This window comes from Streptomyces sp. NPDC051051 (genome assembly GCF_040682975.1).
Lineage (GTDB): Bacteria > Actinomycetota > Actinomycetes > Streptomycetales > Streptomycetaceae > Streptomyces.
On the sequence record NZ_JBFBCB010000003.1, the window covers coordinates 168,326 to 222,824 of the forward strand.

Sequence of the window (54,499 nt, forward strand, 5' to 3'; positions counted from 1 at the left end):
CGGGCTGCAGGGTCAGGAGCCGGTCGGCGTAGACCCGGCGCAGCTCGTGGTGGAGGGGCTTGGGGCGGCCGTCGCTGTCGACGGCGGCCCAGGAGGTGACGGGCCAGCAGTCGTTGAGCTGCCAGACGATCGTGCCCGCGCAGACGGGCCAGTGCGAGCGCCAGTGCTCGATGCCGGCCGCGACCGCCCGGGCCTGCACGAGCTGGGTCAGGTAGTGCCAGCGGTCGAAGTCGCCCCCGGGCGGCGGGAAGTGGCGTGCGATGCCGCGGTCGAGCTTGCCGTTGCCGTCCTCGGCCTTCTGGTGGTGGAGCATGCCCGGGGAGTCGGGGGCGAGCCGCTCGCCGGGCAGGGCGCGCCGCAGGGTGGCCTGCGCGGGCGGCGCCTGCCAGCCGAACTCCGCCACGAACCGGGGGACGCTCGCCCGGTACTCGGCGTAGTCCTGGCGGTTCCACACCTCCCAGGAGTGGTGGGTGCCGTGGGCGGGGTCGTTGGGGTGGTGGTCCCAGGAGCCGGACCAGGGGCTGCCGGCGGTGTAGGGGCGGGTCGGGTCGAGTTCGGCCACGACGCGGGGCAGCAGGCCGAGGTAGTAGCCCTCGCCCCAGGAGTCGCCGGCGAGCGCGTCCTCCCAGCCCCAGTCGCGAAAGCCCCACAGGTTCTCGTTGTTGCCGTTCCACAGGATCAGGGAGGGGTGCGGCATGAGCCGGACAACGTTGTCGCGCGCCTCCGCCTCCACCTCGCCGCGCAGCGGCTGTTCCTCCGGGTAGGCGGAGCAGGCGAAGAGGAAGTCCTGCCAGACCATCAGGCCCAGTTCGTCGCAGGCGTCGTAGAAGGCGTCGTCCTCGTAGATGCCGCCGCCCCAGACCCGCACCAGGTCGACGTTGGCCTCGGCTGCCTGGATGAGCCGGGTCCGGTAGCGCTCCGGGGTGATCCGGGAGGGGAAGGCGTCGTCGGGGATCCAGTTGACGCCGCGGGCGAAGATCCGCACGCCGTTGACGACGAGGGTGAAGCCGGTGCCGTGCTCGTCGGCCGAGCGGTCGAGTGCGACCGTGCGGAAGCCGATCCGGCGGTGCCAGGTGTCCAGCGGACCGCCCTCGTCGTCGCTCAGGGCGAGGTGGAGGTCGTACAGGGGCTGTTCGCCGTATCCGCGGGGCCACCACAGGCGCGCATCGGGCACCTCCAGGCGCAGCACCGCCTCGTCGGCGGTCAGGGCGGCCTCGGCGCGGGCGCCGGCCAGCCGGGCCTCGGCGCGCAGCGTGCGCCCCCGCCCCTGCGCGGTGCGTTCGACCTCCAGCCGCACCTCCACCCGGCCGGTGCCCTCCTCGACGGTGACGAGCGGGCGTACGCCGGCGATGCGGGCGGTGGACCAGTGTTCGAGTCGCACGGGCCGCCAGATGCCGGCGGTCACCAGCGTGGGTCCCCAGTCCCAGCCGAAGCTGCAGGCCATCTTGCGGATGTACTGCGAGGGCTCCGGGTAGACGTTGGGCCGCTCCCCGGTGACGGCGCGGACGGCCGCGGCCTCGTCGTAGGCGGAGGCGAAGCGGATCTCCAGCGGCCCGGTGCGGCCGGTGACGTCGAAGCGGTAGCGGCGGTGCATGTTGCGGGTCGTGCCCACCGGGCGGCCGCCGAGGGTGAGGTGCGCGGCCGTGTCGAGGCCGTCGAGGACCAGGTCGGTGCGCTCGTGCGCGCTGTCGTGGGGGAGATCCGCGAGATCACGGACGTAGGTCCAGGCACGACGGCCGACCCAGGCGACCTCCGTCTCGTTGAGTCCGGCGAACGGGTCGGGGATGACGCCGGCGGCCAGCAGATCGGTGTGGACGCAGCCGGGCACCGTGGCCTCCAGCAGTTCCTGTCCGTGGCGCAGGCTCCAGCCTTCCGTGAGCTGGGTGACGTCCTTCATGGTGCGGCTCCAATCGCCTGACTCAGGCCCCGGTGGAGGGACAACGGCCGACAACCTAACCGGCTGATCAACGGCTGTCCATAAACCGGTCTAGTTCCCTCCGTGATCTCCGCCCGTGACCCGGAGCACGTCAACATCAGCCGCACGCCACCCACGGTAACGATTGCGTATCGTGCGGGAAATCCTAGCTTTACCGGTTAATCGGCGGCTGCCATAGTGCCCACATCCCATCCGCAGCGCTGAGCCGCAATCCTGAAGGAGCTGGGCACATGGGGAAGAAGAAGTCGCTCACGGGAGCGTTTCTGGCCGCCACGGTCCTGACCGTCGCCGGCTGCAGTGGCCAGGGCACGGCCTCCGGCGAGGCGGCGGAGGCACCCGCCGATCCCGCCGACGCCTCGGGCACCATCAAGGTTCTGACGCACCGCACCGACCTCGTCCAGAACGGGACGATGGACGAGTACGCCGCCGAGTTCCGCAAGACCTACCCCAAGGTGAAGGTGAAGTTCGAGGCCCTCACCGACTACGAGGGGGAGGTCAAGATCCGGATGAACACCGAGGACTACGGTGACGTCCTGATGATCCCGGCCGTCGTCGCCAAGAACGACTACCCGAAGTTCTTCGCCCCACTGGGCAGCAGCGCGGAGCTGGGCGGCAAGTACCGCTTCAGCGACAGGACCGACGTCGGCGGCAAGATCTACGGCATCACCACCTTCGGCACCGCGAACGGCTTCCTCTACAACAAGGCCGTGTGGAAGAAGGCGGGCGTCACCGCCTGGCCCACCACACCGCAGGAGTTCGTCGACGCCCTGAAGGCGATCAGGTCGAGGACGGACTCGGTGCCGTACTACACGAACTTCAAGGACGGCTGGCCGCTGACCGCGTGGAGCAACAACATCGGCTCGGTCACCTGTGACGCCCGGGCCAACGACAAGCTGGCCGGCGCGGTGTCGCCCTGGAGGAAGGGCGGCGAACTGCACACGATCGACTCCCTCCTCCACGACATCGTCGAGTCCGGCCTGTCGGAGAAGGACCCCAACACCACCAACTGGGAGGCGTCCAAGGGCATGATCGCCAAGGGCGAGATCGCCACCATGCAGCTGGGATCCTGGGCCGTCACCCAGATGCGCGACGCCGCCCGGCAGGCCGGCACCGACCCCGACGACATCGGCTTCATGCCCTTCCCCGCGCAGAAGGACGGCAAGTACTGCGCCGTGCTCGGTTCCGACTACCAGCAGGCGGTCAACGCCCACTCCGAGCACAAGGCCGCCGCGCGGGCCTGGATCGACTGGTTCGCGGAGAAGTCCGGCTTCGCCGCCAAGGAAGGCGCCGTCTCCGCACTGAAGTCCGCCGAGATGCCCGGCACGCTCGAGGACTTCGTTGACAACGATGTCACCTTCCTGGAGCGCTCCGAGGCCAAGACCGGTGAGGTGAACGCGATCGACAACGCGGCCGAGATCGGCCTCAACAAGCCGGACTACCGGCAGAAGCTGGTCGACACCGCTCGCGGCGCCCAGAAGGGCGACCTGGAGGACTTCTTCGCGGACCTCGACAAGCGGTGGAACGAGGCGGCCGGCACCGTCGGCTCCTGACCCCTGCCGGCCCCTCCCCCAGCCGCAACCGGCCCCGCCCGGACCGACGGACGGGGCCGGCCGCCCGCCGCAGACCAGCGGACGACGAAAGGCCCGACATGCCCGAGACGACCGAGACGGCACCCGCGAAAGTGCCGTGCGCCGCCACCCCGCCCCCCGGCAGGCCACGCCGCCCGTCGCCCCGCGGCGGCCCCCCGCTGCTGCGCCGCCTCACCCCGTGGTTCTTCCTCGCCGCTCCCCTGGCCCTGCTGATCACGTTCACCTACGTGCCCGTGGGAAACATGATCTTCTACAGCTTCACCGACTGGGACGGCGTCAGCCCGGACCGCGACTTCACGGGCTTCGACAACTACCGTCAGATCTTCACCCGGCCCGAACTGTTCCGGGTGTTCTTCGTCAGCTTCTACTACCTCGCGGCCTCCGCCGTGCAGATCGTGATCGCCCTGTACTTCGCGACCGTCCTCAGCTTCGACCTGCGTCTGCGGAACCTCTTCAAGGGCATCCTGTTCTTCCCCTACCTGGTCAACGGCGTGGCCATCGGCTTCGTCTTCCTCTACTTCTTCCAGGACGGCGGCACGCGGACTCGGTGCTGTCCTTCTTCGGCGCCGGCTCCGACCACGCGTGGCTCGGCGACCCCGCATCGGCGAACACCTCGCTGGCCGGGGTGTCCGTCTGGCGCTTCACCGGGCTCAACTTCGTGCTGTTCCTGGGCGCGATCCAGTCGATCCCGGCCGAACTGTACGAGGCGGCCCAGCTGGACGGGGCCTCCCGGTGGCAGCAGTTCCGCCACATCATCGCCCCGAGCATCCGACCGGTCGTCAGCCTCAGCGTCATCCTGGCCGTCTCGGGGTCGCTGTCCGTCTTCGAGATCCCGTACATCATGACCGGCGGCGCCACCGGCACCTCGACCTTCGTCATCCAGACGGTCAAGCTCGCCTTCCAGTTCAACAAGACGGGCCTGGCGTCCGCCGCCGCCGTCGTCCTGCTCCTGATCATCCTGCTGGTCACCTGGATCCAGCGCCGCCTCGTGCCCGACGAGAAAGTGGATCTCGTATGACCACGCCGCCGCACGCCGCACGCCGTCGCCGGATCGCTCCGGCGCTGACCTACCTGTCGCTGGTCGCCGCGTCCCTGATCGTGCTGGTCCCGCTCGTCGTCGTCTTCCTGACCTCGCTGAAGACGTCGAAGGAGGTCGCCGACGGCGGCGCCCTGACCCTGCCGCGCGACTGGCTCAACTTCGGCAACTACGCCACGGCCTTCACCGACGGCCACATGCTGTCCGCCTTCGCGAACACCGCGTTCATCCTGCTCTTCTCGATCACCGGAACGGTCCTCATCGGGTCGATGACGGCCTACGCCGTCGACCGCTTCGCCTTCCGCGCGAAGAAGCCGGTCATGGCCCTGTTCCTGATCGCGACCCTGGTGCCCGGGGTCACCACCCAGGTCGCCACCTTCCAGGTGGTCAACAGCTTCGGCCTGTTCAACAGCCTGTGGGCGCCGGTGCTGCTCTACATGGGGACGGACATCGTCTCGATCTACGTCTTCCTGCAGTTCATCCGGGGCATCCCGGTCTCCCTCGACGAGGCCGCGCGCCTGGACGGGGCGAACTCCCTCACCATCTACTGGAAGATCATCCTGCCGCTGCTCAAGCCGGCGATCGCCACGGTCGTGATCATCAAGGGGATCACCGTCTACAACGACTTCTACATCCCCTTCCTCTACATGCCGTCGGAGGACCTGGGCACCATCTCCACCGCGCTGTTCCGCTTCAAGGGCCCCTTCGGCGCGCACTGGGAGAACATCTCGGCCGGCACGATCCTGGTGATCGTCCCGACCCTGCTCGTGTTCCTCTTCCTCCAGCGCTACATCTACAACGGGTTCTCGCAGGGGGCGACCAAGTGACACCGGACGGCTCCGACCGCGGGAGCGCGCGGCGTGACCGACGCCCCAAAGGCAGCAGCCCGGTGCCGCCGCCCCCATGGCCGGGGCGGTTACGGGGCGGGGCGAGCCCGTGGATGGGGGCGCCGTGGCCGGCGGGGGGGCCGCGGTCCGGGCCGGACCGGTCGGCCCGAGAGCCACCGCCGCGGCGGTCACCGCGCCGGCCGCGAGGGTCGCGGTGGGGCGGCGACGCGCGGCGCGGCCTCTGCGCAGCACGACCACGGCTCGCTGTCTGGCCGGCAGGCGGGCGAGCGCGTCGAGTACCGCGCTCCGCTCGGCGAAGGCCTCGTTGTCGTCCGGGGCGGTGTGCTCCGAAAACGTGTGGTCAGCCATTCGGGGACCTTGATGCGCCGCAGTCGGTCCGCGTTGGCTTGATCATGATGCGCCATACGTAGGCGTCCGGGTCGTCCGTGCGCCGTACGCGTTCCCACTTCGCGTAGGCCTTGGCGAGGGCGGCCTGGACCAGGTCCTCCGCGTCCTGGTGATGCCCCGTCAGGAGGTGGGCGGTACGGAGCATGCGGGGCCGGCGGCCGACCATGAACGCCCGGAAGTCCGCCTCCGTGCTCGTCTTCCATCGTGTCCTCGTGTTCTGCCGCCTGCGCGGTCGCCGTCACGCCGTCGTGCCCCTCGGCCGCGAGCGGCACGACGGCGTGACCTCACCACCGCGTGGGCGGAACCGTCGTCAGCGGCTTGCGGGCGAAGGGGCGTAGGCCAGACGCGCGAGAACCGAGCCGTCGGGGGCGTAGGCCGTCACCTCGACCGTCTCCCGCGGACGGCCCGTCCCGGCGTCGTAGTAGCACGTGCCCCAGCCCGGCCTGCCGGGCAGCATCAGCATGCCGGCGGCCGCCTCGGCGCCCGTGCCGATGTGCAGGGTGACGCGCGGGCACCGTGTCCGTGCGGAAGGCGCCGGTGAACAGCACGTCGTCACCGTCGACCCCCATTCCAGCGCTGATGCTGTCGGGGCGGACGTCGTCGCCGACGAGGCTCCTGGCCTGCTCGACGGCCGCCTCGTAGTCGTTCCAGGCCACCACGTAGTTCTGCCTGCCCTCGGGCAACAGCCCCGTCTTCGCGCCCTGGCCTATCTCCACCGGCCGCGTCGGCCGCACCACGCGCGGTCCGGCCGACGCGGCCGGGGCCCGCCCGGGCAGGTGTACGTCCGCTGCCTCCCGGCCTGCCGCGGCGCGCCGGCTTCCGGCGTCCGTGGCATCGGACCCGGCGGCCGGCGTCGGGCCGCCCACGGCGAGCGCCCTGCCGGCCCCGCCCGCCAGGGCCGGCGCGGCGACTCCCGCTGCGACCAACCTCTTCGTCTTCATCCGTCCTCCGGTGATCCGTCCGATCGGTGATCGGCTGCATGTCTCAGACGGCGGACGGCCCCGGTGTCCATGTCACAACGCCGGGAACCTCTCGGCGGCTTCGCGGGGACGACGGTGTTCACCGGATCGTGGGAAGAACCCCTTCGGCCAATCCGCTCTCCGCCGGGCTCCGGATTACGCGCGTACGCGGCGTCCGTGACCCGCTGGGAGGAAGTGGCGATGGCAGGCGCACGTCGGGGGGAACCGGAGCGGCAGGCGTCCGCGGCGGGAGGGGGCCGCGGGTGCCGTCGCACGATCGTCGTGGGCAGCGGGGTGGCGGCGGCCGCCGCGCCGGTGAGCGACGTGCCCGCGCTGTACTCGTGCGCGATGTCCCGTATGCGTACGGCACCCTCGCGGTACGCGCTGCGCCACCGTGTGTACAGGGGGTGCGCCGATGCCGACCGGCTTCCCGGACTGCGTTGCTCCTCAAGGCCCTTGGCCCGCATCGGCACGCGTGATCACTTCACCGGCGACCGTTTGTCCCCACGCGGGCTGCCCGTCCCGCCGGGCGCCGACCGCCACGAGACACCGGAGAACGCAGCATGAGGACAGCCGAGACCCGACCCGCCGCCTCGGCACGGACCACCACCGGGGTCGTCGACCCGGCCCGCTGGCCCGACGTGGCACAGCCGCCGAAGGCCTCCGCCGGGCGGACCGCGATCATCGCGGCCGTCCTGCGCCGGGTCCTGGAACGACTGCCGTTGCGGGTCAGGTTCGCCGACGGCAGTTGGCTCGGCAGGGGCGGACCGGTCCTGGAGGTCCACGACGCGCAGGCGTTCCACGGCCGGATCGGCAGCCGGGGGATCGTCGGCTTCGGCGAGTCGTACATGGCGGGCGAGTGGGACGCCTCCGACCTGGTCGCCGTGCTCACCGTGCTCGCCGGCACCACGGACGGGCTGGTCCCGGCCCCGCTCCAGCGGCTGCGCGCGCTGTGGGCGCCGCGCCGGCCGGCCTCCGAGCGCAACACCCGCGACGGCGCCCGGAACACCACCAGCCGCCACTACGACCTGTCGAACGACCTGTTCGCGCTGTTCCTCGACGACACGCTCACCTCCTCGGCGGCGCTGTTCCGCGGCTTTCCCGCCACCTGGAACCTGCTGGCCGCCGCGCAGCACCGCAAGATCGACCGGCTCCTGGACCTGGCGGGGGTCGAGGAGGGCACCCGGGTGCTGGAGATCGGCACCGGCCGGGGCGAGCTGGCGATCCGCGCCGCGGCGCGCGGCGCGCGGGTCACCTCGATCACGCTCTCCGGCGAGCAGCGCGACCTCGCCCTGCGGCGGATCGCGGCGGCCGGCCTCGGCGACCGGGTCTCGGTCGAGTTGCGGGACCATCGCGAGGCGCACGGCACGTACGACGCCGTGGTGAGCGTCGAGGCGGTCGAGGCCGTGGGCGCGGAGTTCCGGCCGCACTGCTTCCGCACGCTCGACGCGCGGCTGGCGCCCGGCGGCCGGGCCGTCGTCCAGGCCGTCACCGTGCCGCACCAGCGGACACTCGCCACCCGGGACACCTTCGGCTGGATCCAGAAGTACGTCCTCGCGGGCGGGTTGCCGCCCTCGGTGGAGGCGGTCGCCGCGACCGTCCGCGACCACACCCGGCTGCGCGTCGCCCGCCGTGACGCCCTGGGGGCGCACTACGCCGAGACCCTGCGGCTGTGGCGCGGACGCTTCGCCGACCGCGCGGACGAGGTCGACGCCCTCGGCTTCGACGAGACGTTCCGCCGGATGTGGACCTTCTACCTGGCCTGCTGCGAGGCCGGCTTCCGCTCCGGCCACCTGGACGTGCAGCAGTACCTGTTCACCAAGGAGAACCACGCCCGATGACCACCACCTCCCGGTCCGGCGCCGCCGGGCGCATCGCCGACCTCGCCGAGACCATGACCGGCGGTCCCCTTCCGGTGCGGCTGCGCACCTGGGACGGCGGCGAGGCCGGCCCGCCCGGCGGACCCGTCGTCGTCGTACGGTCGCGGCGCGCCCTGCGCCGGCTGCTGTGGGAGCCCGGCGAACTGGGCCTGGCGCAGGCCTATGTGACGGGTGACCTGGACGTGGAGGGCGACCTGGGCGAAGGGCTGCGGGCCGTGTGGGCCGCCGCACGCGAACGGGACCTGCCCCTTCCCCGCCCCTCGGTCGCCGACCGGGCCCGCGCGGTCGGCACCGCGCTGCGGCTCGGTGCGCTCGGTCCGCGGCCCGGTGCGCCGGCCTCGCAGGCCCGGCTGCGCGGCGGTCTGCACAGCAAGACCCGGGACAGGGCCGCCATCAGCCATCGCTACGACCTGTCCGACGACTTCTACCGCCTCCTGCTCGACGAGACCATGGCCTATTCGTGCGGCTACTGGCCCGCCGAGGACCCGGAGTGCACCCCGGCCGACGCCCAGCGCGCCAAGCTGGAGCTGATCTGCCGCAAGCTCGCGCTGGTGCCCGGCGCCCGGCTGCTCGACATCGGCTGCGGCTGGGGTTCGCTCACGCTCCACGCGGCGGAGCGGCACAAGGCGCAGGTCACCGCGGTGACGCCGGCCCGGGAGCAGGCGGCGTACGTCCGTGGGCAGGTGCGCGAGCGGGGCCTGGAGCACCGCGTGGAGGTGGTGTGCCAGGACTACCGGGACATCACCGGGGGTGCCTACGACGCCGTCGCCACGGTCGAGACGGGCGAACGCGTCGGGGACGCCGAGTACCCGGCGTTCGCGGCGTCCCTGCACCGCCTGGTGCGCCCGCGGGGCCGGGTGCTGGTGCAGCAGATGTCGCGCGGACGCGAGGCGCCCGGGGGCGGCGCGTTCATCGAGGCGTACATCGCCCCCGACCTGCACATGCGCCCGCTCGGCGAGACGGTCGTCCTGCTGGAGCGGGCGGGTCTAGAGGTGCGGTCGGTGGAGTCGATGCGTGAGCACTACGTCCGCACGGTCGACGGCTGGCGCCGCAGGCTGGAGGAACGCTGGGACGACGTCGTGCGGCTCGTCGGCGTGGAGACGGCGCGCGCGTGGCGGCTGTACCTGGTGGGCGGGGGGCTGGCCTTCGAGGAGGGCCGGACGGGCGTCGACCAGATCCTGAGCACCCGGCCGGCGCCGGGCGGGGCCGACGACAGCCCCGTGACGCCCGGTGACTGGTACACGGGGCTGCAGCGGTGGTGAACGACGTGGTGCGGGGCGCTTTCGCCGTCGGCCTCGCGTGGTCGGCGGCGGCCGCGCCGGGCCTCGTGCCGGTCACCTTCGGCATCTCCGTGCGCATCGGCCGGGGCGGCCGCGTACCCGGCGCGCGCCGGCGGGTTCTTCCCGCTGCCGCCGAGGTGACGTGCGAAGACGGACCGGGCCCCGCCGGTGTCGGCGGGGCCCGGTCCGTTCGGGTCCGTTCAGGTGGTGAACGCCATCACGGCGACCGGATCGGAGGTGGGCCGCTGCGAACCGCCCTCGGGTTCCACGGTGATGCCCATTCCGGACGCGCCGTCCAGGGCTCCGGCCATGACGACGGCCTGGTCGGTGCGGTCGGGGTCCATCAGACCGGCGGACCGCATGGTGCCGTGGTCGTCGAACCAGAGTTGGTAGACCTTCCCGGAGGGCGGCCGGTCCATCCCGGAGGCGAGGAAGACGGCCTTGTCCCTGCTGCCGGAGACGACGACGGTGCCGGTGGCGCCGTCGGCCAGGCGCGCGGTGCTGGTCCTGGCGTCCGGGGCCGTGAGGACGGCGGCGATCTCGTCGACGCCGCGTTCGGCCCGGCGGGCCTCTTCCCGGGCCTCGTCGGCACGTTGGTGCTGCCACACGGTCGCGCCGCCCAGTCCGGCGGCGGCCGCGACGCAGGCGGCCAGCGCCCACCGCGACATCATCCGCATGCGGCGGGCGGCACCGACCGAGCGCACGGGCGCGGGGCCGCCGGGGCCGTCCTGCCGGACGGTGGTGATGCGGCGCAGGACCTGCTCGCGCAGTGCCGGGCCGGGCGTGACGGACGTCGCCAGTCCGAGGCGGGCGGCGGTGGCGGACAGCTCCGCGGTCTCCTCCACGCACAGCTCGCAGTCCTCGAGGTGCCGCTCGAAGTCCTCACGTTCGTCCGGGGGAAGTGCGTGCAGGGCGTAGGCGCCTGTCATGCGGTGCAGATCGGCGGTTGTCACGCGCTCACTCCCAGGCAGTCGCGCATCCGGATGAGTCCGTCGCGCAGTCGGGTCTTGACCGTGCCGAGCGGAAGCGTGAGCGCCTCCGCCACCTCGCGGTACGTCAGGCCGCGGTAGTACGCGAGCGTGACGGCCTGCCGCTGGATGTCGGTCAGGGTGCGCAGACAGCGCCGCACCTGCTCCCGTTCCAGACGCGCCTCGACCTGCTCGGTCACCTCGTCGTACTCGGGTGTCCGGTCCAGCAGCGCCGCCTTGTGATCGCGGACGGCCGCGGCTTCCACCGAGCGGACCCGGTCGACGGCCCGGCGGTGCGCCAGCGTCAGGATCCAGTTGATGGCGGTGCCGCGCTCGGCCCGGTAGCGCGGTGCGGTACGCCACACCTCCACCAGGACCTCCTGGGCCACCTCCTCCGACTGGGCCTGGTCGCGCAGGACGGCACGGGCGACCCCGAGGACCGGCCCCACCACGGCGTCGTAGACCATGGCGAACGCCTTCTCGTCGCCGAGAGCCACCTGGCCCAGCAGTTCCTGCAGGTCCGGCTTGGCCGAGGGGTTCGTGCCGATGTAGACGGCTTCTTTCACAAAGGTCCTCCGAGGTCGGGCTTTTCCGCTGGTAATCCGGTCCCCGGAGGGCGGCGGATTGGTCCCAGTCGTACCCCACCCGCGGACGGCCACGGGTGGGGTACGAGGAGGCGGGTACGAGGACGGGCGAAAGCGCGTCGCCGGCGGACCGAGCCGTCGGAGCTCCGGCGACGCATCATCGGTGGATGACCGGTCGTCCCGGCCGGGAGACCCCGCGAACGCCGAGGAGCACCGATGCCCGCGTCCGAGGACGAAGCGCCCCCGCAGGTGGCGGCCGAGCCCGCCGGTGCCCTGCTGACACGCCGCGTTCCCCGTGCGGCCCGCGCCGCGGTGCTGTTCCTGCACGGCGGCAGGTCCGACAGCCGGGACCCCTCACGTCCCTGGCATCCGGCGGCCGTGCGGATGAGGCCCGTGGTGCGGGCCGTCGCCGCCGCCGTGCCGGACGACGTCTTCCTGGGAGCGGTGCGCTACCGGGTGCGAGGCTGGAACCAGGAGGCCGCCGATCCCTTGCGGGACGCCCGGCGGGCGCTGGCGGAACTGACCCGTCTCGTCGGCGACGTCCCGGTCGTCCTGGTGGGCCATTCCATGGGCGGGCGGGCCGCTCTGCGCGCCGCCTCGGCGCCCCGGGTGCGGTCCGTGGTGGCCCTGGCTCCGTGGTGCCCCGCCGGGGAACCGGTCGCGCACCTGCGGGACAAGGGCATCGTCGTGGTCCACGGGGACCGTGATCGCGTCACCGACCCGCGCGCGTCGGCGACGTACGTACGGCGGGCCAGCCGGGCGGGTGCGCGGGCCCGCTTCCTTCCCGTGGCGGGCGGCGACCACGCCATGCTCCGCCACAGCGGAACCTGGCACCGTACGACGGGCTCGGCCGTCGCCGATCTGCTGGCGGCCGAGCGGGGCTCCGGGTAGGGCCCGCGCCGGTGCGGCGCGAGGGGCGGGCGACGGGTTCGGGGACGGACGTCGGGATGCGACTCGCCGGACCGCGCTCCAAGGTGGAAGCACCGACCGCGGCCCCGGCACGAGGCCTCCGGGGCCGCGCCGCGACACCAGGAGGCGCAGCCATGGCCGAGGACGACAACGGGGGCAGGGACCCGGGCGAGGGCGACGAGGTGGCTTGGAGCAGCCACGGCAGTGAGACGACGGGACGGGTCGAGAAGAAGATCACCAAGCGGACGGAGGCCGCCGGGCGCACCGTGGACGCCTCGCCCGAGGAGCCGCAGTACGAGGTGCGCAGCGACAAGTCCGGGCGCTCCGCAGTCCACAAGCCGTCCGCCCTCAGGAAGCGCGGGAAGTGAGGCACCGTGGACAAGGAGCGGGAGCGGACGTGGCACGAGTTCCGCGAACTGGTCAACATGAAGCCGTCGGAGCTGGAGAAGTGGCTGGGGACGGAGGAGTCGCTCAGCGCCGGGCAGCACGAGGGCGGCGGTGAGTCCACCGGGCACTCCTCCGGCCGCCACGTCCTCGGTATCCTCAGGACCCGCAAGGACGATCTGTCGGACGCCGACTACCGGCACATGCGCAAGGTCGTCGGCTACGTCCGCCGCCACCTGGCGCAGCGTCCGTCCGGGGACGTACGCGACACACGCCGGCGCCACTCGCTCAAGAACTGGGGCCACGACCCGCTCGCGGGCGGGGGCGACGCGTAGGACCGGCACCGCGCGACGGGCGGGCCGGCGCCGTGAGCACGGGCTCCGTGAGGACCGGCGTCGCGCGGCCGCCCGTCACGCCCTAGTCGTCGTCACCGCCGCTCGTCGTGGTCCGCTTCTTCCCCGAGCTGCTGCGCAGCAGCTCGCCCGCGGTGAGCGTCACGGCCGCCACGACGCGGACCCAACGGGGTCCGCCGCGGGCCGCCCACACCACACAGACGCACCCTCCGACGACGAGCGCCAGGACGCCCAGCAGCACCACGACAGCCATGTTCCCCACCCCTGCCTCGTTCCCGCGGTCCGGTGATCATCCCAGGACGAGGAACGGTCCCTCAAGGGAATGCCACGCCTTCCCGCGCCCGCGGCGCGACCCGTGAGGCCGGCTCGGCGCACCGGTACCGCCTTTCTTCGCTCCCCCGCAACCTTTCGCACCCTATGTCCCGAATACGTGGACGAGAGGGAGCGGCGCCGGGCTCAGCGGCCCGATGGCCAACCGTCTTCCCGGCCGGAAAGGAAACGCCATGAGGCTTAGCGACGAGCTTCCCGTCGATCACAAGCTCGCCACGGTGTACCGCTACGGAGCCGCGTTCTGCGGCGTGGTCCTGCTCGTCTTCGGCGTACTGGGCTTCGCGAACCAGCTCGCGCCGTTCAACACCGACGGCGAGAGCCTCGCCGGGCTGACCACCAACGGCGTCCTCAGCCTCGTCTCCGTCGCCGTCGGTCTCGCCCTCGTCGCGGGCGGCGTCATCGGCGGCAACTTCGCCTCCACGCTCAACATGACCGTGGGCACCCTCTTCCTGCTCAGCGGCTTCGCCCACATCTTCGTCCTGGACCGGCCCGCCAACGTCCTCGACTTCGGCATGACCAACGTGATGTTCAGCTTCGTCATGGGCCTGGTCATCCTGACCTTCGGCATGTACGGCCGCGTCTCCAGCAAGCTGTCCCACGACAACCCCTACTGGCGCCGCCGCCACCCGCGCGAGGCGGCCCGGGAGTCCCTCGCACGCCGGCGGGCCGTCACCGCCGCCGCAAGCCTTCCCGGGGGCCATGCCGACGCCGCGGCGGGCCCCGCCCTGACCGGCCGTGTCAGCCATGCCGAGTGACACCCCACCCCGGGCCGCCCGGCGGCAGGTGCCGCCGGGCGGCCGTGGAGCGGTGGAGCACCGGTGCGCGCCCGGCCGTCACGACGACCGGGCGCGCGCCGCCCTGTCGCCGGGTTCCCGCTTCGACCGCGAGCGGTTACCGCGACGCGCGGGCGAGCACCGCCGCACGCGCGGTGGTGCTCGCCCCCGGGACGCCGACTCCTCCCCCAGGGCTGCCGACGGCACGGGGACAGTGACTGTCCGCCGGTGCCGCGGCGCCGCGGCACCGGCAGATCGCCGGCACCGAGCACTTACCGGCCGAACCCCCCGAGGGAAGCGGTCATGACCATCACCCCACCGACGGCGACCCCCATGCGACGCCTCACCGTCTTCCTCCCCTACGATCCGCACGCCCCACGTACCGCGCGCCGCTACACCACCAGGTGGCTCGCCGCCGAAGCCGGTGGGACGCCCCGCGCCTCGGACGCGGTGCTCATCGTCTCCGAACTGGTCACCAACGCCGTCCACCACACGCGCGGCCCGTGCGTGCTGACCCTCACCATGCGGGGAACGCTGCTGGACATCGGCGTCGCCGACGAGAGCGAGGACCTCCCCGAGCGGCAGAGCGTGCCCGGGGAGCGGGGCGGCTTCGGGCTGGCTCTCGTCGCCCTCCTCGGCGACACCGTCACGGTCGTCCCCGCCCTGGGCGGCAAGACCGTGCACGTGACGCTCGACACGGATGCCGCTACTCCTTGACGAAGGCCAGCAGGTCGGGGTTGAGGACGTCGGGGTGCGTGGTCAGCATGCCGTGCGGCAGCCCTTCGTAGCTCTTGAGCCGGCCGTTCTGCAGGAGCTCGACCGACAGGGGTGCCGAGTCGTCGTACGGCACGATCTGGTCGTCGGTGCCGTGTGCGACCAGGACCGGGACCTCGATCCGCCCGAGGTCCTCGGTGAAGTCCGTCTCCGAGAAGGCCTTGATGCACTCGTAGTGGGCGTTGGCCGCACCCTGCATGCCCTGCCGCCACCAGTTCTCGATGACGCCCTGGGACACCTGTGCGCCGGGCCGGTTGAAGCCGTAGAACGGACCGGTCGGTACGTCGAGGTAGAACTGCGCGCGGTTGGCGACGAGGGCGGCGCGGAAACCGTCGAAGACTTCCATCGGCAGACCCCCGGGATTGGCCGCTGTCCGCAGCATGATCGGGGGCACCGCGCCGACGAGGACGGCCTTGGCCACCCTGCCGGGCTCGGCGCGCGCGACGTAGCGGGCGACCTCGCCGCCACCGGTCGAGTGGCCGATGTGGACGGCTCCCCGGAGGTCGAGGGCCTCGGCCAGGGCTGCGACGTCGGCGGCATAGGTGTCCATCTCGTGGCCGGTCGGGCTCTGGGACGAGCGGCCGTGGCCCCGCCGGTCGTGGGCGATCACGCGATATCCCTCGTCGAGGAAGAACATCATCTGACCGTCCCAGTCGTCGGCGCTGAGCGGCCAGCCGTGGTGGAAGACGATCGGCTGGGCGTCGCGCGGACCCCAGTCCTTGTAGAAGATGCTGGTGCCGTCGTTCGTGGTGACCGTGCCCATGGCAGATCCTTCCCACTTGTCTTTCCCGATCGGGGGTTCACGAGAAGCGGCAGTCGCACAGGGCGGCCGGGGCACGTCGACCTGCCGACCGGGGCTGTCACGACCGCGGGCAACTCCGGACATTACCCCCTCACCGGAGGGTGCGCTTCCGGGAGCACGGCGCGGGGCGGTGCACGGTGCTCCCGGAAGTCCGCCCTCCGGCGTCGCCCGCGTCGTCGGCGCGACGCGGGCGGATGTCAGCCGGCGGGCGGTGGGACGAGGACGTCGTCACCGGTGCGGCCGGACAGGTAGTCGGCGACGTTGGCGACCGTGGTCCGGGCGATCTGACCGACGGCGTCCTCGGTGAAGTACGCCTGGTGCGAGGTGATCAGGACGTTGCTGAACGTCATCAGCCTGGCGAGGCGTTCGTCCGTCATCACCTCCAACGACTTGTCCAGGAAGAACACCCCGGCCTCCTCCTCGTACACGTCCAGCCCGACCCCGCTCAGCCGTCCGGCCCGCAGCGTCTCCAGCAGGGCGTCCGTGTCGACGAGACCGCCGCGGCTGGAGTTGACCAGGATGGCGTCGCTCTTCATCAGGCCCAGGGCCTTCGCGTCGAGAAGGTGGTGCGTCTCGGGCAGCAGCGGCACGTGCAGGCTCACCAGGTCCGCCTCGGCGAACAACTGCTCCCGCTCCACGTACTCCATGCCGAGGGCCAGGCAGTCGGGGTTCTCGGCGATGTCCCAGCCCAGCAGGCGCATGCCGAACCCATGGGCGATCCGCGCGAACGCGGCACCGATCTTGCCGGTGCCCACCACCCCGGCCGTCCGGCCGCGCAGGTCACGGCCCATCAGACCGTCGAGACGGAAGTCGAACTCACGGGTGCGGTGCGCGGCGCGCACGATCCGGCGGTTGACCGCCAGGGCCAGCGTCCAGGCGAACTCGGCGACGGAGTACGGCGAGTAGTACGACACCCGGGCCACGGCGAGCCCCAGCTCGCGCGCCACGGTCAGGTCGATGTTGTTGTAACCGGTGGCCCGTTGGGCGATCATCCGCGTGCCCCCGGCGGCCAGGGCGCGCAGCACCTCGGCGTCCAGCGTGTCGTTGACACTGCTGAGGACGATCTCGTGCCCGGCCGCGGTCGGGACGGTGTCCCGGTTCAGGAAGATCCCCAGGCAGCGCAGGTCGTGACGGTCGGCGAGCACCCGCTCGAACTCCGCCTGCAGCAGCGGCTGCTCGTCCGCCAGGACTCCGTACGCAACGATCTCCACGTGCACTCCTCGGTAGCGGCTGTCGGCCTTCCACCTTAGGCAAGGTGAGCGGCGGCCGGGGACCGCGCACGTTTCGTCGAGGGGGTCACCGGTGAACCGCTCGCGCGGTCACCGTCCGTGCGTGGCACTGGTGCCCCGTCGTGCGGCTAGTGTGGTCGAACCGGTGACGGAGGCGGTGGTGACGGTGGAGTGGCGTGAGTACGCCGAACAGATGGCCGTGCTCGCGCGGGATCTGCTGGCCCAGGACTCCGTCCAGGCGACACTGGACGAGATCGCCGCGGCGGCCGTGAAACTGGTGGACGGCTGCGACGCGGCGGGGATCCTCGCGGTCCGCAAGGGACGGGCCGTGACGCTGGCGGCCTGCGGTGACATGGCCGAGGAGTGCGACCGTCTGCAGGGCCGGCTGGGCGAGGGCCCCTGTTTCGATCTCGCCCGCGGCACGGACGGCGAGCGCGTCTACCGGATCGCCGACCTGAGTCGGCCCCGGCCTGCCTGGCGGCGGTTCGCCGCGGAGGCCCGCGGGCTGGGCGTGGGCAGCATGACCGGTGTCCTCCTCTACACCGACGACGAGGACTTCGGCGCGCTGAACCTGTACGCCCGCCGCCCCGGAGCCTTCCGCGAGGAGGTGGAGACCGCCGGCTGGCTGCTCGCCTCGCACGCCGCCGTCGCCCTGGCCGGCGCACGCACCGTCGACCAGCTGGAGCATGCCATGGAGGCCCGGCACGCCATCGGTGAGGCCATGGGCATGCTCAGGGAGCGCCACAAGCTGAGCGAGGCCGACGCCTTCAGCGTGCTGCGCCGGTTCTCCCAGCACCACAACATCAAGCTGCGTGACGTCGCCCAGCAGATCCGGGCCGAGGGCCCCGGGGACTCCTGATCGCCGGTACCGGCCGGCCGCGGCCTGTCACAGCAGGTCCTCGTCCGGTGTGACCTCGACACGGAGCCGGTCGGCGAGCCGGCCGGTGCCGCGCAGTGTCGGTCTCCCGCGGGCCAGGATCGTCACGCGGAGGCCGGGCAGGGCGTGCAGGGGCGTGAGGTCGACCACCGGGGAGGTGGTGCGCCCGAGGCCGATGGTGAGTCTGCGCAGGGCCGGGAACGTGGCCGCCACCCCGCCCAGTCGCGGGTCGTCGACGAGGTCGGGCAGTGTCAGGGAGTGCACCTGGGCGAGCGCGGGCAGCCCGCGCAGTTCCTCCGCGGGCTCGGTGACCGGCAGTTGGAGGGCGCGCAGCCTGGGCAGTGCCGCCAGTTGCGTGAAGAGTTCGTCGAGGGGGGTCGGCTGCCGGACGGCGAGGCCGCGCAGGCCGACCCAGCGGTGCAGGGTGTCGACCTGGAGGTCCTGGCTCGACACCGACAGCCGCGCCACGGACGGGTGCGGTGGCGGAAGCCACGCGTACTGTCCGATCGGCAGCCGGTGCAGGTGCAGTTCCCGCAGGCCGTCCACCGCGGGGATGGCCTCCAGATCCTCCGGCAGCAGGAGTGCGGCGTCCAGGGCGAGGGTCGTGAGGCGGGAGCCCGCCACGTCGGAGATGTCCCGGATCCGGACGGTGGATTCGACGTGCAGGTGCCTGATCCGCGGGCGTCCCTTCAACAACGACAGGTCGCTCAGGGCGGGGTTGCCGGTGATGACGAGCCGGTCGAGCGCGGTGCGCGGCAGGTGCCGGTCGAGCTGCTCGGCGGTGAACGGTCCGTCCAGGACGACTTTCGTGAGCGGCCCGAGGAGGTGCAGGTGCCGGAGCATGGGGTCGCGGTTGACCACGATCTCCAGGTCGTCGAGCCGCATGCGTGCGAGAACCTCGCGCGCGTAGGGCTCGGCCGGGAAGTCCCCCCAGGCCGCGGCCAGGAACTGGCGCAGGACGCGGTTCGGCCGGGCCGCGTATCTGCGCACCAGCGGGAGGCAGTCGACGGTGCCGATGCGGGTCAGCGTCGTGGCGACGAGCAGTTGCACGTCCTCGGGAAGTCCTTCGGGGCCCGGAAGCATGGGGAGGACGTAGGGCCCCAGTTTGGCCACCTCGGTCGCCTGGAGCACGTCCTTGGGCGGCATGAAGGCCTTGAGGCGCTCGGCCACGGCGTCGCGTTTCCCCTGCGGCAGGAACACCGCCTCGGCGGCGCAGCCGGCGGCGAGGAGATGCAGGTTCCACCGCTGGTGGCCCTCGTGCGCGTCGCCCTGGGCCAGCAGGTCGTCGACGACCTTCTCGACCTCGGAGGTCCGGCAGTGGCCGATCGCCAGCAGCACGACGTCCTGCCACTCCTCCTGGGCGGCGTGGCCGAGCAGTTCCTGGAGGCAGTCGCTGTCCTGGAACTCCCGTGCCGCGAGGTAGTCCTGGAAGGTGCGGTGGATGAACTGGATGCTGTCCTGCGTCCGTTCCTCCAGCACTCCGCTGCGGTTGAGCATGTGCCGCAGCACGGCACCGACGGAGTGGCGCACGTCGGGCATGCCTCTGAGGACGGGGAGGAGCTGGCCCTCGGCCTGTCCGTGGGAGAGCTGCGACTGGCCGTTGCGCACCAGCCAGACGGCGATGCGCTGGAGCAGGAGCTGATGCCGGTCCGGGGCCAGCCTGATGCCTTCCGGATCGGAGATCCTGCGCTGGGTGTCCCGTTTGCCGAGCAGCATCTTCAGCGCCGCCGTGTACAGCTCGGGGCGGCTCACCGGAAGCTCTCCCCCGTTACGGCGGTGCAGGGCGCAGATCACCGCGCACAGCAGGGGGGTCCGGGCCAGGTTGCGCAGCGCCGGGTTACTGGTGAACTTCCCCTTCAGCGCGGCCTCGAGTTCGGCGAGCTGCCCGTACTCGTCGGGCGACAGGGTCCGTTCCCGGCGGGCGGTGTCGTGCCAGGCGTGGACGAAGGCCTGGATGTCGGTGTCCCGCATGGGCAGCAGGCGCAGTTCGCGGAAGTTCTCGTGGCCGAGCCAGTTCGCCTCCACGGCCAGCGGCCGTACAGTGACGAGGCAGCGCAGACCGGGGTACTCGGCGAGCAGGTCGCCGAGCCACTGGCGGGCGTCCGTCCGGTCGCCCCGGGGAACCTCGTCGAGGCCGTCGACCAGCAGCAGTCCTCGTCCCGCCGCCAGGACCCTGCGTGCCCAGCCGGGCGGGGCCTCGTCGGTCATCAGCCGGGCGGCCCGGTCCAGTTCGCCCGGCCGGGGGAATCCGTCGCCGTTCGCCCGGAGGCTGCGCAGGGGGACGACGAACGGCACCAGTCCGTTCATCGGCGCGAGGCTGCCGCCGAGGGTGCCCGACGCGGCGTGGGAGGCCAACCACCACACCAGCGTGGTCTTGCCGGCGCCGGCCTCGCCCCGCAGCAGCACACAAGGCCCTGCCTCCGCCAGCAGGCGGTCGACGCGGCCGGGACGGGAGGGGGTGCCGGTGGAACCGGCCGGCGGCTGGGTGGTCTCCGCCTCCAGGTGGAGGTAGGCGGTGTCCAGGTCCCAGCGGGACTCGTGGGTGGTGAGTTCGTCGAGGCCGATGATGTCGATCTTGCGGTAGCGGTTCTTGACCGCACGCCGGTACTCCTGTTCGAACTCCTCGTCCCGGCGGTGGGTCTCGGTGACGTCCTCCGGCCGCGGGGGGAGGTGTCCCGCCTCGGTGGTCACCGACGTCCGCAGTTGCCGCGCCTCGACGGGGGCCGCCTCGATCCGCAGGTGGTCGCGTCCGCGGGGGACGCCGGTGACGATGCCGAGCAGCACTCCGCCGGCGAGGACCGGGGCGCCGGAGAGCCCGGCGAGCGGGGAGGAGCCGTCGTCGGTCTCCGCCACCGGTCCGCGGGCGAACTCGCAGACCATGACGTCGGGCCGCAGACGGCTCGCCAGGGGCAGCACGGTGACCTGGTACTGGTCGCATTCGATGTCGCCGGTGCCGGGATCACGCTGCACGGCGGGGAAGCCGATGATCTGGCAGTCGGTGACGGGCTGCGCGGTGGCGATCCGGCCCAGGCGCATGCGGCCCAGTGGCTGGAGGAAGTCGGGGCCGACCACTTCGTTGCGCGTGCGCAGCAGGGCGAGGTCGCGGTCGGCGTCGAGCCACCGCACTTCGCAGGTGACCCACTCGGAGCTGTGCGGGTGGATGATCTCGGCGGTGCGCGGGGGCCGTGTGGGGACGATGACGAGCTTCGGCGGTCTGCTCCTGAGGTCGGTGACGTTCTCGGGGTGCCGGACACGTGCCCGGGGCGGGCCGGTCAGCACGTGGGCGGCGGTGAGGACGTGCCGGGGGCCGATCAGCACCCCGGTGCCCTGGAGGGCTCCCCTGACCAGGACGACGCGGTCGGCCGACGAGGTGGCGCGCAGCACGGGCGGCTCAGTCGCCGGTGGGGCGCCCGAAGCGCGTGGTGCCGCCCCGGGCCGGGTTGCCCACGCTCCACGCGCTGTTCGTGCGGGCGTCCTTGGGCGTGAGGGTGAAGGCCACCTTGTGGACCCGCCCGGTGGAGCGCGTGACATCGGCCCCGGCGTCCACGACCCACGCGCGGACCTTGGCGCCCGCCTTGTCCTCCGAGCGCAGCTCGACCGTGAACTCCATCTGGATGTCGCCCATCTCGAAGACGACGTCCTGCCCCGCCGCCCGGCTCGCGGCCAGGAGGAGCTGGTCGCGGACGGCCTGGACCGCGTCCGCCAGCTCGATGCCGTTCCGACCGTCCGTGTCACTCATCGCGCTCCCCCGTACCTGTCTCCCAGGTGGCGAATGTACCGGGAGCGGCGCCTCGAAGTGAGCTGAACGAGAAGGGAGTTCGGCGCCGGCTCGTCCGCCGGGGCGGGGCGGCACGTCCGTGAGCGGGTGCCGCCCGGTCACCGGGGCCCGGACCGGACGGCGGTACCGCTCTGCGCTCCCGCTCCTCAGCCGGTCGCGAGTTCCGGGCGGACGAGGGTGCCCGAGCGGCCGTGCACGATCTCGTACGCCGCGTCCAGCGCCCCGATGGCGGCCAGTCCCCCGGTGCGTTCCACGAACCGGGCGGCGGCCTCGGCCTTCGGCCCCATGGAGCCGTCCGGGAAACCCTTGCGGCGCAGCTCCGCGGGGGTGGCGTCGAGGACGGGCTGCTGTGCGGGGGTGCCGTAGTCGTCGTAGACGCAGGGGACGTCGGTGAGGATGAGCAGGAAGTCCGCCTTCAGGTCCTCGGCGAGCGAGGCGGCCGTGAGGTCCTTGTCGACGACCGCCTCCACGCCGGTCAGCGCGCCGGTGTCCCGGTCCTCGACGACCGGAACGCCTCCGCCGCCGGCGCAGATCACCAGGGTGCCGCCGTTGAGCAGCTCGTGGACGGTGTCGGTCTCCAGGATCCGTTCCGGTGACGGCGAGGGCACGACACGGCGCCAGCCGGCGGCGTCCGGGGCGATGTGCCAGCCGCGCTCGCGCGCCAGGGCGCGGGCCGTGTCGCGGGAGTGGACCTGGCCCACGAACTTGGTGGGCCGGTGGAAGGCCGGATCGTCGGCCCTGACGAGGGTGTGGGTGACCAGGGCGGCGACGTGGCGGCCCGGCAGGGCGTCGTGCAGGGCGGTGGCCAGCAGGGAGCCGATCATGCCCTGGGTCCGGGCCCCGAGCAGCGGCAGGGGGCAGGGGGCGCCGAGGGTGGGATCGGCGGCGCTCTCCGCGGCGAGCGGGCCGGTCCGGGGGCCGTCGCCGTGGGTGAGGACGAGTTCGTGTTCGCGGGCGAGCGCGGCCAGGGCGATGGCGACCCGGTCGATGTTCGACTGCTGGACGGCGGCGTCGGGGCGTTCGCCGCGGCGCAGCAGAGCGTTGCCGCCGAGGGCGACGACTATGCGCATGGCTTCGGTCCTCCAGAGTGGCGACGAGTACGGCCTTGATGGTGTGCGGTCGGTCCGGGGCCCAGGCCCTCCGGGCCGGGCGCCGGCAGCCCGGGCTCTCCCCTCGCTGTGGTGCTGGGCATCCCTGTGGTCCTGGGCATCCCCGTGCTCCTCGGGAACTCGCCGCGGATGGCGCGTTCCGTGATCGATGCTCGTCCGCCGTGGCCCGTCAGGACAGCGGCCGCACGGGCCTGCGGCGGTGCCGATGGTCCCTGCCGCACGGCCCGTGCAGCCCGGCCGGGGCCGCGATCGGGGCAGGCGGCATCCTCATGGCACCGCGGCTCCGGAGAGCGGCGACCGTGTGCTGCGCAGGGCCGGTTCCACGCGGGTCGGCGTCGAGGCCGCCCGCGACCTGCGCGGAGTCCGGCCGGTGGGCGTCCGGCACCGGAAGCGTCGCCTCCGGGGGAATCGCGGGGGTGACGTCGGCGCTCGACCGGGTGTCCGTGGCGCCTCCGTTCCGGTCGGGACGACGACGGTGCACGGGAGGCCGCGCGCCCCGTCCCCCTCCGTCTTCCCGTCCTCGTCGTCCTCGGAGCCCGCGGGCCGCACCGCCGCGACGGCCGCGGGCCCCGACGGTTCGCCGCCCACCCGGCCCAGTCGGGTCCCGGCATGTGCGCGCCGTGCTCGGCCTGGCGCGTCCCGGCACCGGTGAGGCGTCGCACGCCCGTCCGCCGCCCGGCCCGTCCGCGTTGCCGGACCGCCGAGCGGCTCCCCGGCTGGCGCGGTGGCGCGGGGCCCGGCAGCGTGGATACGCGGATACGCGGATACGCGTGAACAACGACGGCTGAGCGAGGTGACCATGCAATCCGAGCCGGTACCACGGGTGGTCGTGGGTGTGGACGGATCTCCGACGTCGTATGCGGCGCTGCGGTGGGCGGACCGGTACGCACGGACCGTCGGCGGTGTCGTGGAGGCGATCCACGTCTGGGACACGCCGTCCTCCGCGGGCTGGAGCGGGCCGGCGATCGATCCCGACTTCGACCTGCAGCAGGCACGGGAGCGCTTCGCGGCGGAGTTGCGCTCCGTCTTCCCCGGGGAGCGTCCGGCGCGGCTGAGGGAGCACCTCGTCGAGGGCGATCCGTCCGAGGCCCTGATCCAGGCCTCGGAGGGAGCCGAACTCCTCGTCGTCGGCCGTCGGGGCCGGGGCGGCTTCGCCCGGGCGATGCTGGGATCGGTGGGCCAGCGCTGCGCCCAGCACGCGGCCTGCCCGGTCGTCGTCGTCCCCCGGGAAGGGGACACGGCTCACTGAGCGCCCGCCGGGAACCTCGACGCACCTTCCCGGCGGGACGCGGCCGGTTCACCCGCGGGTACTCGTGCGGGGGCCCGCCCCGGCATCGCGGTCGGCCTCGTCGGCGTTGGCGCAGCGGACCTCGAGCCGTACCTCGGGGGCCTGGGCCAGCGTGTTCGTCACCGTGCAGTGCGAGACCACCGCGCGCAGCGCGGCCAGTCGGTGCGGCGGCAGGCCCGGGGCCAGGACGCCGAGGGAGATCCCGGCCACCCGGGGCGGCCGGTCGTCCGCCATGCGGAACTCCGCGCGGACGGACAGGCCGTCCCGGTCGGCGCCGTGGCGGTCGAGGAAGCGACCCGCGTAGTGCGCCGCGCAGGAGGCGACGGCGGCCACGAGGAGTTCCACCGGGGTGGGGGCGGTGTCCTTGCCCCCGTCCGACAGCGGTTGGTCGACCGTCAGGACGTGTCCGCGCACCCGGACCTCGTACGCGTCGCCGGTGATGGGCACCACCTCCGCCGCTCCGGGCCGGCCGCCGGGTTCGGGGTCCACCGCGGCGGCCTGGAACAGCAGCAGTCCGGCGAGCCGCCGGGCCTCCTCGGCCGTGAGCGACGCCCACAGTTCACCGCCTTCGTCGTGGGACTCGAAGGAGGTGTCCAGGACGACGCGGCCCATCGGGACCGGCAGTCCCTGTGGCGCGAAGCGGGTGACGTTGAGGGTGCGGCCACAGCGCGTCTGCATCTTCATTTCGGCTCCCTGTCTGCTGGTGCCGCCGCGGCTGCCGGGCACTGCGCTTGCCAGTGCACCGCCCGGGTGCGGAGCCGTCAGGGGTCGAACGGTCCCCGCGGGGTCCCGGAGGTCCCGATGCCACCGGGGCGGCTCCGGGCCGCCTGCCGCCTCGGGCGTTCAGGCGTCGTCGGCGGGGGTGATCCGGCGGCCGGTCAGCCGTTCGACGGTGATGACCACCCACAGCGTGCGCCGTCCTCCGGCCCAGGGGGCGCTGTGGGCCCGCTCGTCGAGACGGCGTACCGCGGCAGGGTCGGTGACGGCCCGCGCGGGCCCCACCGCCAGGACGCTCCAGCCCTGGCTCATGGCCTCGTCGATGTGGTCGGCCTCGAAGGCCACCTCGTGGCCGACCGCGGCGGAGAGGGTGGTGTCGGGCGCCGTACGGAAGGCGATCGTCCCGTCGACCACCTCGTAGTTGACGGGGAACACGGCAGGGCCGTGCTGCGTGGTCAGCGAGATGCGCCCGATGCCGTGCGTCGACAGCAGGGCCCGGCACTCCTCTTCGCCCAGGTCCCGCAGGCGGGGGTGGTAGAGCGCCTGCCCCTGTCCGGGAGGCCGCTCCTGGCCGCCGCCCTGGAGTTCGAGGAGTGTGGTTCCCATCGCGTCGGCCAGACGCATGAGGGTCCCGAGGCTCGGATCGGCCGGGTGCGTCTCCAGGTAGTCCAGGTAGGCGGGTGAGATACGGGCGCGGTCGGCGGTCTCCGCCAGGCCGAGGCCCCGCTGCCGGCGCGCCTCCGCCACCCGGCGGCCCACGTCGCCGGGGCCGGCGACGGCCGTCCCACCGCCCCCGGTCTCCGCGTACGCGTCTCCGGACGTCGGTGCGCCCGGTGCCGCCTCGTCGTGGCCGGGGTGATGGATGTGGGCGTCCGGCCCGGGGAAGACGAGCGTGATGTCACCCGTGTCCGACCACCGCACGTCGTACGGCGGGGTCCCGTCCTGGTGGTGGAGGCCGACGATCTCCCCGTCACGCCGGACGATGCCCGTGGCCGGGCTCTCGACGATCAGCCGGTCCCCAACATGTGCGTGCATGACCGTGCCCTCTCGCTGCGGATCCCCTTCCAGCATCGCTCCGCGAGGCCGACCGCACCACAGGGCCGATGGTCCCCTCTCGCCGAGGCGCTCGCGGGCGTCGGCGGGCGGCGCGGGGCTCAGCGGCTGCGCAGAGCGGCGAGCGCCGCGTCCAGGTCGGCCGCGCGCGGGCGGTTGTGGGGCAGCTTGCCGAGCACGGCCGCCATGCCGCAGGTGTTCGTCAGGGCGGAGAAGACCAGGCCGCCCGCGATGCCGGCGGAGATGAGCAGCAGGGCCGGGTGCACGAGCAGGCCGAGGAGGAGACCGAGCAGGACCAGGCTGCCGGCGGTGAAACGGACCTGGCGTTCCATGCTCCAGCCCGCCCGCGTGTCGCATGCGGCCGGTGTCTGCAGGTCGTGCCCCTCGGCGGCCCAGGCGCCGGTGCCGCCGACCAGGGTGGCGGTGCCGATGCCCTGCTCGGCCAGGAGCTTGCAGGCGTTCTCGGAGCGGGCTCCGGAGGCGCACACCACGAGGACGTCGCCGCGCTCGGCGGCGTGCCGGATCTCCGGCAGCGCGCGCCGGATGTGGTCGAGGGGGATGTTCACCGCGCCGGGCAGGTGGCCGGAGACGTACTCGGCGGGCGTGCGCACGTCGATCACGGTGAACTCGTGCAGCCGGGTGCGGGCCTCGTCGGTGCGGAGGGCGGAGGGGGCGGAAGGACTGGTCATGACAGAGGGGGTCCTTGAAGGTCGGTATGGGGTGGTAGTGACGCGAACCGGACGTATAATACCCCTGGGGGTATTGATCGAGGGGCGTGCACCGAGGAGTGGTCGTGGAACTGGGGCTTGCGGGCGCGGATCTGGCGGCCGTGCTGAACCGGCTGCGCCGTGCGCAGGGTCAGATATCCGGTGTGATCCGGAGGATCGAGGAGGGACGCGACTGCGAGGACGTCGTCACGCAGCTCTCCGCGGCCTCCCGCGCGCTCGACCGGGCCGGTTTCGCGATCATCGCGACCGGCCTGCAGCAGTGCGTGGCGGACATCGACTCGGGGCGCGGGGGCGGAGAGGACCCGCACGCGGTGCGCACCCGGCTGGAGAAACTGTTCCTGTCGCCGGCGTGAGCCGGCGTGCCGCGGGGGCCGTCACAGCAGCGCGTCGATCAGCATGAACGCCGCCACGGCCAGCAGCACTCCGGCGAAGATCCGCTGAAGCGTGTCGCCGGTGACCTTCGCGGCCAGCCGTTTCGCGTCCCATGCGCCGAGAATCGCGGCCCCGACGAACGGGCCGACGACCGCCCAGTCCAGCTGCTGGACGGTAGCCGCACGCGTCGCCAGTGCCGCCACGGAGTTGACGGTGATGACCAGCAGGCTGGTGCCCACCGCGTTGCGCATCCGCATCCCGACCACGCCCACCAGTGCCGGTACGGCGAGGAAGCCGCCGCCGACACCGAGGACGCCGGTGACCGCGCCGAGCCCGGCCCCGGCCCCCGCGGCACGCGCCTGCCGCACCGGCACAGCGCCCGCCGCGGCCGGCGCGGACCGCATCATGCGCAGGGCGGCCGCCGCCGCGACGAGGGCGAAGGCCCCCGTCAGCACGGCGGCCGGCACCCGGGCGGCGAGCGCGCCGCCCAGCATGGCCGGGCCGATCCCGGCCGCCGCGAACAGCAGCCCCGTACGCCAGCGCACATGACCGTCGCGGGCGTGCGCGAGCAGCGCGGTGGCCGAGGTCAGGGTGACGATGACCAGGCCGGCGGTCGTGGCCCCGACCGGGCTGAAGCCGAGCAGGTAGATCAGGGCGGGCACGGCGAGCACGCTCCCGCCGCCCCCGAGCGCGCCCAGCGCCACACCGATCACGGCGCCGGCGGCGAGGGCGAGGACGACCGCGCTCACGCGACGGTGCCGTTTCCGCCGCCCGCGTCCACCACCGGCAGCCCCTCTTTCGCCCAGGACCGCATCCCGCCGATCACGTCCACGGCCACCGCGCCACGGGCCGCCAGCAGGTCGGCGGCCTGCCGGGAGCGGTTGCCGGAGCGGCAGATCACGATCAGGGGCCGCGCCTGCGCATGAGCGGGCAGCGCCGCCCCGGCGGCCAGCGCGGACAGCGGCAGGTGCAGGGCCCGGGGGGCGTGCCCCGACTGCCACTCGTACGGCTCGCGCACGTCCAGCAGCACGGCGTCACCCGCGCTGTCGGCGGTGCCGTGGCCGGTGCGCGCGGCCGCTTCCCGCGCGGTCACCCGGCCCGGACCCCCCTGGTCCCGTCGGAAGATGCTCATGTGGTTTCTCGCTCCTGTTTCCCGTGTCGCTACGGACGGTCGACCCGGTACGGACGGTCGGCGGGGGCCGGTGCGGCGCCCGGCGCCGTCAGGGGTTCCGGACGGTGAGTCCCGCGGCCGCGGCGGCGTCGAAGGAGTCGTCCACGGCGACGACGTCCCGGCCGGCGGCGTCCAGCAGGGAGGCGGCGATGGCGGCCCGCGCGCCGCCCGCGCAGTGCACCCACACCTCACCCTCGGGGACCTCCGCCAGGCGGCGGTGCAGGGTGTGGACCGGAATGTGGACCGAGCCCTCGATGTACCCGCCCGCCCGCTCCGCGCCACGCCGGACGTCGAGGACGACGACTCCCTCCGCCGGGTGCCGGCCCGCGAGGTCGGCGAAGTCCGCCCGCGGGAAGGAGACCGGCGCCTCGCCCTCGCGCACCCACCGGGCGGGCTCGCCGGTGGCGGCGGCTGCCGGCCTGTCGATGCCGACCCGGACCAGCTCGCGCTGGGCCGAGGCGAGTTGGGCGGGCGATTCGGCGAGCAGGGTGACCGGCTTGCCCCACGGAATCAGCCAGGCCAGGTAGGTGGCGAGCTGGCCGTCGGCCTCGAAGTTGAACGAGCCGGACACATGCCCGGCGGCGAAGGCGACACGGTTGCGCAGGTCGACCACCCACTCCCCCGCGGCCAGCCGGGCGGCGACCTCCTCGGCGTCGGCCACCGCGGGCGGGGTGAGGTCGACGGGAGCCGGTCCGGCGGCGTTGGCCGGACCCATGTGCGCGTAGTAGGCGGGGATGTCGTCCAGGCCGGCCAGCAGTTCGGCGACGAAGGTGTCCACGTCCCGGACGAGGGCCTCGTTGGACGCCTTCTCCTTGCCGATGGTGGTGGCACCGCCCTCCGCCTGGGAGGAGGAGCAGAAGCTGCCGAACCCGTGGGTGGGGAGCACCGCCGCCTCCTCCGGCAGTTCGGCGGCCAGCCTGTGCACGGAGGCGTGCTGCGCACGCGCGAGGTGCTCGGTCAGTCGCGGTTCGACGAGGTCGGGGCGGCCGACGGTGCCGATCAGCAGCGAACCGCCGGTGAACACCGCGACCGCCGTCCCGCCCTCCTCCAGCGCGTAGGAGGTGTGGTGCGGCGTGTGGCCGGGCGTGGCGAGCGCGCGCAGGGTCAGGCCGGCGTCGACCTCGGCACGGTCGCCGTCGCGCACCGGCACCCGCGCGAAGGAGACCCGGGCCCCGGCGGGGACGTGATAGGCCGCCCCGGTGATCCGGGCCAGCTCCAGGCCGCCGGTCACGTAGTCGTTGTGCACGTGCGTCTCCACGACGTGGGAGATCCGCACCCCACGCCGTACGGCCGCCGCGATCACCTGGTCGACGTCGCGCGGCGGGTCGACGGCCACCGCCGTCCGCTCACCGCCGGCGAGGTAGCTGCGGTTGCCGAGACCCTGCACCTCGATCGTGTCGACGAAGAACACGAGGTACTCCCTTCCAGTGGAAAATTACCCCGGGGGGTATATTCACGAAGGTAACACGAGTACCCCGGGGGGTATTTTGGAGAGTAGGGAGAGTCCCGGGGAACACCCCCACAGACCGCTCGCCCGCACCGGACACCCGTCCGCTGCCGCGCCAGCCACGAGAAGGGCCGTCCTCATGCGCTACGACCGCACCGTCCACCTCGACACCGACTTCGCCACCGCCGTCGCCCGCACCCGCGACGCCCTCGCCGCCCAGGGCTTCGGCATCCTCACCGAGATCGACGTCACCGCCACCCTCAAGGCCAAGCTCGGCGGCGCCGCGGAGGACGTGGAGGACTACCTCATCCTCGGCGCCTGCAACCCGTCCCTCGCCCACCGGGCCCTGGACACCGACCGCACCGTCGGCCTGCTCCTGCCCTGCAACGTCGTCGTCCGCCGCGACGGCGACCGCACCGCCGTACAGGCCCTCGACCCGGACACCATGGTGACCCTGACCGGCAGCGACGCCCTCCGCCCGATCGCCGAGGAGGCCGGGCGGCGCCTCGACGCCGCCCTCGCCGCCCTCACCGCGACGGACCTGAAAAGCTGACGGCGGACACCGCCCGTCACCGTTCCGGGTACGGCGTCGCCCGTTCCCGGTGCGCAGCGGGCGGCGCCGCGCCCGGAACGGTGACGCGCCGCGCGGGCGGGGTCAGCCCTGTGCCGTGGGCCGCACGATCAGCTCGTTGACGTCCACGTCCGCCGGCCGGTCCACGGCGAAGGCGATGGCGTCGGCGATGGCCGAGGCGGGAATCGCCAGCTGCGCGGCCGCGGCCCGTGCGGCGGCCTGCGCTTCCGCCGAGCCGCCGCGGTCGGTCAGCTCGCTCTGCGTGAAACCGGGACTGACGACGGTGACGCGGATGTCCCGGCTCTCCTGCCGCAGCCCCTCGGACAGTGCCGCCACGGCGAACTTGGTGGCGCTGTAGACCGCGGCGGTCGGGTCCACCCGGTGCCCGGACACCGAGGACACGTTCACGATGTGCCCGCCGCCCTGCCGCCGCATCTGGGGCAGTACCGCGGCGATGCCGTGCAGCACGCCGCGCAGATTGACGTCGATCATCTGCTCCCACTCCGCGATCCGCAGGTCGGCGAGGGGGGACAGCGGCATCACCCCGGCGTTGTTGATCAGCACGTCGATGCGGCCGTACTCCTCGAGGCCGGCGGCGGCGAACGCCCGCACGGAGTCGAGGCTGGTCACGTCCAGCTCCCGGTGGGCGGCGGAGGCTCCGCCGGCCCGCAGTTCCCCGGCCAGCGACGCGAGCCGCCCGGTGCGGCGGGCGCCGAGGAACACCCGATGTCCCAGCCCGGCCAGCCGGCGGGCGGTGGCCTCCCCGATGCCGCTGCTGGCTCCGGTGATGAGGACGGTCTTCGCGGGTGCCGAGGTGGTCGTCGAATCTGTGGACGTGGTCATGCGTGCTCCTTCGGTGTTCGAGCGGCAGCCGCCGCTCACCGAAGTGCACCGCGCGGCGCCGGGGGCCGGAAGGCAGCGCGAGCCTGGGTGCCGGGCACCCAGGCTCGCGCTGCCTGGTTCGGCGCGGGGCGGCGCCGCATGCTGACGGTGCCGGTCGGTGACGGCGGCCCACCCCGACGGAGGTCCACTCCGGGGGAACCGCCGCCACGCAGTCGAGACCGCGGTGCGACACGGACAGGAAGGGAAGTCGTCATGAGTGACGAACGCGAGATCCAGGAGATACTGGCCCGCTACGTACGGGCCACGGACCGGCGGGACGGCAAGGCGCAGGGCGCCTTGTTCACGGAGGACGCGGTGGTGCAGAGCTTCTCCAGGACCGGCCCCGACGGCTACGAGGCGGTGGCGCCGCCCCTGATCGGCGGAGCGGCGGTGGCCTACGCGGTCGACAACTACATGGCCCCGCATCCCGCGGGCGGCTCCAGTCACCACATGACCGCCGACCACCTCATCGAGGTCGACGGCGACCGCGCCCACATGAACGCCCAGTTCGTCGTCTTCCGCGTTCAGGCCGCCTCGCGTCCCGAGACCGGCCGGCCGACCGGTGCCTTCGGCGCGCAGGGCACCGTGCAGCCGATCGAATCCGGTTACTACGACACCGATCTGCTGCGGATCGACGGCGAGTGGAAGATCGTGGGCCACCGCATCCAGCTGGACATGCCGTACGTCATCCCGGGGGTCTGACACGGCCGGGTCCGACACGGCCGGTGGTCGCGGGCGATCGTCCCGCTCTCGGTGGGGCCGGCACCTCGCACAGGAGGACAGGAGGACAGGTCATGATCACGCACCTCACCGTCCCCGGCCGTCCCAGGGCGGCGGGGGCGGGCACCGCTAGCATCGGTGCCATGACGGCACGGGACAACGAACTCGGCGTGTTCCTCCGCGCGAGCCGCGCACGGGTGAACCCGGCCGACGCCGGACTCTCCGGCGGGGTCTCGGGACGACGCGTCCGCGGTCTTCGACGCGAGGAGGTCGCCGTGCTCGCCGGGGTCAGCGCGGACTACTACGCCCGCCTGGAACAGGGGCGCGAGCGCAACCCCTCGGCGCAGGTGATCGGTGCCGTCGGGCGCGCGCTGCGCCTCGCGCCCGACGCGCGCGAGCATCTGTACCGGCTGGCGGGGCTGAACCCCCGGCTCGGCCCGGACAGCCCGAGGGACGAGGTGCACCCGGATCTCCTGCGCCTGCTGGAGGCCTTCCCCCGGGCGGCGGCCTACGTGCTCGGCCCGGCCTTCGACGTGCTCGCGGTCAACCCGGTCGCCGACGCGCTGCTGTCACCGTTCGGGGACGAGCGGAACATGCCGCGCATCCTGTTCACGCACCCCGCGGCCAAGACGGTGTTCACGGACTGGGAGCTGCTGCGGCGCAGCACCGTCCACGCGCTGCGGCTGAACGCGGGACGGTTCCCGAATGACGCGGGCATCACCAGCGTCGTCGCCGAACTGAGCGCGGTGTCGCCGGAGTTCAGCGCACTGTGGGACGACCACGATGTCGGCGGTCTCACCCGGGCCTTCAAGGTGTTCGTGCACCCCCGGGCAGGACGTATCGAGCTGACCTACCAGACGTTCGACGTGCTCGACGCTCCGGGACAGCTGCTGCTGGCCGGCACCCCGGAGCCCGGAAGCCGCAGCGAGGAGGCCCTGACCTACCTGGCCTCGACGGCGGAGCCGGCCTGAACCCCACCGCCTGCGCGGACCGCCCTCGCCTCCCCTGGGTGCCGTACACCCGGGAAGACGCTGCCTTCCCGCGCTCCGGCCCGCACCGCACGCCGGCCCCGGCGCCCGCTGGCGCCGCATCGTCGTGCGCGACGACGGAACGATCCTCGACATCGTCGCCTACGACGTCATCGATCACCGCACCGTCGACCGGCAGTTCACCACCGTGCTTCAGCACGTCGAGTGACGCGCCCCGAGCCGTTCCGACGGCCGGACCACCCCGCCCGAGCAGCCCTGAACCCCTGGAAGAGCCGGACATGCCCCTCGCCGAAGAACTCATCAACGGCCACACCGCACAGTCTCTGACCCGGGCCGTGCACGCGGCGCTCCCCGGCGCGGAACTCCCCGCGTTGCGGGCGGCGGCGCGGCGGCTCGGCACCCTCCCGCTGCGGGAGCGGGCCGACCTGCTGAGGGACGCCCTGCTCGCCGACGTTCCCGGTGACTACGCCGAGCTGGCCCGCGTGGTGCGGGCCGCGAAGGACGGCGCTCCGGTCTTCGGCGGGTGGCTCATCTGGCCGGTCACGAGCGCCGTCGCCGTGAAGGCCGTCACCGAGGGCACCGACGACGCCTTCGACGACGCGATGGCCCTCCTGGCCGACCTCACCGGACGGCTGACCTCGGAGTTCGCCCTGCGTACTCTGCTGCGGCACGACCTGGACCGGGCACTGGGCATCATCGCCGGATGGACGGCGTCCGCCGACGCCGATGTGCGGCGCCTCGCCTCGGAGGGGACCCGCCCCTACCTTCCCTGGGCGGTCCGGGTGCCGGCGCCGGCCGGCCGTCCCGGCGCGACCGTACCCGTCCTGGACGCCCTCTACCGTGACGACAGCGAGTACGTCCGACGCTCGGTCGCCAACCACCTCAACGACCTCGGCCGTGACCACGCCGACCTCGCCGTGGCCACCGCACGACGCTGGCTGGACGACCCCGCCCCGACGACCGCGCGGCTCGTGCGCCACGGTCTGCGCACCCTCGTCAAACGCGGTCATCCCGGCGCCCTCGACCTGCTCGGCTTCGCGCCGGCGACGCTCGAGATCGAGGGACCGGTGCTCGACCGCACCGGCGTGCCGTTCGGCGGGAGCGTCCGGTTCACCGCGACCGTCCGCAACACCGGTGCCGAGGACGCCCGACTGGCGATCGACTACCTGGTGCGCCACCACAGGGCCAACGGATCGCAGAGCACCAGGACGTTCAAGCTCACCACCCGCACCCTCGCCCCCGGCGAGACGTTCGAGGTGAGCCGGGAACACTCCTTCAGGCCGATCACCACCCGCCGCTATCACCCCGGCCCGCACGCCGTCGCGCTGCAGATCAACGGCGTCCCCTCGGACAGCGCGGAGTTCGAACTGCTCGCTCCCCAGGGCTCGTCGTAGCCGTGACGCGGCTCCGGCTCCGCGGCTCCGCCCGTGATCCGCCCGGCTGGGCGCCAGACTCTCCGGTGACTTCGTCTTCACGCTCGAGCGCTGAGCCGGCCTCGGGAGCCCGGTCCCCACAACCGCAGGCTGTCGGCGAGGACGGGCCGCGGGTGGTGTCGTCAGCCGGCGTTCGGGACCGCGGGGCGGCGGTACACGCCGTACCAGAAGGTGTGCGCCAGTTCGCGGGCGACGCGTGTGTCGTCACTGCTGTCGCCGTTCGCCACCTGCTGGGCGACGACCTGACCGCCTCCCTGGACCATCGCCCTCGCGGCGAGTCGGGGATCGATGTCCGCCGGTGTGCGGTCGGCCCGCTGCTCCTCCTCCAGCACCGACACGAGGTTGTCGATGAACCGGTTCTGGTCGGTCGTCCAGGCCTCGCGGACCACCGGATCGTAGGCGGCCACCTCGTTGATCGCCGTCAGCAGGACCGCGTGTCGGCGGTAGTGCCGCAGGATCAGCTCGTAGGTGCGGGCCAGCCCTTCGACGCCGCCGTCGGGGCCCGTGGGCCGCCAGGCCTGCGCGATCCCGAAGCTCTCCGTCTTGAGGGAACCGCTCAGCCGCAGCAGCACATCCACCTTGTCGCGGAAGTACAGGTAGAAGGTGGACCGCGAGATCCCCGCGGACTGGGCGATCTGCTCCACGCTCAGTTCGGTGTAGCTCACACCGTCGCTCAGCAGTTCCTCGATCACGGACAGGATCCGCTTCTCGAGCGCGGACCGTCGGTCGGCTGCGGCGGAGGGGCGTCGAGTGGTGGAAGCCATGCCGCCATCCTAGGGAGCCGCCCGGACGACCGGTCCGCAGGGCTGGGGAGAAGACCCGTACCGATCGTACGGGTCCGGAGGCGGCCTCCGGGGCCGGCGTCAGACCATGAGGCTCACCCGGTCACCGATGCCCAGCAAGGACTTTCCGTAGACCTCCAGACCGACGGACGGGACCAGACCGGCATGGCGGGCCGCGGCGTTGGCGTCCCGCCAGATCCGCTGCAAGGGGTGGGTGTCGGCGAACGCGGACGAGCCGTGCGCGTTCAGCAGGATGCCGATCGCCTCGACGACCTGCTGCGCCGCGTACCCGGCACGGGCCCTGATGTGCGTGCGCGCCGCATGGTCCAGCGAGCCGGACCCGGCGGCCCGGTCCACTTCGGCGACCGCGCCGTAGGTGTGCAGCCGGGCCGTCTCCAGGCGCAGCGCCGCGTCGGCGACCTGCGTCTGGACGCCCACCGAGTCCGCCTGCCTGCCGTGCACGGTGAACGACAGGGGCTTGGTGCCGACCGCCTCCACCACCAGGTCCAGGGCCGCCTTCCCGAGTCCGAGCAGGGGGCCGACCAGGCACAGCAGGAGCATCGGGCCGAATGCCGACCCGTACAGGTCCTCGCCCCGGTGCGAGCGCGGGTAGGCGCCCTCCACGGCCGCCGGGACCGACAGCACCCGGTGTTCCGGTACGAACACGTCCTGGCCGATCAGGGTGTTGCTCGCCGTCGCCCTCATGCCCACCGCGTGCCAGGTGTCCTCGACGGTGAGGTCGCCGGCGGGCATCAGGACCAGCGCCTGGTCGGCGACGGCGCCGTCCTCGCCCTTCAGCAGGGCGCCGACCGCCGCCCAGGTGGCGTAGGGGGCACCGGAGTTGTAGGACCAGCGGCCGCTCACCCGCCAGCCGCCCGGCACCCGTTCTCCCGTACCGGTCGGCGCGGCCACTCCGGTCACCCGGGCGTCGGGGTCGGCGCCGAACACCTCCTCCTGGGCCTTGTCGGGGAACAGGCAGGCGAGCCAGTTGGTCACCGAGATGATCATGCCGATCCAGGCGGCCGAGCCGTCCCCGGCCCCCAGCGTCTCCGACACCTCGGTCAGCGTCCGCAGATCGCTCTCGTGGCCGCCGTACCGCTTGGGGGTCAGCAGCCGGAAGACCCCGGCACCGGCCAAGGCGTCGACGACCTCCTCCGGGACGGCGCGCCGGGACTCGCCGCGCGCCGCCTGGTCCCGGAGCAGCGGCCGCAGAGCCGTGGCACGGGCGACGAGTTCGGCCCGTACGTCCTCCTCGGCCCGTACGCCCGCTTCGTGGACGAGGCCGGTGCCGGTGTTCGTGGTGCTGGTCATCTCGGTCTCTTTCTCTTTGTCCGGGGCTGTCCGGGCGAGCCGCGCGGACTCTTCCCGAGGGCCTTCCGCGGCTCCGGGGTACGACTGGTTCACGCGGCGGAGCCCGCCGACGCGTGCGCGATCTCCGCGAGGAGGGCGGCGAGCTCTTCGGGCATCGACAGGAACGGCGAGTGGTGGCTGGCGAGGCGGTGGACGGCGCCGGACCTGACGGCCAGCGTCTCCTGGTTCTTCGGCGGCAGTGCCCGGTCGTGCTCGCAGACGATGTACGTCGACGGGACCGTGTGCCATCCCGCCCGCGTCAGCGGGTCGCCGAAGGACTTCGTGCTCTGCGGCACCAGCCGCCGGGCAGCCCGGTCGGCCTCCGCCTCGGGCACGTCCCCGTAGAACACCGGGACCGGGTTGTCGGGCACCGCCTGGAAACCCTGCGGCTGCGGCGGGACGGGCGCGCCGTGGTGTCCCAGGAGGCTTTCGCCCACGTCGAGCTGGTACGCCGCCAGGTAGACGACGTGCGCCACGTCACCGGCCTCGGCGACGGCCTGGGTGACGGGTACACCTCCGTAGGAGTGGGCGACCACGACCACCGGTCCGTCGACGCGCTCCAGTTCCGCGAGCACCGCCTGCGCGTCGTCCTGCACGCCGGTCGGACGCCCGGCGCTGGGCAGGTCGACCACTCGGGTCGTCCAGCCGTCGGCGCCGAGCACCGCTCTCAGCGCGTCCCAGCACCAGGAGCCGTGCCACGCCCCGTGCACCAGCAACAGGGTCGGACGGTCAACTCCACCAGAGATCACGGGAAATCCCACTCTCACGATTCGACGGTCAAGGAGCCCCTGCGGGCTGTTGCGGAAGACTACGAAAGATCGGACACTGTGTCCAACGTAGCGTTGGACACAGTGTCCGAGGTTTCCCGCCCGGCATTTGCCGCCCTTAATCGAACGTACTAGTCTGTTTGATTAAGGAGGTGTGGTCATGGTGACCCGGGTCAGGAAGACCAAGTCGGAGGAGAGGATCCTCAGCGCCGCGGCCGAGCTGTTCTATGCGCACGGGCTCCGCGGCGTGGGGATGGATCAGGTCATCGCGGCGTCCGGAGTCGCGAAATCGACGCTGTACGTGCACTTCCGCACCAAGGAGCAGCTCGTCGCCGCGTACCTGCGCAGGACCGACGACTCCTGGATGGCGCAGCTCCAGGGCGCCGCCGCACGCGCGGGCGACGATCCCCGCGAGCAGCTCGTCGGACTGTTCGACGCGCTCACGGACGCCTTCGACCGGCACGGGTTCTTCGGATGCCCGTTCGTCAGCGCGGCGGTCGAGGCGGACCTGGACTCCGAGGCCCGGGCCATCACCGTGCAGCACACGCGACGCCGTCAGGCGTGGCTCACGGAGCTGGGCGAGCGGGCCGGCGCCGGTGCGCCCGAGGCGCTCGCCCGGCACCTCGGACTCCTGATCGACGGCGCCCTGGCCTCCGGGCGACTGCTCCAGGACCGCACCGTCGTGGACGAGGCGAAGGGCGCTGCGCGCCTCCTCGTCGCCGACCACACCTGATCGCTCCCGACATGCCCGGAGGAGGAGCGGCGGCCGGCGAGGGCCCGGCCTTCACCCCGCCCCGGCCGGCAGCAGCCGGGAAGGCCCGTTCGACACGACAGGAAACACGACAGGAAAGAGGCGCACACCCATGCGCGCAGTGGTTCTGGAAGAGTTCGGCACTCCGCTGATCCTGAGCGAGATCGAGAAGCCCGCCGCCGGCCCGGGTCAGGTGCTGGTCAAGGTCCGGGCCAGCGGCGTCAATCCGCTGGACACCAAGCTCCGGGCCGGCAAGGCGGCCCACGCCCGGCGCACGCTGCCGGCCGTCCTCGGTCTCGACCTCGCCGGTGTGGTCGAGGCCGTCGGTTCCGATGTCCACGGCTTCGCGCCCGGCGACGAGGTCTTCGGCATGACCGGCGGCGTCGGTGACGTGCAGGGCTCGCTCGCCGAGTACGCGGCCGTCGACGCCCGCCTGATCGCCCGCAAGCCGGCCGCCCTCACCCTTCGTGAGGCCGCCGCCCTGCCCCTCGTCTTCATCACGGCCTGGGAGGGCCTGGTCGACCGGGCACGGGTGCACGCAGGACAGAAGGTCCTGGTCCACGGCGGGGCCGGCGGGATCGGCCAGGTGGCCGTGCAGGTCGCCCGGGCCCGCGGCGCCGAGGTCTTCGCCACCGTCTCGCCGACGCGGCGGGAGGTCGTCGAGCGCCTGGGGGCCACCCCGATCGACTACACCACCGCCTCCGTCGAGACGTACGTCGCCGAGCACACCGGCGGTGAGGGCTTCGACGTCGTCTTCGACACCGTCGGAGGGTCCGTGCTCGACGACTCCTTCTCGGCGGTGCGCACCTACACGGGCCACGTCGTCAGCGCTCTGGGCTGGGGCACGCACAGCATCGCCCCGCTCTCCTTCCGCGGGGCGACCTACTCCGGCGTCTTCACCCTGCTGCCCCTGCTGACCGGGCGCGGCCGCGAGCACCACGGGGAGATCATGCGCGAGGCCGCCGCCCTCGCCGACGCCGGGGCGCTCAGGCCCCTGCTCGATCCCCGGCACTTCACCCTCGCCACCGTCGCGGACGCCCACGAGGCCGTGGAGACCGGCACCGCCCGCGGCAAGATCGTGGTCGACGTCGGCTGAGCCCTCCCGCCGGCTGACACCCCCGTCGGCGACCACTCGTCCGCGACCGCCCCTCTGCGCCCGCCCCCGCGCGACCGGTCTGCCCGACCGGCGTGCCCGTCGCGTCGCCGCACGCGTTTGCTCACCGTCGGCAGCGGCAACCCGTACCCCTACGATCCGCCTCGCCGCCGTCGTCGGCACCCGCGTCACGTGCGACGGCCGGCGAACGAGCCGGGGTGGTACACACGGGTCCGACAGGGGGTTGGGTGATGACGGTAGCGGCACGGCAGGGTGGCGGCGGCGGAGGTTCCAGCGGGCTCTACGACGTGTTGGAACTCATCCTCGACCGCGGGCTGGTGATCGACGCCTTCGTGCGGGTCTCCCTGGTGGGCATCGAGATACTCAAGATCGACATTCGGATCGTGGTCGCCAGCGTCGACACGTACCTGCGCTTCGCCGAGGCGTGCAACCGCCTCGACCTCGAGGCCGGGCCGCGCAAGCCCGCGGGCCTCACGGAGCTGCCCGGAAAGATGATGGAGTCCGGCGCCAAGGGCAAGACGAAGGGCGTGCTGTCCGGCGCCGCGGAGACGGTCGCCGAGGCCTTCCAGCAGGCCCGCGGCCAGAGCCAGGCGGGACGGTCCGGCGCGCGCAGGAGCGCCGGCTGAGCGACGACCGCATGACCGAGCCCCGCCGTCGTCGCGTGCCGTCCCGGTGCGGCGACCTGTTCACCTCGCACCACCCCCGCGTCCGAGCCCCCGGCCGTGCCCCCCGTCCGGGGGCACGGCCGTGCCCGCACCCCGGGTTCGAAAGGCCGCGCCCACCGCCGGTGGATCACTCGTGCGGGCGACGCCCCGGATCGGCCAGGGATGTCTCGACCGGTTGCGGAAAGACGTAGGGGCGACCAGTCAGGAGGTTGTCATGGCCGATGAGTTCGCGTTGGGAGAAGTCCTGGCGGCTGCCGAGGACGCCGCGCCGATGGATTCCGTCGACGTCGTCGCACGCAACGTGCAGAAGCGCTTCGGGGCCGTCTCCGTCTCCTTCCTGTTCCTGGACTTCGTCGGCCAGGAACTGGTGCGGCTCACCGCTGCCGACGACGCCGAAGCCGGTGGTACCAGCCCCGTGCGCATCCCCGTGCAGGGCAGCGTCTACCAACGGGTCCTCCACGAGCAGCGACTGCACCGGCAGCGGGACGCCGAGGGCCGGCCCCGGGTCATCGCGCCGGTCACCAACCGTGGCGACTGCATAGGTGTCCTCGAGATGACACTCCCCCACACCGACGGGGACGTGCTGCGGCACGTGGCGGAGGCGGCCCACGCCCTCGCGTACATCATCGTCACCGACCGCCGCTTCACGGACGCCTACCAGTGGGGGCAGCGCACCAAGCCCCTGACGCTCGCCGCGGAGATCCAGCACCAGCTGCTGCCCTCCGCCTCCTGCTGCGAAGCACCGCAGTTCACCGTGGCCTGCGCGCTCGTCCCCGCGGACGACATCGGCGGGGACACCTACGACTACAGCCTGGACCGCGACACCCTGCACCTGTCGCTGACCGACGCCATGGGCCACGACGTGAACTCCGCCCTGCTGGCCACCCTGCTGCTCGGCGCCCTGCGCGGCGCCCGGCGCGCGGGGTGCAACGTCGGCGACCAGGCGCGTCAGGCCCACCAGGCGCTGCTGTCCCACGGACGCGGCGCCATGGCGACCGGGCAACTGCTCTGCGTCGACCTCGTGCAGGAGCGCGTGGAGCTGATCAACGCCGGCCATCCCTGGCCCCTGCGCCTGCGTGACGGCATCGTGGAGGAGATCCCCCTCTCCATCAACCTGCCCTTCGGCGTCCCCTCGCCCATCCCCTACCGCGTGCAGAAGCTCGACCTGCGCCCCGGTGACCGGCTCGTACTGCTCACCGACGGCATGCTGGACCGGGAAGCGGCGGCGGTCGACCTGCCCGCGCTGCTTCGCCGGACCCGCCGTCTGCACCCTAGACAGACGGTGCAGGCGCTGACGGAGGCGGTGAAGGACGCCTGCCACGGCCGCCCTCAGGACGACGCCAGCGTCATGTGCCTGGACTGGCACGGCCGGATGGGCACCGCCTGAGGCGGCGCGGCCGGCGCATCCCACCGCGCGTCCCTCTCGTTTCGACGGCAGGCTGGCCGTATGAACGGCACACGGCCCATCGTGATCTACCCGCCCGCCGAGGACGGCGGCCGACGTGTCCGCGTCAATGAGCGTTTCGTCGGGCTGGCGTACGGGCTGCTGGACGTCGTCGATTTCCTGCGTCTCGTCGGTCTGGACGACGTCGACGACGCCTGGGTGCGGCAGTCGGAGACGGTCGAGTGGCGCGGTGGTGGCCCGGAGGCGTGGCCGCACTGACGCACCGTCCGGCCGAGGGGCGATGGACGTCGAGATGCCGTCGTCCCCGCCGAGGCCGTCCGGCGGCGGGGCTCCGATCGCCGGGGAGGAGGCCACCGCGCCGGTCCGCGCCTTCGGCGGTCCGGGTACCGCGGGGAGCGCCTCGGTTCCCGGGGGCACCGGGTCGTAGGATCCTGAGTGCCGGGACGACCGTGCGCAGCACGTGCGTTCGCGTGCGGAGAGGGCTGCTCCGGCATCATGCGGAAGGTGCCGCCGGCGCCTTCCGGGAGGGAGCGGGAATGGCGGAGACTCCGGCGCGGGAGCGCAGGCCGACGGCGCCCCACCTGAGGCTGGACGAGCTGCTGGACGGGCTCCAGGCACAGGTCGCGCAGGTGCGCGCCACCCGGGACCGGGTGTCCACGCTGCTGGACGCGGTGCTCGCCATCGGCTCCGACCTGGATCTCGACGTGGTGCTGCGGCGGATCGCCGAGTCGGCCGTGACCCTGGTGGACGCCCGGTACGGAGCGCTGGGGGTGCTGGGTGACGAGGGCCGGATCAGGCAGTTCATCACGGTCGGCATGGACGAGGAGACCGTCGGCGCGATCGGCCACCACCCCGAGGGCCTGGGCATCCTGGGGCTGCTGATCAGCAACCCGGAGCCACTGCGCCTGGCCGATCTGGGCAGCCATCCCGAAGCGGTGGGCTTCCCGGCGGGGCATCCGGCGATGACCACGTTCCTGGGGGCGCCGGTCCGGGTGCGCGACCGGGTCTTCGGGAACCTGTACCTCACCGACAAGCGCGGGGGCGCGGAATTCGACGAGGAGGACGAGGCGGTGCTGCGCACGCTCGCGGCCGCGGCAGGTGTGGCGATCGACAACGCCCGCCTGTACGAGGACACGCGGCGCAGGGAGCAGTGGCTGGAGGCGAGCAGCGAACTGACGCGCAGCCTGCTGTCGGGCACCGACCCCGACCTCGTCCTGCACCAGGTCGCCGCCACCGTCAGGGCGCTGTCCGGGGCGGACCTGGTGACGGTGGCGGTGCCGTTCGACGGCGGCGACGGGCTGGTGGTCGAGGCCGCCGAGGGGGAGGGCGCCGAGCGGGTGCGCGGACTGGTGCTGTCCCCGGCCACGCGGGCCGCCGGGGTGTACCGCACCGATGAGCCCGTCACCAGCGGCGCGCTGTCCGACGAGCAGCGGGCGGACGGCGGCTGCGCGGCGAAGGTCGACCTGGGGCCCGGCTTCCTGCTCCCGCTGGGAGGCGGCGAGCACGTCCGCGGCGTGCTGGAGGTCGCCAACCGTCCCGGCGGCCCGGAGTTCTCCGAGGCCGTCATGACCATGATCAGCGGTTTCGCCGACCAGGCCGCGCTGGCCCTGGAGATCGCCGAGCACCGGCGCGAGGCCGAGCACCTCCTGGTCCTGACCGACCGCGACCGCATCGCCCGCGACCTGCACGACCTGGCCATCCAGCGACTGTTCGCCTCCGGACTGACCCTGAACTCGGTGCTCGGCCGCGTCTCCGACCGGCCCCAGGTCGCCGAGCGGATCCAACGGGTCGTCGAGGACCTCGACGACACCATCAAGACCGTGCGGGGCACCATCTACGCCCTGGGCGAGCGGGACCGCCCCGGATCCCGCGGCGGGCTGCGCGTCAAGCTGCTCACCGAGACCGACCGGGCCGCCGCCGTCCTCGGTTTCAGCCCCGCGCTGCGCATGACCGGCCTGTTGGACACCGACGTGCCCGCCGGTCATGCCGAGCACCTGCTCGCGGTCCTGCGCGAGACGCTGTCGAACACCGCCCGCCACGCGCGGGCCACCGCGGTCGAGGTCACCGCCGAGACCGACGGCACCCGCCTGCGGCTGCGCGTCGCCGACAACGGGCGCGGGGTCGACCCGGCCGTCACCCGCCGCAGCGGCCTGGACAACCTGCGCCGGCGCGCCGCCGAGCTCGGTGGCACCTTCACGCTCACGCCGAACGAGCCGACCGGCACCGTCGCCGAGTGGACGGTGCCCCTCCCCGCACCGGCACCGCCGTGAGCCGGAGCCGGACGGTGGGCCGATCCGTCGCTCACGATCCCGTGCGTTCCCAGCCGCGGCGCGGGGTCCGGGCGCCGAGGCGGCTCTCGTCACGGCTGCGGTAGACGATGTAGGGCCGGGTCAGATAGCCCAGCGGCGCGGTGAGCATGTGGACGAGCCGGGTGAAGGGCCAGAACGCGAAGAGCAGGAGCGCGCTGAGGGCGTGCAGCCGGAACAGGATCGGGGTGTCGGCCATCAGGCCGGGGTCGGGCTGGAAGTAGAAGACCGACCGGAACCAGGGGGAGATGGTCTCGCGGTAGTTGTAGCCCCCGCCGACGAGGTTGGCGGCCACGGTGGCGGCGAGCCCCAGGGCGATGGTCAGGGTCAGGGAGACGTACATGGCCTTGTCGTTGCGGGTGGTGGCCGAGAACACCGGTCCGACGGTACGCCGCCGGTAGATCAGGATGGCGAGTCCGCCCACGGTGGCGACGCCCGCGAGGGTGCCGAGCACGACGGCGGACACGTGGTAGGCGTGCTCGCTGATGCCCGCGGCCCGGGTCCAGCTCTCGGGGACGACCAGGCCGCCGATGTGGCCGATCAGGACGACGAGGATGCCGAAGTGGAACAGCGGGCTGCCGATGCGCAGCAGGCGTCGTTCGTACAGCTGGGAGGAGCGGGTCGTCCAGCCGAACTTGTCGTAGCGGTAGCGCCAGACGTGGCCGAGGACGAACACCGCCAGCACGACGTACGGCAGGGCGACCCACAGCAGGATGTCGCCGGTGCCGGTCTCGGCCGCCAGGGTGGCGTGCTGCGCCGACGGGGTCATCGGGGTCCTCCTACGACGGGGTCCGGCAGGAATACCGGGGAGGCGTACGGGTCGAGGCCCACCTGTTCCTCGGGCGGGCCCTGGGCGGCGAGGCGCAGGACGGCCTCGCGGTCGTCGCTGGCCAGTGGGGGCAGGGTGGCCGACACGGAGGCCAGGACGTCCGCCCAGGGCGAGCCCTCGTCGGCCAGGGCCAGGCGCAGCAGTTCCAGACCGGCGCGGTGTTCGGTGAGCAGCGTTGCGCCGGCGCCGGGGTCGGTGGCGGCGAACTCGAGGACGACGGCGAGGTGATCGGGCAGTTCGTCGTCGGCGAGGCGCCATCCGGCCGCGGTGTAGGTCTGCTTCAGCTGCAGCAGCGCGACGCCGCGTCCGCGGGTGTCGCCGTGGGCGTAGTACGTCAGGTACGGGCAGCAGCGTTTGCGGTGGTCGAAGGTCTCCACATAAGCGGCCGCCAGCTCGTCGGCGGGGGTGCGCCCGGTGTGCCGGGCGAAGCGGATCAGGGGGTCCCGGACCTCGGGGGGCAGTGCGGCGGCGGCCCGGTGGGCCAGGTCGAGGCGGGGCCGGAACCGGTCGTCGGGATAGGCGAGCAGCAGGGACTGGGTCTGCCAGGCCAGGGGGAGCCAGGGCTTCGTGCGCGGGGTGCGTTCGGTCTTCCTTCTCATGGTTTCGGCTCCACCTCGCCGCCGCTGTCTCCGTCGGCGGTGCCGCCGGTTCGTCTGTCCGGGAACAGACCGGGCGGGGAGCTCTTGCCGTCCCAGTTGAGGAGGTTGACCCGGGTCGCCTTGTCGGTGGGCGCCGCGGGGGTGTCGGAGGTCTGCCGGTCGCGCAGGGCGTGGAAGTTCTCCACCGCGATCGGAGCGGCGCCGCCGGAGGTCTCGCCGAAGGGGCCGGAACCTCCCATGCCGGGGCCGCCCTCGTAGTCCAGGCTGCACTCGGTGGCCAGCTCCTCCAGCTGGTGCGCCTGTTCGGCGTGGGCGGGCGGGATGACGTAGCGCTCGTCGTACTTCGCCAGGGCCAGCAGCCGGTACATGTCGTAGACCTGCTCGCCGCTCATGCCGACCGACTCGGGGATGGTCTCGTCCGGCTCGCGGCCGAGGTTGATGTCGCGCATGTACGCACGCATGGCGGCCAGCCTGCGCAGTACCGCGTCGACGGGCGCCGGGTCGCCGGCGGTGAAGAGTTGCGCGAGGTAGTCCACGGGGATGCGCAGGGTGTCGACCGCGGCGAAGAGGTTGCGGTGGTCCTCGGCGTCGCGGCCGGTGTCGCGGACGGCGTCGACCACCGGGGAGAGCGGCGGGATGTACCAGACCATCGGCATCGTCCGGTACTCCGGGTGCAGGGGCAGGGCCACCTTGTAGGTGTTGATCAGGGCGTGGATCGGGGAGCGCTGCGCGGCCTCGATCCAGTCCCGGGGGATGCCGGCCCGCTCCGCCCCGGCGACGACCCGCGGGTCGTTCGGGTCGAGGAGGACGCTGCGCTGGGCCTCGTACAGCCCGGTGTCGTCGGGGGTCGAGGCGGCTTCCAGAACCCGGTCCGCGTCGTAGAGGACGAGGCCGATGTAGCGCAGCCGTCCGACGCAGGTCTCGGAGCAGACGGTGGGCAGGCCGACCTCGACGCGCGGGAAGCAGAAGGTGCACTTCTCGGCCTTGCCGGTGCGGTGGTTGAAGTAGACCTTCTTGTACGGGCAGCCCGTGACGCACATTCGCCAGCCGCGGCAGCGGTCCTGGTCGACCAGGACGATGCCGTCCTCCTCCCGCTTGTAGATGGCGCCGGAGGGGCAGGAGGCCGCGCAGGACGGGTTGAGGCAGTGCTCGCAGATACGCGGCAGGTAGAACATGAAGGTCTGCTCGAACTCGAACCTGATCTTCTCGGAGACCTCGTTCAGCAGCACGTCCTTCTCGCTGGTCGCGGCCGAGCCGCCGAGGTCGTCGTCCCAGTTCGCCGACCACCTGATCTTCATGTCCTTGCCCGTGATGAGGGACTTGGGGCGGGCGACCGGGGTGTGCTCCTGCAGCGGGGCGTTGGTCAGCGTCTCGTAGTCGTACGTCCAGGGCTCGTAGTAGTCGTCGAGGGACGGCAGCTTGGGGTTGGAGAAGATCTGGATCAGTTTCTTGAACCGGCCGCCGGCCTTGAGTTCGAGGCGGCCGCGGCGGTTGACCTCCCAGCCACCCTTCCAGGTGTCCTGGTCCTCGTACCGGCGCGGGTAGCCCTGGCCGGGCCGGGTCTCGACGTTGTTGAACCACACGTACTCGACGCCGGTGCGGTTGGTCCACGCCTGCTTGCAGGTGACCGAGCAGGTGTGACAGCCGATGCACTTGTCGAGGTTCATCACCATCGCCATCTGTGCCATCACGCGTCCGATGGGGGCTTCGCCACGGGGCATCAGTACGTCACCTCCTGGTTCGTGCGGCGACGGATGACGGTGACCTCGTCGCGCTGGTTGCCGGTCGGACCCAGGTAGTTGAAGGCGTAGGAGAGCTGGGCGTAACCGCCGATGAGGTGGCTGGGTTTGATCAGCAGACGGGTCAGGGAGTTGTGGATGCCGCCGCGCCGGCCGGTGGTCTCGGTGCGGGGCACGTCGATGAGGCGGTCCTGGGCGTGGTGCATGTAGACGGTGCCCTCGGGCATGCGGTGCGAGACGACCGCGCGGGCGGCGACCACACCGTTGCGGTTGACCGCCTCCACCCAGTCGTTGTCCCGCACCCCGACCTTGGCCGCGTCCTGCGTGCTCATCCAGATCGTCGGGCCGCCCCGGGACAGCGAGAGCATGAACAGGTTGTCCTGGTACTCGGAGTGGATGGACCACTTGTTGTGCGGGGTCAGGTAGCGCACGGTCACGCCGAGCTCGCCCGTCTCCCCGACGCGGGGTTCGTCGAAGAGCGCATGCATGTTCAACGGGGGGCGGTACACCGGCAGTTGCTCACCGAGCGCGGTCATCCAGTCGTGGTCGAGGTAGAAGTGCTGGCGGCCGGTGAGGGTGTGCCAGGGCTTGAGGCGCTCGACGTTGACGGTGAACGGCGAGTAGCGGCGTCCGCCGGTCTCCGAGCCGGACCACTCGGGTGAGGTGATGACGGGGACCGGCGCGGCCTGGGTGTCGGCGAAGGTGATCTGCTTGCCCTCGTGCTCGGCGGCCAGGTCCGCCAGCCGCGTGCCGGTGCGGGCTTCGAGGGTGTGGAAGCCCTGCGTGGCGAGGTGGCCGTTGGTGGTGCCGGACAGGGCGAGGATCGCCTCGCAGGCGTGCGTGTCGCGGGCGATCGAGGGCCGCCCGTCGGCCGCTCCGCCGCGCACGGTGCCGTTCTTGTGGCGCAGGTACTCCAGTTCGCGGTCGACCTTGAAGGTGATGCCCTTGGTGGTGGCGCCCAGGGTGTCCAGGAGGGGGCCGAGGGCGGCCATCCTGTCGGCGACGGCGGCGTAGTCGCGCTCCACGGTCACCAGCCTCGGCATGGTGCGGCCGGGGACCGGTTCGCACTCGCCCGCCTTCCAGTCGAGCACCCGGCCGTGCGGGTTGGCCATCTCGTCCGGGGTGTCGTGCAGCAGGGGCGCGGCGACGACGTCCGTGCGGACGCCGAGGTGGCCGGCCGCCTGACGGCTGAACTCCCTGGCCAGGGTGTGGAAGGCGTCCCAGTCGGTGCGGGTCTGCCAGGGCGGGGCGATCGCCGGGTTGAAGGCGTGCACGAAGGGGTGCATGTCCGTGCTGGACAGGTCGTGCTTCTCGTACCAGGTGGCAGCGGGCAGGACGACGTCGGAGAAGACGGTCGTGCTGGTCATGCGGAAGTCCAGGGTGAGCAGCAGGTCGAGCTTGCCCTCGGGGGCGTCCTCCCGCCACACCACGTCCCGTGGGCGGGCGTCCGGCGGCGCCTCGGTCGCCCGGACCGCGTGGTCGGTGCCGAGCAGGTGTTTGAGGAAGTACTCGTTGCCCTTGGCCGAGGAGCCCAGCAGGTTGGCCCGCCAGATGGTCAGCACCCGTGGGAAGTTCTCCGGTGCGTCCGGGTCCTCGCCGGCGAACCGGAGCCGTCCCGCCTTCAGTTCGTCCACGATGTGCTCGGCGACCGGACGGCCCGCGGCGCCGGCCTCGTCGGCCAGGTCGAGGGGGTTGCGGTCGAAGGTCGGGTACGACGGCATCCAGCCCATCCGGGCCGACTGCGCGATGACGTCCGCCGTGGTCCTCCCGGCGAACGGGCCGCCCGTGCCCGGGCCGGCCGCCGCGAGGGTGTCGGCGGAGAACGGGTCGTAGCGGAACTGGTCGGCGTGCAGGTACCAGTAGGCGGTCTGGATCATCAGCCGGGCCGGCCGGTTCCAGTCGGCGGCGGTCGCGATCGCCGAGTAGCCGGTGATCGGGCGGACCTTCTCCTGGCCGACGTAGTGGGCCCAGCCGCCGCCGTTGACGCCCTGGCAGCCGGTCAGCGTCGTCAGGGTCAGGAAGGCGCGGTAGATGGTGTCGGAGTGGAACCAGTGGTTGGTGCCCGCCCCCATGATGATCATCGAACGGCCGCGGGACTCCTCGGCGTTCGCGGCGAACTCGCGCGCGATCCGCGCCGCCCGGTCCGCGTCCACTCCGGTGATCGCCGCCTGCCAGGCCGGGGTGTACGGCTCGGCCGCGTCCTCGTACGAGGAGGGCCACCGGCCGGGCAGGCCCGCACGGGCCACCCCGTACTGCGCCAGCATCAGGTCGTACACCGTGGTCACCAGCCGTCCGGCCACCCGGCGCACCGGCACGCCGCGCAGCAGCCGTCCCGCGCCGCCGTCGGGGGCGTCGAAGCGCGGCAGGCCGACCGCGACCGGTGTCTCGCCACCGCCCTCGGCGGACAGCAGCGGGTCGGTGTCCCCCAGGTCGAGGTTCCACTTCCCGGCGCCGGCCTCGCCGTAGCGGTCGCCGAGCGTGCCGTTGGGGACCGCCGGCAGCCCGGTGGCGGCGTCCAGCAGCACCGTGCGGAACTCGGCGTGCTCCGCGGTGGCCGCCGCCCCGCCGAGGTCGGCGGCGGTGAGGAACTTGCCGGGGGTGTAGGTGCCCGGTTCGCCGGCCGCCTCGTCGAGGGTGACCAGGAACGGCAGGTCGGTGTACCGCTTGACATAGGAGGTGAAGTACTCCGTCCGGCGGTCGACGAAGAACTCCTTGAGGACGACGTGGCCCATGGCCATCGCCAGCGCGCCGTCGGTGCCCGGCTGGGCGGGCAGCCACTCGTCGGCGAACTTCACGTTGTCCGCGTAGTCCGGGGACACCGCGACGACCTTCTGGCCGCGGTAGCGGGCCTCGGCCATCCAGTGGGCGTCCGGGGTGCGGGTCACCGGCAGGTTGGACCCCCACATGATCAGGTAGCCGGCGTCCCACCAGTCACCCGACTCCGGTACGTCGGTCTGGTCGCCGAACACCTGCGGTGAGGCCACCGGCAGGTCCGCGTACCAGTCGTAGAACGACAGCATGGCGCCGCCGAGCAGTGAGTAGAAGCGGGCACCGGCGGCGTGCGAGACCATCGACATGGCCGGGATCGGCGAGAAGCCGGCGAGCCGGTCGGGTCCGTGGGCCTTGATCGTGTGCACGTGCGCGGCCGCGACCAGCTCCACCGCCTCGTCCCAGCTCGCCCGCACCAGGCCGCCCTTGCCGCGGGCCCGCTTGTAGCGGCGGGCGCGTTCCGGGTCGGTGACGATGTCCGCCCAGGCCGCCACCGGGTCGCCTAGGCGGGCCTTGGCCTCGCGGTACATCTGCAGCAGCACGCCGCGCACGTACGGGTAGCGCACCCGGGTGGGCGAGTAGGTGTACCAGGAGAAGGCCGCCCCGCGCGGGCAGCCGCGCGGCTCGTACTCGGGGCGGTCGGGGCCCACCGACGGGTAGTCGGTCTGCTGGGCCTCCCAGGTGATGATGCCGTCCTTGACGTACACCTTCCACGAGCACGAGCCGGTGCAGTTCACCCCGTGGGTGGAACGCACCACCTTGTCGTGCGACCAGCGGTCCCGGTAGAACTCGTCGGCCTGCCGGCCGCCCTTTCTGTGCAGGGTGCGCAGGTCGTCGGAGACCTCCGCCCTGGTGAAGAACCGGCGGCTGCGCACCAGCGCCTCCGCCAGATCGCCGTCCATGCCCGCCCGCTGCTGCTCCCGGCTGGTCTCCTTGCTCACCGCGCCACTCCGCCCCGGACACCATGAGCGTCCGTTCGAATTGTGATCGGTTCCGGCCGCAGTCGACTCTACGAGGGTGATCCCCCAGGGGGTCAACACCACGCCACGGAACAACACGCGTCACGCAGGGGACCGCACGCGGACGGGGGGCACCCCGGCTCCGTGCGGTCGGGGCCGGACCGGCGGAGCCCTGTGCCCCGCTCGTTCCGAGGGGGCACAGGGCTTGGGGGAGTCGTCGGCGCGCCGGGGACGGCGGGCGGGACCCGTCAGGCGGCCGGCCTGGACAGGGTGCTGCCCGCCCTGGTCCGGGTGGCCTCGACCGCCTCCCATTCCTCGGTGGTCAGGTTGGCGAGCGCGGCCGGGAAGACGCCGTCCTGTTCCTTGAGGATGTGGTCGCGCAGCACGGCCATGGCGTCCATCAGCCGGTCCGGCCAGTCCGGGTCCGAGGGAGTCGCACCGTCGGCGGCCTCGGCCAGAACCGACTCGACACGGCGGTGCTCGGCCTCCAGGGCGGCGATCTGGTCGGGGAACTCCCCGGCCAGCGCCGGGAACAGGCCCTCCTCCTCGACCTGGGTGTGCGGGCCGAGCACCCGCGCGATCTCGCGGGCGGTCTGCGCCATCCGGGTCGTCTCGGCGCTCCGGTGGGCCGGGCGGAGGTGACTGATCAGTCGCAGGACCTCCTCGTGCTCCTGGGTCAGTTCGTCGATGGTCTCCAGGGCCTGGCAGCCGCAGTACTCGCACATCGGTCTTCTCCGTGGTTCCTCGGTCCGTCGGTTCTTCGGTCCGTCGGTTCTTCGGTCCGTCGGTCCTGGGCCCGGCAGTCCTGGGCCCGTCGGTCGTCGGCCCGCCGCTTCCCGGTCCGACGGTCCGCCGGCCCTCAGGCGGTGGTGCCCGCGGGACGGTGGTCGCGGCGGCGCCCGGTGTTCCGCTTCCGCTCGTCGCCGCCCGCGGCCGCGCGGATACCGGTGAGGGTGTAGGCCAGCGCCGCGGCGGCCACGACGGCGAGCAGGGCGAGACCGGCGGCGTAGGTGCCGTACGCGCCGTACAGCGAGCCCATCACCAGCGGCGGCAGGAATCCGCCCAGGCCGCCCGCGGCGCCGACCACGCCGGTGACGGAGCCGACCTGGCCGGCCGGGGTGAGGAGGGCCACCAGGGCGAAGGTGGCGCCGCTGGCCGCGCCGAGCGCGGCGCCCATGGCCAGGAAGGCGACGGTGCCGACCGGTGCCAGTGCCGGGGTGAACGACTGGGTGACGGCGCCGGCCACCACCACGGCCAGTGAGCCGGCCAGGACCCGGACCGGGCCCATGCGGTCCGACAGCCAGCCGCCGACCGGACGCATCGCCACCGCCAGCAGCACGAAGCCGGCCATCCGGTTCGCGGCGTCGGCCTGGGTGAGCCCGTAGCCGGTCTTGAGGTAGGTGGGCAGGTAGACGGAGAAGGCGACGTAACCGCCGAACGCGACCGCGTACAGCGCCGACGCCTGCCAGGTGATGGGCAGCCGGGCGGTGGCGGCCAGCCTGCGGGCCAGCGGCTCGGCCGGCACGGTGCGGCCGGGCGCGTCCCGCAGCAGCAGCGCGGCGGTCACCGCGTACACGGCCAGCACCGCGGCGGTGATCAGGAACGGGGTGGACATGCTGTTCGCGTCGACCAGCTTCACCGTGGTCAGGGCGCTGATGGCGGTGCCGCCCATGCCGGCGCCGAAGACGCCGATGGCGAGGCCCCGCCGCTCGGGCGGGAACCAGGCGTTGACGAGCGGCACGCCGACGGCGAAGGCGGTGCCGCCGATGCCGAGGAAGAACCCGCCGATCAGGAGGGCCGTGAGGGAGGAGTGACCGGCCAGGCCGAGGTAGAGCACGGGCACGATGGTGGCCGCCGACACGATCGGGAACATGACCCGTCCGCCGAACCGGTCGGTCAGGGCACCGACCGGGATGCGGCCGAGCGACCCGACCACGACCGGGACCGCCACCAGCAGGGACTGCTCGAAGGACGACAGGTCGAGGCTGTCCTTGAACCGCGGGCCGAGGGGGCTGAGCAGCGCCCAGGCCCAGAAGTTCACCGCGAAACCCACGGTGGACAGCGCCAGCATCAGCCATGCCCGGCGGGACACCGGTGCTGGCGATGCCGAGCTGCCGTTCTTCGACTTCGACGGCTGGACCATGTCGTCCATCCCTTCCCTCTCCAAGGTGGTGCTGCGCACCGGGAATCGCACACGCCCCGCGGGCCTCTTGCCCGGGAAACGGAATCCCGTCACCACTGTCCGCGCCGGGACGCGCCGGAGGCATGGGCCAAGGGTCCCTGTGGAAGGACGGACGGTCCCCACCTTCCGGGCCGGCCGTCCCCGTACGGCTCCGTGCCACCGGCTCGCCCTCACGGCTCCCGTGGAACGACGGCCCGGTCCGGCGGTCCGGACGGTGCGGGGGTAGGGCCGATCGGCCCTACCCCCGCACCACGACCGCGGGGACGATGGACGGATGCCCCAGAACGATGCCTTTCGCGCACTCGACCGGCAGGAGTGCCTGCGCCTGCTCTCCCAGGTCCCGGTCGGCCGCGTGGTCTACACACGGCAGGCACTGCCCGCGGTCCTCCCCATCAACTTCTCCCTGGACACCGACAACTCCGTGCTGCTGCGCACCTCACCGGACTCCGACCTCGTCCGCGCCATCGACGGCTTCGTGATCGCCTTCGAGGCCGACGAGTTCGACGCGGCGACCCAGTCCGGCTGGAGCGTCGTCGTCACGGGACGGGCCACCGTGGTGACCGATCCCGCCGAGCACGAACGGCTGTCGCAGTCGGGCCCCGTCTCCTGGATGCCCCTGCGCGACGGGGTGTTCGTACGGATCGACTCCGAGATGATCAGCGGACGCGAGCTCAGGGGAACGCCCGCCGTGCTGTGACGGGCGGCCCGCGGGGTCCCCGGACGCGCCGGGCGTGAGGGCCGGGCCGACGGTACGGAACCGTCGGCCCGGCCCTCGTCCCGCACCCGGTGCGGGAAACCCCGGCCGCGAGGCCGCCGGCCCCGTCCGGTGCTGCGGGGTCAGGGGTGCGGCGTGCCCGCGCGGGGTGTGCGGCCGCCCTCGGGGCCGTACCCGAAGCGGATCAGCAGCTGCGGGCAGCAGCGCCGCCTCGGGCCGGCGATCGCGGCCCGCAGGTCCGGCCATTCCATCGCCTGGTGCAGCATCGACGTGCGCAGTCCGTGCCGGGTCGCCGTGAGCAGCACGCGTTCCAGCGCCTGGCCCGCCCGCACCCAGTCCTCCCGCCGGTCCCGGGGCGTCCACAGCAGCGCCACCTGGGCGTGGCGCTCGAACCGCAGGGCGGGTAGCAAGCGGGCGGGCAGCGCCCCGGTGAAGTCCCGCACCGGCATCCGCCCGGAGGCGTCCAGCGGCCCCAGCGCCGTGGCCGGAATACCGTAGGGGGCCTCCGTTCCCGGAGCGGTGATCCAGCCGCGCGCCTCGGCCACCCGGTCCCGGTGGAGGGCGTTGCGCATCTCCGCCGCCTGGGTCAGGCGCAGCAGGCGGCGGGTTCCCAGGATGTCGGGCACCTCCAGGTGCGCGCCCTCGGCGCGGGCGGCGCCGATCATCTCGGTCACGACCGGCTCCGGGACCGGGCGTCCGGTGAACGGCATCCGGCTCGTGTGGCGTCGCTCGACCGCGTCGTACAGATCGAGCAGGGGCGGCGGCGGGTCCGCGCGGTGCCCGGCCAGCTGCACCGTGGCCAGCAGGTCGGGGTCGTCCACCGCGGGCAGCAGCCGGACCAGGGGGTCCCAGCCCAGGTGCGCGGCGGCCACCCGGAGGTTGAGGACGGCCGCGCCCACCGACAGGTGCAGGGCGCGCAGATCGGGGTCGGCCATCGGCAGTCGCCTCCGCCGGTCCACCCGGACCTCGATCGACCGGCTCTCCGGGTCCAGGCCGAACCGCCAGGGCTGCGTGTTGTGGATCGAGGGCGCGGCCACCGCCGCGGCCAGCAGGGCCTGAACGGCTGCGGCGTCGACGATTTCCCTGGTCTGCATCACGGCTCCTTCACACGCTTTCCTCTGTACCCCCGAGCCTGCGTCGCTGCGCCCGGCCCGCGGGAGGGTTGACCGGCCCCGTCCTGGGGGCCGTACGTCCTCGGCGTCCGGCGGCGCCCGTGGCTCCCCGCCCCCCGTGGCCGCCGGTCAGGTGGCGGGCAGGGCCGTGGCGAGCAGGACGACGCCGAGCGAGCCGACGAGGGAGACGACCGCCAGGGCACGGGCCAGGGCGGCGCGGCCCCTGGCGTGGGCGATGCCGTGTCCCGCCGCGGCGAGCATCACCACCGCGAAGAGGGCGAGCTTGGTCGCCAGGGTGC

General features: G+C 73.0%; 52 protein-coding genes and 1 pseudogene (2 of these 53 cut by a window edge). 24 read left to right on the top strand and 29 right to left on the bottom strand.

Features of this window, described 5'->3' with window-relative positions:
- A protein-coding gene (locus AB0N31_RS03980; RefSeq protein WP_366056755.1) for a glycoside hydrolase family 2 protein crosses the window boundary here: on the bottom strand, positions 1-1,897 show its 5' portion. It extends 557 nt beyond the left edge of the window; 1,897 of the gene's 2,454 nt are visible here — the first part of the coding sequence; the start codon lies at positions 1,895-1,897; its stop codon lies off the left edge, out of view.
- 269 nt (positions 1,898-2,166) lie between these two features.
- Between AB0N31_RS03980 and AB0N31_RS03985 the strand changes: the two genes are divergently transcribed.
- From AB0N31_RS03985 to AB0N31_RS03995, 3 genes and pseudogenes are all read left to right on the top strand, one after another.
- Positions 2,167-3,486, top strand: coding sequence for an ABC transporter substrate-binding protein (locus AB0N31_RS03985; RefSeq protein ID WP_366056756.1), 1,320 nt, complete (start codon positions 2,167-2,169; stop codon positions 3,484-3,486).
- 98 nt (positions 3,487-3,584) lie between these two features.
- Positions 3,585-4,543 (top strand): annotated as a pseudogene (locus tag AB0N31_RS03990) (sugar ABC transporter permease).
- On the top strand, positions 4,540-5,388 hold the full coding sequence (locus AB0N31_RS03995) for a carbohydrate ABC transporter permease (protein WP_366056757.1): 849 nt from the start codon (positions 4,540-4,542) through the stop codon (positions 5,386-5,388). Before AB0N31_RS03990 ends, AB0N31_RS03995 begins: the two are co-directional and overlap by 4 nt.
- Positions 5,389-5,749: 361 nt before the next feature.
- Here AB0N31_RS03995 and AB0N31_RS04000 read toward each other — a convergent pair whose 3' ends face one another.
- Together AB0N31_RS04000 and AB0N31_RS04005 are read right to left on the bottom strand one after the other, a co-directional pair.
- Positions 5,750-5,941: a sigma factor gene (locus tag AB0N31_RS04000; protein ID WP_366056758.1), complete on the bottom strand. Its 192-nt coding sequence runs from the start codon at positions 5,939-5,941 to the stop codon at positions 5,750-5,752.
- A 165-nt stretch (positions 5,942-6,106) separates the two neighbouring features.
- Positions 6,107-6,259 carry a hypothetical protein gene (locus tag AB0N31_RS04005; protein ID WP_366056759.1) on the bottom strand — a complete coding sequence of 51 codons (153 nt, stop codon included), beginning with the start codon at positions 6,257-6,259 and terminating at the stop codon, positions 6,107-6,109.
- A gap of 1,059 nt (positions 6,260-7,318) precedes the next feature.
- Here AB0N31_RS04005 and AB0N31_RS04010 point away from each other — a divergent pair.
- Positions 7,319-8,596: a cyclopropane-fatty-acyl-phospholipid synthase family protein gene (locus AB0N31_RS04010; protein ID WP_366056760.1), complete on the top strand. Its 1,278-nt coding sequence runs from the start codon at positions 7,319-7,321 to the stop codon at positions 8,594-8,596.
- Positions 8,593-9,897, top strand: a complete 1,305-nt coding sequence (locus AB0N31_RS04015) for a cyclopropane-fatty-acyl-phospholipid synthase family protein (RefSeq protein WP_366056761.1) — start codon at positions 8,593-8,595, stop codon at positions 9,895-9,897. The genes AB0N31_RS04010 and AB0N31_RS04015 overlap by 4 nt, the downstream gene beginning before the upstream one ends.
- Positions 9,898-10,115: 218 nt before the next feature.
- On the opposite strand, the gene AB0N31_RS04020 is transcribed toward AB0N31_RS04015, so the two are convergent.
- Entirely contained in the window at positions 10,116-10,868 is a 753-nt protein-coding gene (locus AB0N31_RS04020; protein ID WP_366056762.1) for an anti-sigma factor, read from the bottom strand.
- The gene (locus tag AB0N31_RS04025; protein WP_366056763.1) at positions 10,865-11,449 is read right to left on the bottom strand and encodes a sigma-70 family RNA polymerase sigma factor; all 585 of its coding nucleotides are present in this window, start codon (positions 11,447-11,449) and stop codon (positions 10,865-10,867) included. The genes AB0N31_RS04020 and AB0N31_RS04025 overlap by 4 nt, the downstream gene beginning before the upstream one ends.
- Before the next feature lie 234 nt (positions 11,450-11,683).
- On the opposite strand from AB0N31_RS04025, the gene AB0N31_RS04030 reads away from it, so the two are divergent.
- The 3 genes from AB0N31_RS04030 to AB0N31_RS04040 all read left to right on the top strand — a co-directional run bounded on the left by AB0N31_RS04030 (position 11,684) and on the right by AB0N31_RS04040 (position 13,095).
- Positions 11,684-12,358, top strand: coding sequence for an alpha/beta fold hydrolase (locus AB0N31_RS04030; RefSeq protein WP_366056764.1), 675 nt, complete (start codon positions 11,684-11,686; stop codon positions 12,356-12,358).
- Positions 12,359-12,510: 152 nt separating this feature from the next.
- On the top strand, positions 12,511-12,744 hold the full coding sequence (locus AB0N31_RS04035) for a DUF2945 domain-containing protein (RefSeq protein ID WP_366056765.1): 234 nt from the start codon (positions 12,511-12,513) through the stop codon (positions 12,742-12,744).
- Between the two features lie 57 nt (positions 12,745-12,801).
- Complete coding sequence (locus AB0N31_RS04040; RefSeq protein WP_366056840.1) at positions 12,802-13,095, top strand: DUF3140 domain-containing protein; 294 nt, start codon at positions 12,802-12,804, stop codon at positions 13,093-13,095.
- An 82-nt stretch (positions 13,096-13,177) separates the two neighbouring features.
- Here the strand turns inward: AB0N31_RS04040 and AB0N31_RS04045 are convergent, their stop codons facing one another.
- Positions 13,178-13,366 (bottom strand): hypothetical protein, encoded by a 189-nt coding sequence (locus AB0N31_RS04045; protein ID WP_366056766.1) that lies wholly within the window; start codon positions 13,364-13,366, stop codon positions 13,178-13,180.
- Positions 13,367-13,616: 250 nt separating this feature from the next.
- On the opposite strand from AB0N31_RS04045, the gene AB0N31_RS04050 reads away from it, so the two are divergent.
- Positions 13,617-14,198: a DUF4383 domain-containing protein gene (locus AB0N31_RS04050; protein ID WP_366056767.1), complete on the top strand. Its 582-nt coding sequence runs from the start codon at positions 13,617-13,619 to the stop codon at positions 14,196-14,198.
- Between the two features lie 321 nt (positions 14,199-14,519).
- Positions 14,520-14,933, top strand: a complete 414-nt coding sequence (locus AB0N31_RS04055; RefSeq protein WP_366056768.1) for an ATP-binding protein — start codon at positions 14,520-14,522, stop codon at positions 14,931-14,933.
- Here AB0N31_RS04055 and AB0N31_RS04060 read toward each other — a convergent pair.
- Positions 14,923-15,753 (bottom strand): alpha/beta hydrolase, encoded by an 831-nt coding sequence (locus tag AB0N31_RS04060; protein ID WP_366056769.1) that lies wholly within the window; start codon positions 15,751-15,753, stop codon positions 14,923-14,925. The two genes, AB0N31_RS04055 and AB0N31_RS04060, sit on opposite strands and share 11 nt — an antisense overlap.
- Before the next feature lie 236 nt (positions 15,754-15,989).
- Complete coding sequence (locus AB0N31_RS04065) at positions 15,990-17,003, bottom strand: 2-hydroxyacid dehydrogenase (protein ID WP_366056770.1); 1,014 nt, start codon at positions 17,001-17,003, stop codon at positions 15,990-15,992.
- 211 nt (positions 17,004-17,214) lie between these two features.
- On the opposite strand from AB0N31_RS04065, the gene AB0N31_RS04070 reads away from it, so the two are divergent.
- Entirely contained in the window at positions 17,215-17,880 is a 666-nt protein-coding gene (locus AB0N31_RS04070; RefSeq protein WP_366056841.1) for a GAF and ANTAR domain-containing protein, read from the top strand.
- A 27-nt stretch (positions 17,881-17,907) separates the two neighbouring features.
- Here the strand turns inward: AB0N31_RS04070 and AB0N31_RS04075 are convergent, their stop codons facing one another.
- The 3 genes from AB0N31_RS04075 to AB0N31_RS04085 form a co-directional block, all read right to left on the bottom strand.
- Positions 17,908-21,282, bottom strand: a complete 3,375-nt coding sequence (locus AB0N31_RS04075; protein WP_366056771.1) for an NACHT domain-containing protein — start codon at positions 21,280-21,282, stop codon at positions 17,908-17,910.
- Between the two features lie 7 nt (positions 21,283-21,289).
- Positions 21,290-21,637, bottom strand: coding sequence for a trypco2 family protein (locus AB0N31_RS04080; RefSeq protein WP_366056772.1), 348 nt, complete (start codon positions 21,635-21,637; stop codon positions 21,290-21,292).
- 185 nt (positions 21,638-21,822) lie between these two features.
- Positions 21,823-22,746 (bottom strand): carbamate kinase, encoded by a 924-nt coding sequence (locus tag AB0N31_RS04085; RefSeq protein ID WP_366056773.1) that lies wholly within the window; start codon positions 22,744-22,746, stop codon positions 21,823-21,825.
- Between the two features lie 838 nt (positions 22,747-23,584).
- Between AB0N31_RS04085 and AB0N31_RS04090 the strand changes: the two genes are divergently transcribed.
- Positions 23,585-24,034: a universal stress protein gene (locus AB0N31_RS04090; RefSeq protein WP_366056774.1), complete on the top strand. Its 450-nt coding sequence runs from the start codon at positions 23,585-23,587 to the stop codon at positions 24,032-24,034.
- Between the two features lie 48 nt (positions 24,035-24,082).
- On the opposite strand, the gene AB0N31_RS04095 is transcribed toward AB0N31_RS04090, so the two are convergent.
- The 3 genes from AB0N31_RS04095 to AB0N31_RS04105 form a co-directional block, all read right to left on the bottom strand.
- Positions 24,083-24,757 (bottom strand): OsmC family protein, encoded by a 675-nt coding sequence (locus tag AB0N31_RS04095; protein WP_366056775.1) that lies wholly within the window; start codon positions 24,755-24,757, stop codon positions 24,083-24,085.
- Positions 24,758-24,916: 159 nt separating this feature from the next.
- Positions 24,917-25,825: a pyridoxamine 5'-phosphate oxidase family protein gene (locus tag AB0N31_RS04100; protein WP_366056776.1), complete on the bottom strand. Its 909-nt coding sequence runs from the start codon at positions 25,823-25,825 to the stop codon at positions 24,917-24,919.
- Positions 25,826-25,944: 119 nt separating this feature from the next.
- Positions 25,945-26,532: a rhodanese-like domain-containing protein gene (locus tag AB0N31_RS04105; protein ID WP_366056777.1), complete on the bottom strand. Its 588-nt coding sequence runs from the start codon at positions 26,530-26,532 to the stop codon at positions 25,945-25,947.
- A gap of 104 nt (positions 26,533-26,636) precedes the next feature.
- On the opposite strand from AB0N31_RS04105, the gene AB0N31_RS04110 reads away from it, so the two are divergent.
- A complete protein-coding gene (locus tag AB0N31_RS04110) occupies positions 26,637-26,924 on the top strand; it encodes a metal-sensitive transcriptional regulator (RefSeq protein ID WP_366056778.1) in 288 nt (95 codons plus the stop codon).
- Between the two features lie 21 nt (positions 26,925-26,945).
- On the opposite strand, the gene AB0N31_RS04115 is transcribed toward AB0N31_RS04110, so the two are convergent.
- The 3 genes from AB0N31_RS04115 to AB0N31_RS04125 form a co-directional block, all read right to left on the bottom strand.
- Positions 26,946-27,692 carry a sulfite exporter TauE/SafE family protein gene (locus AB0N31_RS04115; protein WP_366056779.1) on the bottom strand — a complete coding sequence of 249 codons (747 nt, stop codon included), beginning with the start codon at positions 27,690-27,692 and terminating at the stop codon, positions 26,946-26,948.
- Positions 27,689-28,075: a rhodanese-like domain-containing protein gene (locus tag AB0N31_RS04120; protein WP_366056780.1), complete on the bottom strand. Its 387-nt coding sequence runs from the start codon at positions 28,073-28,075 to the stop codon at positions 27,689-27,691. Before AB0N31_RS04120 ends, AB0N31_RS04115 begins: the two co-directional genes overlap by 4 nt.
- Positions 28,076-28,163: 88 nt before the next feature.
- Positions 28,164-29,525 (bottom strand): MBL fold metallo-hydrolase, encoded by a 1,362-nt coding sequence (locus AB0N31_RS04125; protein WP_366056781.1) that lies wholly within the window; start codon positions 29,523-29,525, stop codon positions 28,164-28,166.
- Positions 29,526-29,700: 175 nt separating this feature from the next.
- Between AB0N31_RS04125 and AB0N31_RS04130 the strand changes: the two genes are divergently transcribed.
- Positions 29,701-30,114, top strand: a complete 414-nt coding sequence (locus AB0N31_RS04130) for a DUF302 domain-containing protein (RefSeq protein WP_366056782.1) — start codon at positions 29,701-29,703, stop codon at positions 30,112-30,114.
- Positions 30,115-30,216: 102 nt separating this feature from the next.
- Here AB0N31_RS04130 and AB0N31_RS04135 read toward each other — a convergent pair whose 3' ends face one another.
- The gene (locus AB0N31_RS04135) at positions 30,217-30,975 is read right to left on the bottom strand and encodes an SDR family oxidoreductase (RefSeq protein WP_366056783.1); all 759 of its coding nucleotides are present in this window, start codon (positions 30,973-30,975) and stop codon (positions 30,217-30,219) included.
- 252 nt (positions 30,976-31,227) lie between these two features.
- Here AB0N31_RS04135 and AB0N31_RS04140 point away from each other — a divergent pair, with 252 nt between their 5' ends.
- The 3 genes from AB0N31_RS04140 (at position 31,228) to AB0N31_RS04150 (ending at position 34,117) form a co-directional block, all read left to right on the top strand.
- Positions 31,228-31,716: a nuclear transport factor 2 family protein gene (locus AB0N31_RS04140; RefSeq protein WP_366056784.1), complete on the top strand. Its 489-nt coding sequence runs from the start codon at positions 31,228-31,230 to the stop codon at positions 31,714-31,716.
- Between the two features lie 161 nt (positions 31,717-31,877).
- Positions 31,878-32,705: a helix-turn-helix transcriptional regulator gene (locus AB0N31_RS04145; RefSeq protein ID WP_366056785.1), complete on the top strand. Its 828-nt coding sequence runs from the start codon at positions 31,878-31,880 to the stop codon at positions 32,703-32,705.
- A 296-nt stretch (positions 32,706-33,001) separates the two neighbouring features.
- Positions 33,002-34,117 (top strand): DNA alkylation repair protein, encoded by a 1,116-nt coding sequence (locus tag AB0N31_RS04150; protein ID WP_366056786.1) that lies wholly within the window; start codon positions 33,002-33,004, stop codon positions 34,115-34,117.
- 161 nt (positions 34,118-34,278) lie between these two features.
- Here AB0N31_RS04150 and AB0N31_RS04155 read toward each other — a convergent pair whose 3' ends face one another.
- From AB0N31_RS04155 to AB0N31_RS04165, 3 genes are all read right to left on the bottom strand, one after another.
- On the bottom strand, positions 34,279-34,920 hold the full coding sequence (locus AB0N31_RS04155) for a TetR/AcrR family transcriptional regulator (protein ID WP_366056787.1): 642 nt from the start codon (positions 34,918-34,920) through the stop codon (positions 34,279-34,281).
- Positions 34,921-35,019: 99 nt separating this feature from the next.
- Positions 35,020-36,249 (bottom strand): acyl-CoA dehydrogenase family protein, encoded by a 1,230-nt coding sequence (locus AB0N31_RS04160; protein WP_366056788.1) that lies wholly within the window; start codon positions 36,247-36,249, stop codon positions 35,020-35,022.
- Between the two features lie 89 nt (positions 36,250-36,338).
- Positions 36,339-37,037 (bottom strand): alpha/beta fold hydrolase, encoded by a 699-nt coding sequence (locus AB0N31_RS04165; RefSeq protein WP_366056789.1) that lies wholly within the window; start codon positions 37,035-37,037, stop codon positions 36,339-36,341.
- A 178-nt stretch (positions 37,038-37,215) separates the two neighbouring features.
- Between AB0N31_RS04165 and AB0N31_RS04170 the strand changes: the two genes are divergently transcribed.
- The 6 genes from AB0N31_RS04170 (at position 37,216) to AB0N31_RS04195 (ending at position 43,260) form a co-directional block, all read left to right on the top strand.
- Positions 37,216-37,788: a TetR/AcrR family transcriptional regulator gene (locus tag AB0N31_RS04170; RefSeq protein WP_366056790.1), complete on the top strand. Its 573-nt coding sequence runs from the start codon at positions 37,216-37,218 to the stop codon at positions 37,786-37,788.
- Positions 37,789-37,918: 130 nt separating this feature from the next.
- Positions 37,919-38,902: a zinc-dependent alcohol dehydrogenase family protein gene (locus AB0N31_RS04175; RefSeq protein WP_366056791.1), complete on the top strand. Its 984-nt coding sequence runs from the start codon at positions 37,919-37,921 to the stop codon at positions 38,900-38,902.
- Between the two features lie 248 nt (positions 38,903-39,150).
- Positions 39,151-39,546: a gas vesicle structural protein GvpA gene (locus AB0N31_RS04180; protein ID WP_366056792.1), complete on the top strand. Its 396-nt coding sequence runs from the start codon at positions 39,151-39,153 to the stop codon at positions 39,544-39,546.
- 253 nt (positions 39,547-39,799) lie between these two features.
- The gene (locus tag AB0N31_RS04185) at positions 39,800-40,972 is read left to right on the top strand and encodes a PP2C family protein-serine/threonine phosphatase (protein ID WP_366056793.1); all 1,173 of its coding nucleotides are present in this window, start codon (positions 39,800-39,802) and stop codon (positions 40,970-40,972) included.
- Between the two features lie 60 nt (positions 40,973-41,032).
- A complete protein-coding gene (locus tag AB0N31_RS04190) occupies positions 41,033-41,248 on the top strand; it encodes a hypothetical protein (protein ID WP_366056794.1) in 216 nt (71 codons plus the stop codon).
- Positions 41,249-41,526: 278 nt separating this feature from the next.
- On the top strand, positions 41,527-43,260 hold the full coding sequence (locus AB0N31_RS04195; RefSeq protein WP_366056795.1) for a GAF domain-containing protein: 1,734 nt from the start codon (positions 41,527-41,529) through the stop codon (positions 43,258-43,260).
- 31 nt (positions 43,261-43,291) lie between these two features.
- Here the strand turns inward: AB0N31_RS04195 and narI are convergent, their stop codons facing one another.
- The 6 genes from narI to AB0N31_RS04225 all read right to left on the bottom strand — a co-directional run bounded on the left by narI (position 43,292) and on the right by AB0N31_RS04225 (position 52,262).
- The gene (gene narI, locus AB0N31_RS04200) at positions 43,292-44,065 is read right to left on the bottom strand and encodes a respiratory nitrate reductase subunit gamma (protein WP_366056796.1); all 774 of its coding nucleotides are present in this window, start codon (positions 44,063-44,065) and stop codon (positions 43,292-43,294) included.
- The gene (gene narJ, locus AB0N31_RS04205; protein ID WP_366056797.1) at positions 44,062-44,724 is read right to left on the bottom strand and encodes a nitrate reductase molybdenum cofactor assembly chaperone; all 663 of its coding nucleotides are present in this window, start codon (positions 44,722-44,724) and stop codon (positions 44,062-44,064) included. The genes narI and narJ overlap by 4 nt, the downstream gene beginning before the upstream one ends.
- Complete coding sequence (gene narH / locus AB0N31_RS04210; protein WP_366056798.1) at positions 44,721-46,445, bottom strand: nitrate reductase subunit beta; 1,725 nt, start codon at positions 46,443-46,445, stop codon at positions 44,721-44,723. Before narH ends, narJ begins: the two co-directional genes overlap by 4 nt.
- Positions 46,445-50,134 (bottom strand): nitrate reductase subunit alpha, encoded by a 3,690-nt coding sequence (locus AB0N31_RS04215; RefSeq protein WP_366056842.1) that lies wholly within the window; start codon positions 50,132-50,134, stop codon positions 46,445-46,447. Before AB0N31_RS04215 ends, narH begins: the two co-directional genes overlap by 1 nt.
- Positions 50,135-50,439: 305 nt before the next feature.
- Positions 50,440-50,916 carry a hemerythrin domain-containing protein gene (locus AB0N31_RS04220; protein WP_366056799.1) on the bottom strand — a complete coding sequence of 159 codons (477 nt, stop codon included), beginning with the start codon at positions 50,914-50,916 and terminating at the stop codon, positions 50,440-50,442.
- Between the two features lie 134 nt (positions 50,917-51,050).
- Positions 51,051-52,262, bottom strand: coding sequence for an MFS transporter (locus tag AB0N31_RS04225; protein ID WP_366056843.1), 1,212 nt, complete (start codon positions 52,260-52,262; stop codon positions 51,051-51,053).
- A gap of 385 nt (positions 52,263-52,647) precedes the next feature.
- Between AB0N31_RS04225 and AB0N31_RS04230 the strand changes: the two genes are divergently transcribed.
- Positions 52,648-53,070, top strand: a complete 423-nt coding sequence (locus AB0N31_RS04230; RefSeq protein ID WP_366056800.1) for a pyridoxamine 5'-phosphate oxidase family protein — start codon at positions 52,648-52,650, stop codon at positions 53,068-53,070.
- 140 nt (positions 53,071-53,210) lie between these two features.
- On the opposite strand, the gene AB0N31_RS04235 is transcribed toward AB0N31_RS04230, so the two are convergent.
- Positions 53,211-54,182, bottom strand: coding sequence for a nitroreductase family protein (locus tag AB0N31_RS04235; RefSeq protein ID WP_366056801.1), 972 nt, complete (start codon positions 54,180-54,182; stop codon positions 53,211-53,213).
- A 147-nt stretch (positions 54,183-54,329) separates the two neighbouring features.
- Positions 54,330-54,499, bottom strand: the end of a protein-coding gene (locus AB0N31_RS04240; RefSeq protein ID WP_366056802.1) for a hypothetical protein. The gene runs 277 nt beyond the window's last position; the window shows 170 of its 447 coding nt (coding positions 278-447); the start codon falls outside the window, past its right edge — the gene reads right to left on this strand; the stop codon is at positions 54,330-54,332.

What these genes read in the sequence shown, in the direction of transcription:
- AB0N31_RS03985 (WP_366056756.1), top strand. Translation starts at nt 2,167, where the DNA reads ATGGGGAAGAAGAAGTCGCTCACGGGAGCGTTTCTGGCCGCCACGGTC.
- AB0N31_RS03995 (WP_366056757.1), top strand. Translation starts at nt 4,540, where the DNA reads ATGACCACGCCGCCGCACGCCGCACGCCGTCGCCGGATCGCTCCGGCG.
- AB0N31_RS04000 (WP_366056758.1), bottom strand. Translation starts at nt 5,941, where the DNA reads ATGCTCCGTACCGCCCACCTCCTGACGGGGCATCACCAGGACGCGGAG.
- AB0N31_RS04005 (WP_366056759.1), bottom strand. Translation starts at nt 6,259, where the DNA reads ATGCTGATGCTGCCCGGCAGGCCGGGCTGGGGCACGTGCTACTACGAC.
- AB0N31_RS04010 (WP_366056760.1), top strand. Translation starts at nt 7,319, where the DNA reads ATGAGGACAGCCGAGACCCGACCCGCCGCCTCGGCACGGACCACCACC.
- AB0N31_RS04015 (WP_366056761.1), top strand. Translation starts at nt 8,593, where the DNA reads ATGACCACCACCTCCCGGTCCGGCGCCGCCGGGCGCATCGCCGACCTC.
- AB0N31_RS04030 (WP_366056764.1), top strand. Translation starts at nt 11,684, where the DNA reads ATGCCCGCGTCCGAGGACGAAGCGCCCCCGCAGGTGGCGGCCGAGCCC.
- AB0N31_RS04035 (WP_366056765.1), top strand. Translation starts at nt 12,511, where the DNA reads ATGGCCGAGGACGACAACGGGGGCAGGGACCCGGGCGAGGGCGACGAG.
- AB0N31_RS04040 (WP_366056840.1), top strand. Translation starts at nt 12,802, where the DNA reads ATGAAGCCGTCGGAGCTGGAGAAGTGGCTGGGGACGGAGGAGTCGCTC.
- AB0N31_RS04045 (WP_366056766.1), bottom strand. Translation starts at nt 13,366, where the DNA reads ATGGCTGTCGTGGTGCTGCTGGGCGTCCTGGCGCTCGTCGTCGGAGGG.
- AB0N31_RS04050 (WP_366056767.1), top strand. Translation starts at nt 13,617, where the DNA reads ATGAGGCTTAGCGACGAGCTTCCCGTCGATCACAAGCTCGCCACGGTG.
- AB0N31_RS04055 (WP_366056768.1), top strand. Translation starts at nt 14,520, where the DNA reads ATGACCATCACCCCACCGACGGCGACCCCCATGCGACGCCTCACCGTC.
- AB0N31_RS04060 (WP_366056769.1), bottom strand. Translation starts at nt 15,753, where the DNA reads ATGGGCACGGTCACCACGAACGACGGCACCAGCATCTTCTACAAGGAC.
- AB0N31_RS04070 (WP_366056841.1), top strand. Translation starts at nt 17,215, where the DNA reads ATGGCCGTGCTCGCGCGGGATCTGCTGGCCCAGGACTCCGTCCAGGCG.
- AB0N31_RS04080 (WP_366056772.1), bottom strand. Translation starts at nt 21,637, where the DNA reads ATGAGTGACACGGACGGTCGGAACGGCATCGAGCTGGCGGACGCGGTC.
- AB0N31_RS04085 (WP_366056773.1), bottom strand. Translation starts at nt 22,746, where the DNA reads ATGCGCATAGTCGTCGCCCTCGGCGGCAACGCTCTGCTGCGCCGCGGC.
- AB0N31_RS04090 (WP_366056774.1), top strand. Translation starts at nt 23,585, where the DNA reads ATGCAATCCGAGCCGGTACCACGGGTGGTCGTGGGTGTGGACGGATCT.
- AB0N31_RS04095 (WP_366056775.1), bottom strand. Translation starts at nt 24,757, where the DNA reads ATGAAGATGCAGACGCGCTGTGGCCGCACCCTCAACGTCACCCGCTTC.
- AB0N31_RS04100 (WP_366056776.1), bottom strand. Translation starts at nt 25,825, where the DNA reads ATGCACGCACATGTTGGGGACCGGCTGATCGTCGAGAGCCCGGCCACG.
- AB0N31_RS04105 (WP_366056777.1), bottom strand. Translation starts at nt 26,532, where the DNA reads ATGACCAGTCCTTCCGCCCCCTCCGCCCTCCGCACCGACGAGGCCCGC.
- AB0N31_RS04120 (WP_366056780.1), bottom strand. Translation starts at nt 28,075, where the DNA reads ATGAGCATCTTCCGACGGGACCAGGGGGGTCCGGGCCGGGTGACCGCG.
- AB0N31_RS04130 (WP_366056782.1), top strand. Translation starts at nt 29,701, where the DNA reads ATGCGCTACGACCGCACCGTCCACCTCGACACCGACTTCGCCACCGCC.
- AB0N31_RS04135 (WP_366056783.1), bottom strand. Translation starts at nt 30,975, where the DNA reads ATGACCACGTCCACAGATTCGACGACCACCTCGGCACCCGCGAAGACC.
- AB0N31_RS04140 (WP_366056784.1), top strand. Translation starts at nt 31,228, where the DNA reads ATGAGTGACGAACGCGAGATCCAGGAGATACTGGCCCGCTACGTACGG.
- AB0N31_RS04145 (WP_366056785.1), top strand. Translation starts at nt 31,878, where the DNA reads ATGACGGCACGGGACAACGAACTCGGCGTGTTCCTCCGCGCGAGCCGC.
- AB0N31_RS04150 (WP_366056786.1), top strand. Translation starts at nt 33,002, where the DNA reads ATGCCCCTCGCCGAAGAACTCATCAACGGCCACACCGCACAGTCTCTG.
- AB0N31_RS04155 (WP_366056787.1), bottom strand. Translation starts at nt 34,920, where the DNA reads ATGGCTTCCACCACTCGACGCCCCTCCGCCGCAGCCGACCGACGGTCC.
- AB0N31_RS04160 (WP_366056788.1), bottom strand. Translation starts at nt 36,249, where the DNA reads ATGACCAGCACCACGAACACCGGCACCGGCCTCGTCCACGAAGCGGGC.
- AB0N31_RS04170 (WP_366056790.1), top strand. Translation starts at nt 37,216, where the DNA reads ATGGTGACCCGGGTCAGGAAGACCAAGTCGGAGGAGAGGATCCTCAGC.
- AB0N31_RS04175 (WP_366056791.1), top strand. Translation starts at nt 37,919, where the DNA reads ATGCGCGCAGTGGTTCTGGAAGAGTTCGGCACTCCGCTGATCCTGAGC.
- AB0N31_RS04180 (WP_366056792.1), top strand. Translation starts at nt 39,151, where the DNA reads ATGACGGTAGCGGCACGGCAGGGTGGCGGCGGCGGAGGTTCCAGCGGG.
- AB0N31_RS04185 (WP_366056793.1), top strand. Translation starts at nt 39,800, where the DNA reads ATGGCCGATGAGTTCGCGTTGGGAGAAGTCCTGGCGGCTGCCGAGGAC.
- AB0N31_RS04190 (WP_366056794.1), top strand. Translation starts at nt 41,033, where the DNA reads ATGAACGGCACACGGCCCATCGTGATCTACCCGCCCGCCGAGGACGGC.
- AB0N31_RS04195 (WP_366056795.1), top strand. Translation starts at nt 41,527, where the DNA reads ATGGCGGAGACTCCGGCGCGGGAGCGCAGGCCGACGGCGCCCCACCTG.
- narI (WP_366056796.1), bottom strand. Translation starts at nt 44,065, where the DNA reads ATGACCCCGTCGGCGCAGCACGCCACCCTGGCGGCCGAGACCGGCACC.
- narJ (WP_366056797.1), bottom strand. Translation starts at nt 44,724, where the DNA reads ATGAGAAGGAAGACCGAACGCACCCCGCGCACGAAGCCCTGGCTCCCC.
- narH (WP_366056798.1), bottom strand. Translation starts at nt 46,445, where the DNA reads ATGCCCCGTGGCGAAGCCCCCATCGGACGCGTGATGGCACAGATGGCG.
- AB0N31_RS04215 (WP_366056842.1), bottom strand. Translation starts at nt 50,134, where the DNA reads ATGGACGGCGATCTGGCGGAGGCGCTGGTGCGCAGCCGCCGGTTCTTC.
- AB0N31_RS04220 (WP_366056799.1), bottom strand. Translation starts at nt 50,916, where the DNA reads ATGTGCGAGTACTGCGGCTGCCAGGCCCTGGAGACCATCGACGAACTG.
- AB0N31_RS04225 (WP_366056843.1), bottom strand. Translation starts at nt 52,262, where the DNA reads ATGCTGGCGCTGTCCACCGTGGGTTTCGCGGTGAACTTCTGGGCCTGG.
- AB0N31_RS04230 (WP_366056800.1), top strand. Translation starts at nt 52,648, where the DNA reads ATGCCCCAGAACGATGCCTTTCGCGCACTCGACCGGCAGGAGTGCCTG.
- AB0N31_RS04235 (WP_366056801.1), bottom strand. Translation starts at nt 54,182, where the DNA reads ATGCAGACCAGGGAAATCGTCGACGCCGCAGCCGTTCAGGCCCTGCTG.